The following is a 56,901-nucleotide window of genomic DNA, read 5'->3' on the forward strand; positions in this document are numbered from 1 at the left end:
AGGCCTGCCGCCAGCGTTCAATCTGAGCCATGATCAAACTCTTCAGTTTACAATCATTGTGATCCTTACTCGTCACTCGAAAGCAACAAAAGCGGATCAAACTTGGCTCAAGGTTCAAACGAATTCACTGTGATACTTCGAAAAGTATCGATATGTTCGCTTGCCTTGATATTTAGTGATTTGTCACTAACATCAGCAAGCGCCCACATGAATTACCTGATCAAATTGTTAAAGAGCTGTTTCGCTGTGATAGCTAACTAATTAAGCTACTTGACTGGCCGTTGACTTGACTTGGCTTGCCTCAGCGAGGAAGGCGTATTCTACGCATTTCCTGGCGGTTGTCAAGGGCGTTGTTTTCGATGCAAACCTGACCACATCCAAAACCGCTAACTGCCTGACAAACCGAAGGTTTTCACCTTCACTTACCGCTGGTAACGCTTGGCGTCCCCGGCAGCGGATGCGTACTTTACGGATTCGCGGCCGGGTTGGCAAGAGCTTTTGTAGAAAAATTACAGATTCGTCATGTTGAGGGGATTAAACCCCTTCGGCGGCACCCTCATTGGCGGTTACACTAGGCGTATCTACCACCTTGCTGAGGTCCGTCATGAGCCACCACTTGCTAACTGTCGACTCATTAAACCGTGAAAGCGTTGATCACTTACTGCGTGTGGCTGCACGCATGGAGCCGATAGCTCAGCGGCGCCAAGTGACGCGCGTATTAGAAGGAGCGGTACTCGGCAATCTGTTCTTTGAAGCCAGTACTCGCACGCGCGTCAGCTTTCATGCCGCTTTTTGTCGGCTAGGTGGCAGTGTCTGTGACACGACGGGCTTTACTTTCTCTTCCATGGCTAAAGGCGAATCACTCTACGACACCAGCCGCGTAATGAGCGGCTACTGTGATGCCATAGTGATGCGCCACCCCGACCAGGGTTCAGTCGCTGAGTTTGCCGCAGCCACCAATGTACCGGTGATTAATGGCGGCGATGGACCTGGGGAGCATCCCAGCCAAGCACTACTTGACCTTTATACGATTGATAAAGAATTTCAGCGCCTGGGTAAATCACTGAACGGTGCGCATATTTTATTGACCGGCGACTTGAAATATGGTCGTACCGTCCATTCACTGATCAAGCTTTTATCACTCTATGCTTCACTGCGCATTACCCTGGTGTCACCGCCAGGCCTTGAGATGCCTTCCAAGCTGATTGATTTAGTAGCATCACGCGGCCACCGCATTGAACAGCGCGAGTCACTGGCCAGCGACTTTACAGATTTAGATGTGGTGTACACCACGCGCATTCAGAAAGAGCGCTTTACCGATGAGATGAATGAGAGTTTTCAGGGGCTTTCCGATGACTTTATGGTCAACCGTGATTTTCTGGATCAGCGCTGCAGCCAAAGCACCATTGTGATGCATCCACTGCCTCGGGATAGCCGCCCTGGTGCGAATGATTTGAACGTAGATTTAAATGGCGACCCGCGCTTGGCGATTTTCCGCCAGACGGATAACGGCATTCCGATGAGAATGGCGATTTTCGCAACGTTGTTAAAGGTCGATGAATTGATCGAGCAGGACGCACGCCCAGTACGTTGGTACGTGCCACCCCAGATCGGCACACTGGATCGTTGAGACCATAGTCGTTAGACCGCTAACGCGCTACAGCGACAGTCGCCCGCCAGGTAGTCCTTCCTGGTGGGCAAACCAACCCTCAAGAATAAGAATAGCGGCAATGCCATCGACACTATCTTGACGATAGTTGCCTTTATGGCCCGCCTCGCGAGCGATCATTTTAGCTTCTCGCGTGGTGCCACGCTCATCAACCATTTCGCATGGCTTGCCAAAACGGCCATGCAAACGGTTACCGAACTTGCGTGCACGGGTACTCATGTCTGATTCGCTACCATCCATATTCAGCGGCAAACCCACCACTAGCAGATCTGGCTGCCATTCGCTAAGCAGCCGCTCAACAACGTTCCAGTCAGGAATCCCATCTCGCGCTGTCAGTGGAGTAAGCTCACGCGCACTGCGCAGCAACTCGTTGCCCACCGCCACACCGATCCGCCGAGTGCCGTAGTCGAAAGCCAGGATTAACCGCTGCCCCGCCTCGGCCATCAGGCGTGCCCCGCGTCTCGGGTCATTAGATTAAGGTCGACACCTAACAAACCTGCCGCCGCCGCTAACCGCTCAACGGGGGGAGTGTTGAAGAGCACGCTGCTCTCCGCTTCTACCGTTAGCCAGCTATTCTCTTTCAGCTCTTCTTCCAGTTGCCCGACCTCCCAGCCCGCGCAGCCTAAGCAGACTAAAAAGTGCTCAGGCCCCTCGCCAGCAGCAAAGGCCTGAAGAATATCCAGCGATGTGGTCAGCGCAATGCCATCTTCCACCTGGATACTCGAGTCCCACTGCTGGCTATCGCCGACATGCAGAATGAAGCCGCGGTCTTTATGCATCGGCCCTCCGTAATAGACCGGCGAATTGCGGTGCGGGCTTGTTTCACCACCTAATTCCAGCTGATCAAACAGCGCCTCAAGCGTAATCTCTAACGGTCGGTTAGTAATCACCCCCATGCAGCCGTTGTTATCGTGATCGCAAAGATAAATCAGGCTACCGGCAAAATTAGGGTCTTCTAAATGCGGCATGGCCATTAAAAAGTGATGTTTCAAACTTTGCATGCGTCTCCCACTGCCTGCTGGCACCCCAACAGGCATAGCGTAAATTAAGTGACATTATAAAAGTGGCGCCGTGCTTAGGCTAAGCGGCGTTCAATGGCATCGAGCAGCAAACCGGCGATATTGGTGCCCCGTTGATCATCGATTTCACGCACGCAGGTAGGGCTGGTGACGTTGATTTCCGTAATATAGTCACCGATCACATCGAGACCAACGAACATTAAGCCCTTATCACGAATCATTGGCTGCACCTGTTGGATAAGCCAATGGTCACGTTCGGTGAGTTCACGGCTGACGCCCCGCCCACCGGCAGCCAGGTTGCCACGGGTTTCGCCTGCTGATGGAATACGCGCTAGGCCAAAGGTAACGGGCTCACCATCGACCAATAGAATGCGCGTATCGCCATCCTTGATTTCCGGCAAGTAACGCTGCGCCATGATTTGGCGTTGGCCGCGAAAGGTGAGCTGCTCGATTACTGCGCCGATGTTACGGCCGTCCGGGCCAATATGAAAAATACCGGTACCGCCCATGCCATCCAGTGGCTTGAAGATGACATCGCCGTGCTCCGCATGGAAGGCACGCAGAACATCATCGCGGCTGGCCACAAGTGTCGGCGCGCAGCACTGTGGGAACTGTTGCGCAAACAGCTTTTCATTACACTGAAGCAGCGCCGCCGTGGGATTGACCACCAGCACACCTTCACGTTCGGCAAAGCCCAGTAGATGCACGGCGTTAGTAAAATCAGCATCGACGGGCGGGTCTTTACGCATCAACACCACATCCAACTCAACCAGCGGGCGGGCCGACGCTTCGCCTAGGTCATACCAGTGGTTTGGATCACGATGCACCGTTAAAGGCCGCATACGCGCGTAGGCTTGCCCTGCATTCAAGAAAAGGTCTTCCTGCTCCATATAGTGCAGGGTATAACCACGCTCCTGGGCAGCCCATAGCATGGCCATGGTGGTGTCTTTCTTGTAAGCGATGTCGCTGATGGGATCCATCACGACGCCGAGATGCAGATTTGATTGGCTCATTGGGGGCACTATCCAAACATGAACAATAGAGTCGCAGTATGCCGCACTGCCCGCCCGCCTCCAACTGCCCCCGCTAACTACTCGCTGAGCGCGCCAGGCACTAAGCGAATAGCATCAGGCTCTAACGTGATCAACTGCTGCTTATAAAGCCGGCCAATCGCTTGTTTATAAGCACTTTTACTGACCCCTAAGCGCGCTTTAACTTCATGGGCAGGGCTTTTATCCCCCAGCGCCAAATAGCCACCGCTTTCCCGCAGCGCCTGCAGGATCTTGTCGCCGACCACATCGAGCCGAGCCGCGCCTGGCGGTAACAGCGAAATATTGAGACGGCCATCTTCACGCCGCTGCTTTACATAGCCCTTGACTGACTGACCACGACGCAATGGCTGAGTGACATCGTCCTGGTAAATGAGCCCCCAGTAGCGATGGTTGACCACCACCTTCATACCCAAATCGGTGCGATCAGCCACCACGACGGCTACTTCATCACCTTTTTCCAACGCCCAGGCATCGTCCGTCAGAAAGCGATCCAGCCTCATCGTAGCAACCGGCCGTCCTTGGTCATCGCTATACAGCATGACCAATACGCGCTTACCGGCATCTGGGCGAAAATGCTGCTCACTAAACGGCAGCAGCACATCTTTTGGCTGTCCCCATTGCAAAAAAGCACCGATGTTATTGACCGCTGTCACCGTCAGGTACGCCACTTCACCCAACTGGGCGGATGCATCGCTAGCGGATCGGGGGGATGAGTGAGACTCACGCACCATGGCTGTCGTCCTTCAAGAAATATAGAACGCCATTATGTGTGTCTGGCACACGCAGGGCAAAGCGAGTTGTCATTTCAGCGGCTAAAAGCCGCTTAAGGCTCATGCAAAAGCAAACACCACACAACCTGCTACTATCAAAACATTAGACAAAATTAGGCATTGGGGAGCGAACATGGAAGGGTTCACGCTTTTTGATACGATAGTGCTGATTGGTTACATCAGCTTAATCTCCTGGATTGGTTCACGATTCGGTAAAGATCAGCACAACCCTGAAGACTATTTTCTAGGCGGTCGCAAAATCCCCGGCTGGGCCATTGGCCTATCAGTAATGGCGACCCAAGCCAGCGCCATCACCTTTATTGGGGCGCCAGGCTGGGGCTTCGAGGGCGGCCTTGAACGCCTGGTAACGTTTATCAATGTGCCCTTGGCCATGATCGTGTTGATATTGGTACTGGTGCCTATTTTTCACCGCGCGGGTATCTACAGTATCTACGAACTGCTGGAGCGTCGCTTTGGACCGGCGACACGCACCCTCACCGCCCTGCTGTTTCTGATTGCCCGAGGCCTCGCCACTGGCGTGGTGCTTTACGCGCCTGCGTTAGTGCTCGCGGTCGTGACCGGTTGGAGCGTCAACCTCACCATTATCATTATGGCGGTGCTGGCCATCAGCTATACCGTGATGGGCGGGATTAGCGCGGTGATCTGGACCGATGTGGTGCAGATGTTCGTGCTCTGGCTTGGCGCACTGCTAAGCATCTTCTTTTTAGTGACCAGCCTGCCGGGCGGCTGGGGCGATGTCTTCGACTTCGGCGCGGCCAGCGGGATGTTCAACGCTATCGATTTGTCCTTTGACCCCAGCGTGACCTACTCGTTATGGGCAGGTCTGTTTGGCGGTTTTTTCCTCCATGTGGCCTACTTCGGCACCGATCAGAGCCAAATCCAGCGAGTGCTCTCCAGCCCCTCAGTGCTCGATGCTCAGCGCTCGCTGCTGATCGGTGGTTACCTGCTGATTCCGCAAATGCTGCTGTTTCTATTCATTGGTGTCATCTTGGCGACCTATTACCAACAGCACGGGCTAACGCCTCCCGAGGATCTCAACGAGCTGCTGCCCCGCTATGTCGTTAACGCGTTTCCCTCGGGCATGGCCGGTTTGGTGATTGCTGGCGTATTTGCTGCGGCCATGTCGAGCCTCGACTCGGCTATAAAATTCACTCTCAGCAGTGACCGTTCGTGACTTTTATAGCCGCTATATCAAACCCGATGCTAGTGATGCTCACTATTTGAAAGCATCAAGAATGGCCACAGTTTTCTGGGGGCTTTATGCCACGCTGTTTGCTTTCTTTGCGGGTAATCTTGGCCCCGTGATCGAGGCGGTCAATCAAATCGGTTCATGGTTCTACGGCGCACTGCTCGGCACCTTCTTGTTGGCTATTTTCAGCCACCGCGCCAACGCACGCGGCGCAATGGCGGGGCTCATTGTCGGTATGTGTGCCGTGTGGGCAGTCTCTGCGCTACTCGATATTTCTTGGTTATACAACAACACGGTCGGCGTAGCAGTGTCGATGTCCGTTGGCTATCTCGTTAGCCTAACGGCTCCCGCCCCCAGCCAAGAACAGCTGAGCGATGTAATGCTGTCGGAAGCGGCACCGGACATGCAGGCCGTGCTGGCAGCGCGAGCTAATAACGCTCAGGTGATTGGCAAAGAGGCCCGTCTGACACGACGTCGCTGTATCGGCTTATTTATTTGGTTTTGCATCATGCTGGGCATGTTAGCGCTTTTACAGGTTTGGGCGAATGAGTGGTGGGCGAATGGTTGAGTGCTTAACGCTAGCCCAGCGGATTGATGTGACCGCCGCTCAAAAGCGGCTACAACGCCTGGGGGCTCACGTTTGCGAACCGGCCTGGGTTCGCCTGTGGGCCGCAGGCTTGGGCGTAGCTGGTGGCACGCCAGGGGCGTGGTTACTCTCTGCTCAGGAAATGCGCCGCGCACTGCTATTGGTGGGTGCTGAACTACCCGCTCAAAAAGAAAAACCCAGTGCAGGCGTTAACATTGATAGCGGTTCACCGCCAACGCCAAAAGCGTTGGACAGACTGTGGCTATGGGAACGCATAGCCACCCCGCGCCACTGGCGAATCCAGTTGCTGGATAGCACGCCTGTACCGATATGGCTGCCCTGCTGGCTGGGATACGCACGCGGCCGACACCTTCGTTTAACGGTACTCAGTGGATTATCGGGCGAAACGCTACCGATGCTTAAGCCCATCGTGCTTAAAGGGCTTCAACAGGTATATCAAAGCGGGCAAGCATCAGCGACAACAAGTGCAGGGGCAAGCGAACGAAGTGAAAAGGAATTTGAGCGAGCCCTGAAGTTAGTAAGCGCTTACAAATCACCAAAGTAGTGCTGTAGCAGGGAAAGCGCCACTATGGGTGCTGTTTCTGTTCGCAACACCCGTGGGCCGAGTGTTAGCGGCGTAAAGATAGCGGTTTGGGCAGCCGCAATATCGCTTTCGCTCAAACCACCTTCCGGACCAATCAATAGCGCCACAGCCGCCGGTCGGTCTTGGCGATCAAACGCATTGCCGGTCGCTAGATGCAGCATCAAGCGCAGCGGCTCCCGGCGCTCTGCAAGCCATGCTTGAAGTGCCATAGGCGGATGCACTGGCGGAACGACCGCTCGCCCGCTTTGCTCGCAGGCGCTGGCAGCCACCGCTTGCCAGTGCGCCAGCTTTTTATCCTCACGGTCGCCTTTCAATCGCACATCGCCGCGCTCTGTGTAAAGCGGCGTAATGGCCGCTACGCCCAACTCAACGGCTTTTTGAATGGCGTAATCCATCCGGTCGCCTTTAGAGATGGCTTGGCCTAAATGGACGGACAGTGGCGATTCACCACAGCCCGACCACACCGCTTCGACTCGCGCTAGCGCCTGCTTGCGGCTAACGTCCACCAAGCGCACCCCTGCCTCAAGACCTTGGCCGTCAAATAGCACCAGCGGCGCGCCTTCCCCCATGCGCAATACACGGGTGACATGACGAGCCGGCCCTTCCGGCAGTGCCAGCTCACTACCTGCTATAAAATCAGCAGGCACATAGAGGCGTGGCATTTTGCCATGCTGGGCATACCAATCAGTGGCGCGGGTTGCTGACATGGCGTATGACATCGCTTAGTGAGTGTTCTCTTCAGCCTGCTTAGCTTCGCGCTGTTTACGCTGGGCGTACATCGCCTCGAAGTTAACCGGCGCCAGCATCAACGGCGGGAACCCGCCACGATTGACTAGGTTATCCACACACTCACGCGCATAAGGGAACAATAGGTTAGGGCAGAAAGCGCCCAGGGTTTGATCCAGCTGTGCGCCTTCGATACCGGCAATACGGAACAGGCCAGCCTGCTCAACTTCGGCCAGGAAAGACGTCGTGCCCGTTTCGTTATCGTTCACCTGAGCGGTCACTTTGACCACGACTTCGTACTGGTCGTCAGCAATCTTGGTGCTGGTGGTATTCAGATCCAGGTTCACCTTGGGTTTGAACGCCTGTTTAAATACAGACGGGGAATTCGGCGCTTCAAACGAGATATCTTTTACATAAATACGCTGCAGCGAAAACTTCAGCTGCGGCTTTTCATCCGTTGCGGCACCGGCCTGTGGGGTATTGTTATCTTCCGCCATGATAGAACTCCTTATTGTTCATTAAATAAAAATAACGTCGCTTACTTCTTAACCACCGGCAGGCCATCGCCTTGCCACTGCGCCATACCGCCTCTTAACTTGTAAGCGCGCTCAAAGCCTGCTTTAGCGAGTTTGGCCTGTGCGGCACCAGAACTCTGGCCGTGCTTGCACACCACGATGATCGGCTGGGCTTTTACTTTTTCCAGTTCGTTCATGCGGCTATCGAGGTTACTCTGGGGAATATTGCGTGCCCCCGCGATATGCCCGGCTTTGAAGTCTTTACTTTCACGGATGTCCAGCACTACCGCGTCTTCGCGGTTGATAAGCTGAGTGGCCTGCGAGGCGGTAAGTGCATTTGTAGAGGCGCTACGCGTTTCATAAATGATCCACGCGATTAGCACCAGCAAAAATGCCCCGACTAGCAGGGGGTGGTTCTGTACGAATTCGAACACCTGATCGATCATCGCGAACACAATCTCTTGGTCAATGCAGAAAAAAGCGGCCTAACCGCTGCCAAAACGCGACAAGTATACACGTCAGATAGCCTCCCGCGCAGGCCTTGATCATGACGCCTGGCAGTTGCCTGCGTTATGATGCCCCAAGCGTGCGCCCGTCGCGACCCCGAATTTTCGCGTCGCTCGGTTTGCCAATCTTAACGAGGTTTTTATGGATACTTCGCGTACCCCGCGCCCCGTGGCGCTGATTATTCTCGATGGCTACGGCCACAACCCCGATAGCGCCCATAATGCCGTCGCGGCTGCCCATAAACCGGTGATGGATAAATTGTGGGAAAACCGCCCGCACACCTTCGTTCATACCGATGGGCTTAACGTGGGGCTCCCCGAAGGCCAAATGGGTAACTCGGAAGTCGGGCATATGAATATTGGTGCCGGGCGTATCGTGTATCAGGACTTCACTCGCATCAGCAAGGCGATTGAAGACGGCGACCTGGACGTAAACGAAAATCTTACCCTGCCGATGGACGAAGCCATCGCCAACGGCAAACCGATTCACTTGATTGGCCTGCTCTCCCCCGGTGGCGTCCACAGTCATGAAGAGCACTTTATTGCCATGGCCGAATTGGCCGCGCGCCGCGGTGCCCAGCGTATTTTCATTCACGCCTTTCTCGATGGACGCGATATGCCACCGCAAAGCGCTCTATCATCAATAGAGCGTGCCAATGCTCGGCTAGCAGAGTTGGTGGGTGCTGATAACGGTTTTGTAGCGTCAATCATTGGCCGCTTTTACGCCATGGACCGAGACAACCGCTGGGAACGGGTAGAGCAAGCCTATCGCCTGCTGACCGATGGCCATGCCGAGCACTACGCCACCAGCGCTGAAACTGCGCTACGTGAGGCCTATCAGCGCGGTGAAACTGACGAATTTGTAGTTGCGAGCAGCGTACCGCAGAAAGACGGCAGCAAAGAGCATGCGGTAACCCTACAGGATGGCGATGCCGCCATTTTCCTTAATTTCCGCTCCGACCGCGCCCGGGAGTTGACCCGCGCCTTTACCGAACCGGACTTCAAGGGCTTCGAGCGTCGTGTATGCCCTAAACTTGCGGGCAAGGGGCTGGTGATGATGACCCAGTACGCCGCTGACATTCCCACCCCCGCCGCTTTTCCGCCGTCGGATCTCAACGACACCCTTGGGGAAGTCGTCGCCAAGCGCGGCTTGAAACAGCTGCGTATTGCCGAAACCGAGAAGTACCCGCACGTGACGTTCTTCTTTTCAGGCGGCAATGAAGCCGAATACGAAGGCGAAGAGCGGATTTTGGTGCCCTCGCCACGTGATGTGCGTACTTACGATGAAAAGCCTGAAATGAGTGCTTTTGAGATCACCGACAAACTGGTAGAGGCCATCGATGATGGTCGCTTCGATCTGATCGTTTGCAACTACGCCAACGGCGACATGGTGGGTCATACTGGTGATTTCAACGCCGCGGTAAAGGCCATTGAAACCGTCGATACCTGTGTGGGTCGTGTCGTTGAAGCCATCGAACGTGCGGGTGGCGCCTGCTTGATTACCGCCGACCACGGTAATGCCGAGCAAATGGTGCACCCCGAAACAGGCGCTCCCCAAACCGCCCACACCACCTTTGTGGTGCCGCTTATTTACGCCGGTGAACGCCCTGCCACGCTTGAGGAAGGTAAGCTATGCGACCTAGCGCCCACACTGCTGGCCATGATGGAGCAGCAACAGCCTGGGGCGATGACTGGAAAATCATTGATTCACTTTAAATAATGCGCACTTGCTGGCATGTGGCAGGGATACTCCTGCTGGCGCTCGTTTATGCGCCAGCGGGCATCGCCCAACAGGATGAAGGAGCGGCGCGCCAGCAGTTGGATGCGATTGGCCAGGAGATCGAATCCGTCGCCCAGCGCCTCAGTGCCACTGGTCAGACCCGCGATGACGCCGAACGCGAACTCCAGCAGGTCGAAACCGAACTTGCCGAGACACATCAGCGCTTAGACGCGTTGCAAGCTGAACGCCGCCAGTTGAATGATGAAACGACCCAGCTACGCCAGCATCGCGACCGACTTGAGAGTGAGCGCGATGATCAGTATGCCGCGTTAGGCCAGCAGCTTTCAGCGCTTTACCGACTAGGCCCAACCCCACAGCTTAAGCTACTGCTTAACCAGGGCGACCCTGCTGAGCTTGATCGTATGCAGGCGTACCTAAACCGACTAACGGACGCTCGCAATCGCCGCTTGAGCGATATTGCACGCCTCGATTCTGCCCTTGCCGATACCCAGCGTGAATTAACCGAGCGACAAGCGCGTCTTGACGCCTTGGCCGATGAGCTTGAAGAGCAAAGCGCGCTTCTGGCCCAACGCACTACCGAGCGACGTGGCGTTGTTTCTAATCTGGATGACCGCTACGGCAGCGAAGAGGAGCGGCTGGCCGACCTCAATCAAAGCCGCGCAGAAGCCGAACGGGTGCTGCGCAATATCCAAGCCGAAATGGCAAGGCTTGCCGAACCTACGCCCACTACACATATTGTCAGTACCCAAGGTGATTTACCTTGGCCAGTTCAAGGTGCTATCACGCTCCCCTTTAACCATCGCGACGGCGTGCACTATAACGGTATCATCATTCAAGCCAGCGCAGGCACACCGGTGAACGCTGTACATACTGGCCGTGTAGTGTTTGCCGACTGGATGCGCGGGTTTGGGAACCTGCTCATTATCGACCACGGTGATCAGATCATGACATTGCATGCCCACCTGCAGCAGTTCAGCGCTAGGCCTGGGCAGCAGGTCAGCCGTGGCGATGAGATCGGCCGTGTGGGTAATAGTGGTGGTCAGAACCGTGCGGCGCTCTATTTTGAAGTGCGCCGGGGCGGTGAACCCATTAATCCGCAGCGTTGGATTGCACGCCGTTGACGGGATAAGCTGCACTATTAGTAGTTAGTAAGGTTTCCGTTTTTACGTTTGCTTCAGCTAACGTTTCAACTAATGTTTTAACTAATATTTCAACTTCAGGGTGGCGCACGACGGCGCTACCTATCGCCTTGCGGAGTCTGCATGACGCTAACTGTTACCGAGGTATCGGCCCCTGCCAAGCGCCTCTTGGCTACCCTGCTGCCGATTGCTTTGTTGTCGGCCCCGCTACCGCTGCTCGCCCAACCCGCCGGTAGCAACGTGGCGGATGCTTCTATCTATGACGAGCTTCCCCTCGAAGATATTCAAACCTTCGCAGAGGTGTTTGAACGCATTAAGCGCGCCTACGTGGAAGAGGTCGATGACCGCACGCTGCTTCGCAATGCCATGCGCGGCATGCTTAACGAACTCGACCCCCACTCCGCTTATCTTGATGAGGAGGAGTACCGAAGCCTGCGTGAGTCGACGCAGGGAGAGTTTGGCGGCATCGGCATCGAAGTAGGCACGGAAAATGGCCAGTTGATGGTGATTACCCCCATTGATGACACCCCAGCCTCACGGGCTGGTTTACAGTCACGCGACCTTATTATCGCCATTGATGGCACGCCTACCGATGGCATGTCGCTGCAAGAAGCCGTCACCCTGATGCGTGGCGACCCTGATACTGATATTCGTATTAGCGTGCTGCGTTCAGGGGAAGACACGCCGCGTGAGTTCACCCTCACCCGCGAAATCATTCGCAGTGAGAGCGTGAAGCACGAGCTGCTGGAATCGGGTTATGGTTACCTACGCATCAGCCAATTCCAATCACGCACACCGGAGCAGGCTCGCGAAGCACTTGAGCAAATGTCTCAAGAACAACCTCTGGAAGGGCTAATACTCGATTTACGTAATAATCCTGGCGGCGTTTTACAAGCCGCGGTAGGGATCGCCGATCTATTTTTGGACGAGGGCCTCATCGTCTATACCGAGGGCCGCCTATCCGATACCGAGATGTCCTTCTCTGCCTCCCCCACAACACCCGCAGGTGATGTTCCGCTGGTTGTGCTCATCAACGGTGGCAGTGCGTCAGCAGCGGAAATTGTCGCTGGCGCTCTGCAGGATCAGCGGCGTGGTGTGATTATGGGCACCAACAGCTTTGGCAAAGGCTCCGTGCAACAGATCATGCCCTTGGGAAATGGCGAAGGCTTAAAGCTAACGACAGCGCTCTACTACACCCCCAACGGACGCTCTATTCAGGCGCAAGGCATTGAGCCCGATGTCGACGTCGTGCGTGGCCGCTTAGAAGTCGCCGAGAGCCGCCGTGAAATTCGTGAAGCCGATCTCGAAGGCCATCTAAGTGCCCAACAGGCACCCCGGGACCGCCAGGAGATGGCCGAACGGCTGCTTAATGATTACCAGCTCAGTGAAGCGCTTAATCTGCTTAAAGCGCTCAATGTTGTTGACCGGCAGCGGCGTTAACGACCGCTTACTTTAACGACAACTTAACGGCAGGCGGCCGCGTTCTCCGGTCGCCTGCCGCATCAGTACCCGCTTCAGTGGCACTAACTGGTTCATACCGCTCATGCCCAGGTTGCGCATTAGTGTTAGTGCCGGGTCGTGACTGCCAAACAGCACTTTAAAGCCTTTCATCAACCCCAGCATGGCGCTGTTATCAAAACGCCGACGCCGCTCATAGCGCTGCAGCGTACTTAGGTTCCCCCATGGGGCGCCGCGCTGCCAAGCGTGCACCACTTCTTCGGCCAGCACCGCCGCATCCATCAGCCCCAGATTCACTCCCTGGCCCGCCAGTGGGTGAATATTGTGGGCCGCATCGCCGACCAGTGCGAAATGCGGCTGCACATAGTGGCGAGCATGGCGCTGCACTAACGGAAAGCGGTGCGCTTTGTCGTAGGCAGTAACGCTCCCTAGGCGATGACCAAACGCATCCGCTAGCGCCTCGCCCAGTGCGTCTCGGGACAGCTCACCCAGTTCATCGGCGTGCTCGGGGGTGGTCGACCAGACAATAGAGCAGTAGTGCGCGTTACCTTCCACGGTTAACGGCAGAAATGCCAGCGGGCGGCCATCGATAAACGCTTGCCGCGCCGTGCCGCCATGGGGCTTGGCGCACTGCACGGTGGTCACGACAGCGTACTGATGCATATCGTCGCTGGCGACCTCGATGCCCGCCATTTCACGCAGCACCGATTGTGCACCATCGGCGGCCACGATAAGCGGCGCATATAGCTGGCGCCCATCGTCGAGCACCAGCCAATCACCGTTAGCACGAACGCCATTAGCGCGCTGGAGCGCCTGTGGGCTAACGCCAAAAAAGGTCGTGACGTTGGGGTGATCAAGCACTTGGCGGTTTAGCGCGGACAGCGTGACCGCATTTTCCACGATGTGACCCAGCACCGCCACGCCGGCCTCATCGGCTGAAAATGCGATTTCACCACTACCTTCGGCATCCCATACCTGCATTCCCTGATAAGGCGTTATTCGCGCTTGCTGCATGGCGGGCCAAGCCCCGATATGCGTTAGCAGGCGCTGAGAAACCGGGGTCAAGGCGCTAACGCGCGGGGTTGGCAACGGGCCGATGGCCTTATCAAGGCTCAATGGCAAAGGCTTCGCTTCAACCAGCGCGACCTGCATGCCCGCCTGGGCTAACAACGCACAGAGCGCGGTACCGACTATTCCGCCGCCGACGATGACGGCCTCATAGCGCTCGACCAGCGGCTTCGCCGTGGGTGAGTCAGTCTGCATAGCAATCCTTTTTCACTAGCGTCATTGCGCTGTTGGGTGATCAGAGCCGTTTTCTGAAGCGTCAGCAAGCGCCGCTATCGTTGATCGGCCCTAGCGCTCCAAGCCCATGGCACGCCTGGCCAGCACTCGCCTTAACGGCCCTACGAGGTTCAAGCCGATCAAACCCGCCGCACGGGCATGGGGCAGGAGCGGAAAGGAGAGCCCGAACAATCTTATCAAGCCATCGCTAAAGCGAATCACGTTGGCGCGATCGCGCGAGCGCTGCTTTTCAAACGCTTGCAGTGTGGTCATATCGCCGAGCGGGCGCTGAGCCAGCGCGCCTTGCTCCAGCGCGTCGAGCAGGTCCACTACCCCGCGCAGCGCCAGATTAAACCCTTGCCCCGCGACCGGGTGCAGCGCATGGGCCGCGTTGCCCAATACCGCCAGCCCAGGGCGCACAGGCTCCTCGGCGGTCACCAGCGAAAGCGGATAGGCGTGGCGGGCACCGACCTGCGTAAACCGACCCACTCGATCGCCAAATGCCTGCTGCAGTTGGCGCAAAAACTCACGCTCTGACAGCGCCATGCGTGCTTTTTCGCTGCCGCTGGGGTGCGTCCATATTAGCTCCATGGCTTGGCCCGGCAGCGGCAAAAGGGCCATTGGCCCTTGTGCGGTGAAGCGCTCATAAGCGACCCCATCGTGAGGTTGGCTAACCCCGACATGTGCAATCAACGCTGTCTGCTCGTAGGGCTCGTGGCGGCTGCCAATGCCCAATTGCTCCTTGAGGCCTGACCGCCCTCCATCCGCCAATACCGTCAGTCCGGCGGTGAGCTGGCTACCCTCCGAGAGCTTGAGTTGATGCCCGTCCGCCACCGGCGTAAGCTGTTCCACCTTCGCGGGGCAGTGCCACTCCAGCGGTAGCTCGGCCAATCGCCGATGCAGTACCCGCCCCATCCAGGCGTTGGGAATGACGTGACCCAGCGCGGCGACGCCCAGCTCATCGGCACTCAGCCGTGTGGCTCCCAGACGGCCACGCTCACTGATATGAATGCGTTTGATCGGCGTCGCCTCATGACGCATCGCTTCCCACACACCCAACTGCTGGAAGCGCTGGGCGGAACCTTCCGCGATCGCACTGGCCCGGGCATCAAAGCTGGGCTGCCAGGCGCTTTCCAGTGACTGCCTGGTGATCGGTGCGGGTTCTATGACCGCCACGCGCCAGCCATAACGCTCGATTAGCGGTGCAAGTGCGCAACCTAGGCTCGCTCCCACCAACCCGCCACCCACTATCACAATATCGTGAGTCAACGCTTGCCCAGCTGCATGCTCAGTCGTCTGTTTAGCCCGTTGCATCGGCTTCTCCCTCGCCATACCGCCGCGCCTTGGAGGCAATTAATAATTCGTAACGTAATTTACATAAAACAAATTCAAGGCTTTAAATACGCATGACTATTTAGCCATCAGTGCTTCAATTTCAGCTACTTGTTTAGGCACATCCTCAGTCAACACATCATGGCCATCGACAGTCACGACCACATTGTCTTCAATCCGAATACCGATACCACGATAGGCGTCAGGGATGTCAGCATCGCTGGGAATGTAGAGGCCGGGCTCGACGGTAAGCACCATGCCAGGGGTAAGTGGCTGCGGCGTTTGTTCATCCAGCCGATAAGTGCCGACATCGTGTACATCCAGCCCCAGCCAGTGAGACGTCGAGTGCAAATAGAAGCGTCGATAGCTCTCATCATCGATGCGCGCCTGAACGTCACCTTCCAGCAGGCCAAGCTCAATCAGTCCGGCGGTTAAGTCATGCACCACGCCCTGATGGATATCCGCCAGGGTGGCACCCGGCTGGACAGCGCTAACGGCGCGCACCTGGGCATCGAGTACAACCTGATACAGCGCCCGCTGCGCATCGCTGAACTGTCCTGTGACCGGAAACGTACGGGTGATATCCCCGGCATACAGCTCAAATTCGGCGCCTGCATCAATCAATACCAGACCGTCATCACGCAGCGGTGCGTTGTTTTCAATATAGTGCAGGACACAGGCGTTGGCACCGCTGCCCACAATCGTACTGTAGGCTGGGCCACTGGCGCCTTGCCAGACAAACTCATGTTCCAACTCCGCCTGAAGCTGAAATTCGCTCAGTCCTGGGCGCGACGCACGCATAGCGCGTCGATGAGCATGGGCAGAGATCAGAGCCGCATGCCTGATCAGCGCAATTTCGGCGTCGCTTTTGATTAACCGCATGGCGTGAATTAGCGGACTGATGTCCAGCCAGCCCTTCAACGCTGGCCGCCCGCGCTTAAGCCCGGCCTGAGCAGTGTGTAAGGCCTCTTCAGCTATGGCGACCGCCTCGCCACTGTCCAACGGCAAATAGAGCAATTCACGCCCCGCTAACAGCGTGCCCAGTTGCTCATCGCGATCCGCATTCTCGAAGGCCTGATCGACCCCATGCTCAGCCACCACACCAGCGGCCCCCAGGCGTCGGCCTGTCCACGCCTCCAAAGCGGGGTCACGATCCTGGCAGAACACCACGCTTTCACCTTCAGCCCGCCCTGGGAGGAGCACCAGTAGTCCATCCGGTTCGCGTAAACCGGTTAGGTAGTAAAAATCACTGTTCTGACGGAAAGCGAATTCGCTATCACGGGAGCGAGTCACTAGGCTTGCGCCGGGAAGTACTACCGCCGCGTTGTCCGGTAGCTGGGCCAACAAGGCAATACGGCGCTGGCGATACTCCGCCATGCTAATGGCGGGAGGACGAGGTAATAGATCAGGCAACATGTAGGCTCCTGGCTAAAGAATCAGTGCACGGGGGCGTCGGCTTGCTCTACTTGCGGCATGCCGGGGTGCTGCTCGGTATACAGCAGCATGGCAGCCATGCGGGCATGTTCAGTCAGCGTAAAAAGATCGTTTTCATTCTCAGGGCTATCGTCGATATCGGTATCGATTCGGCCCAGCCCTTCCAGGTCACTGAGTGCCTCGCGCAATGCCTGTGACCAACGCTCGCGCAGTTCACTGTCAGCGACCTCATCGATCACTTCGACAAAGCCTTGCGTCCACTCCTTTAGGCCCTGCGCTTGTTCGCCCAGCGAGAACAGCTCATCGGGTAGCAGCGGCATATAATCGAGATCGCTGGCGCTGAGCGCCTCAAGGGTTTGCCGACGCCAGCCCAATAAACGCTCGGCACTGGGCTGGTCGCGGGGCTGTTCGACGCCCAGGCTTTGGCAGACTTCGTCTAACCAAGACTCAGCACTGACATCACGCAGCGCCAGCAGCGCACACAGGCGGCCATCCAAGAAAGCTGGCGACTGCATGCTGCCGTGCAGTAGAAAAACATCAGCTATGTCAGAAAAGTCTTGGCGCTCATCAATCAATGACATCGTATTTAATAACCTCGTATTCACTGGGTGTGGGGGCGATAAGCTGTCGGCAATGGCATGAGATGCACTTGTCCGCGCGTTGACCGCGTGCAAGCGCCTCTCTTATAGTGAGTGACACCTATCTTCCTATGCTGTGATGTTAACGCATTGGGCCCCCTGCTGGCCCGTGCTGGAGTCTTTGATGAGTAACGCCAAGCGGCCGACCAAAGAAATAACCCTGTTAGGGCGTGGTTATATCATTGCCTGCGACACGGGCGAAGAAGCCAAACTTGACCGCGCCGCGCGCTACTTAGACCGCGCAATGCAAGGCATCAATGCCCAAAGCAGCGTGCTGGGAAGTGAGCGTGTCGCGATCATGGCGGCCCTCAACATCACCCACGAGTTGCTTGAAGCCATGGACGAACACCGCGCTGGGGAAGAGAACTTGAATCGGCTCAATGACCGCCTTGAGCGGGCATTGGCGAAAACACGCAAGCCCTAGGCGTTACAAACTACGCCTCTTAACACATGCTGAAAGCTAGTGAAGGTTTAACCCAGCCCTTTGGCATTAGCGGCCGCTCTGTTAGGATGGCGGGGTTCTCTGGGGTGTGCGCCAGTCGTTATAGTCCCTCGAGCCTATGCGTAATACCCAGGGGGCCAAATGCTAGCCAGGCCCGTGTGCATGTCCGTGCGTCGGAAAGCCTGACGGCTTGGCTGCGGCCACCCACCTGAACCAGTAGGTTCAGGGCCAGAACGACAGCGGCACTCTGGAGAACACCTGCAAGAGAGAATTAACGCATGGAAAGCCGTCCTTATGACATGGACAAGCGTGCGCTTCGCCGCTTTTTACGTCGCCAACGCCAATCCCTTTCTTCGCATGATCAGCGCCTTGCGGCCAGACGCTTGTGCCAGCATCTAAAAGCACTGCCTGAAATCCGCCGGGCACGTCGCGTTAGCCTGTACCTGCCCGTCAACGGTGAAATTGACCCGACGCCGCTGCTGCCCTGGCTACGCAAACGTCATGTCGAAGTCTATTTGCCCGTTTTACGCCCTTTTAGTACCAATATACTTTGGTTTGTCGCCTATCGGCCCACTACCCCAATGGTAAAAAACCGCTTTGGGATTTGGGAGCCTGAGTTACGCTTTAGCGCTCAGCGACACAACCGCTTGCCAGCCTGGGCGCTGGATACGCTGATTGTGCCGTTGGTTGGCTTTGATGGTAATGCTAACCGGATGGGCATGGGGGGCGGGTTTTACGATCGTAGCCTGGCGTTCATGCATCGCCCAGGGCCGTCACCTACCCTGATCGGCGTCGCCCATGCCTGCCAGCGGGTAGCCTCTCTGCCGGTAGAGCCATGGGATGTGCCTTTGCAAGCAGTGGTCAGTGATCAAGGCTTTGTGCGCCGCTAATAAGTCACCCACAAAAAAGGCTGACCCCAGTAAGGATCAGCCTTTCTCATTATTTATTGGTTTAACTGTCTTTTTGACTGTTTTCTTAACTATTTGTCACCCGAGTGAGTAGCGTTGCTGCCGCCGTTGTCGGGGGATTAACTTCCTGACAACGCCTGCGCATAACCGGTGGCGAGCACCCCTAATGCAAACACCACCATCAACGCCATTACCATATCAGGCTTCTTACGCCGCATGCCGCTTCTCCAACACCTTTGCCGTTACCGAATGGGTTAAATCTGCCATGTTTTGCTGTCGCCAACAGGATGGCAGATTTGATTAATTTCGCTCACGACTATAGGGCTATAGGGGCACGGCTGACAACAGCTACAAGCACTTTTTTTAACCTCTTTTAAAATGATTTAGTAACGTTATGTTACGAGCTGCTATGACGTTCAGGGTAAGCAACCACTTACCGACCACAATTCCTTAAAAAGCCAATTAGGCCATAAATAATCGATAGGCCGGGTTATCGCTTTCACGCCAGTAGCGGTAGCCAATAGCATCCAAATACTCAGCGACATGGGTGCGATCACCGTTCGGCACTTGCATGCCCACCAATACTCGACCATAGGCCGCACCATGGTTGCGATAATGAAACAGCGAGATGTTCCAGTCGTGGGGCAATTGGGTCAAAAAGTTCATTAACGCACCAGGGCGTTCGGGAAACTCAAAGCGATACACCTCTTCTTCGAATCGCTCGCTGGGGCGACCGCCGCTCAAGTGGCGAATATGCAGCTTCGCCAACTCATTATCGGTAAGGTCTTCCACCTGATAGCCACCTTCACGCAGCTTATCAATCACGGCTAGGCGGTCTTCGCCACCGGGCTTGACCTGAACGCCGACATAGATATGTGCTTCACTGCTATCGGCATAGCGGTAGCTAAACTCAGTCACCATACGCTTGCCTAGGGTGCGGCAAAACTTTTTAAAGCTGCCGGGGTTCTCGGCGATCGTTACCGCCAAAATTGCCTCACGCTGCTCGCCCAGCTCCGTGCGCTCGGCGATGTGCTGCAGACGATCAAAGTTGGTATTGGCTCCCGAATTGATACACAGCAGCGTCTCGCCTTCGGCCCCGGTCTGCTGGATATATTTTTTCAGCCCCGCCAGCGAGAGCGCGCCTGAGGTTTCCGCCACCGCACGGGTATCCTCGAAAATATCTTTGACCGCTGCGCACATTTCATCGGTATTGACGGTAATCACTTCATCAATGAGGCCTTGAATCAGTGAAAACGGCACTTCACCTATCTGCGCGACCGCGACCCCTTCGGCAAAAACACCGACCTGGTCCAGCACCACTCGCTTACCGGCTTCTAGCGCCGCTTTGAGACAGGCGCTGTCTTCCGCTTCTACCCCGATCACCTTGATGTCCGGGCGCAGGTACTTAACGTAAGCCGCCACCCCCGCAATCAGTCCACCGCCACCCACCGGCACAAAAATGGCATCTAGTCGCCCCGCGTGCTGGCGCAGGATTTCCACGCCGATGGTGCCTTGGCCAGCCACCACGTCAATATCGTCAAAGGGCGGGATATAGGTATAGCCGTGCTCTTTGATGAGTTCTTGCGCATGCTCGGCCGCCGCCGCAAAGGCATCCCCTTTTAGTATGACCTTGGCGCCCCGGGCGCGTACCGCTTGTACTTTAATATCCGGGGTAATCCGCGGCATCACAATGACCGCTTTGACGCCCATCAACTTGGCGGCCATGGCCAACCCTTGGGCATGATTGCCCGCGGAGGCAGCAATCACCCCTTTATCTTTTTGGGCCTGGGTAAGCTGCGCCATTTTGTTATAGGCCCCGCGGATTTTGAACGAAAACACCGGTTGCAAATCTTCGCGCTTGATCAAAATCTGGTTGTTGAAACGACGCGACAAAAAGGGGGCAGGGGAAATCGGGGTCTCACAAGCGGCTTCATATACGCGGGCTTGGAGGATCTTTTTGACGGTTGCTTCGAGCATGCGGGTATCCCAAGGGAAGAACGTGAACGGACAAAAGCTTTTATTGGTAGCAGATTACGCCTAGTGGCGTCTAGGTCGTTATACTAGCGCCACTACCTCATTACTGACTCACACTAGACTGACTCACTAGGCTGACACTTTATGAACCAGGATGAACTGAAAGCCGCCGTGGCGGATGCAGCCATTGCAGAAATCAAATCAACGCTGGAAAAGGATACCATCTTAGGCATTGGTACCGGCTCAACGGCCAATCTGTTTATTGATCGCCTGGGGCCGTTACGTCATTTGTTCAAAGGCGCCGTGGCCAGTTCAGAAGCAAGCGCCAAGCGCCTTGAAACCTTGGGCATTGAGGTATTTGAGCTCAACAGTGTCGGTACCGTGCCTTTTTATATTGATGGCGCAGACGAAGTAAATGCTAACTTACATATGATTAAAGGTGGTGGAGCAGCGCTTACCCGTGAAAAAATCGTGGCGGCCTGTGCCGAGCGTTTTATCTGCATCGCAGATGGCTCTAAGTATGTGTCCCAGTTAGGTCACTTCCCACTGCCCATTGAAGTGATCCCCATGGCCCGCTCTTATGTCGCGCGCGAGCTAGTCGCCCTAGGGGCTGAACCGGTTTATCGCCAGGGAGTAGTCACTGACAATGGTAACCAGATAATCGACTGTTTTGATTTTATGATCGCCGACCCGGTGGCCATGGAAGCGCGCATCAACGCTATCGTCGGTGTGGTCACCAATGGCCTTTTTGCCGCCCGCGGCGCTGATGTACTGCTACTCGGCAAAGATGATGGCGTGGAACGCATAGCGCTTAAATAAATATTCTTCGATACAGGCACTGGCTTACGCACTAGCTAAGGCGTCAGTAACGACGCCAAGCCTGCCAGGGTGCGATCCAGTGCGCCTTTTTGTGTCTCAATCACCGCACGGCCAGCACTCCCCGCCTGTTGGGCGCGCTTAGGATTAGCAAAACAGCCCACCAAGTCATCTGCCAGGGCGACAGGGCTATCGACCAGCGTTAGGACGCCTGCGCGCTCAAGCGGCTCAGCCACATCAGCAAAATTTTCGATTGAGGGGCCGCTAAGCACGGGCCTGCCTAACGCCGCTGGTTCAAGCACATTATGTCCGCCCAGAGGCACCAGGCTGCCCCCTACAAAGGCTACACTTCCTGCGGCATATAATATCGCCAGCTCACCGAGCGTATCTCCCAGGTAGACTTGGGTTTGCGCTGTGACGGGCTGATGTTGGCTGCGGCGGCTTAATGCATACCCTTGCGTTTCACAAAGTTTAGCGACTTCATCAAAGCGCTGGGGGTGACGCGGTACCAGCACCAACAGCGCGTCGGGGTAGCGCGCAAGCACTTGGCGGTGGGCCTCCAGCAGCAGCGCTTCTTCGCCGTCACGAGTAGAGCCCGCCACCCAGGTAGGTCGCTCACCCCACTCCTGGTGTAAGCGCTCACCCTCTTTAGTGCTACTGTCTTGGCTGGCCAGCTCAAATTTCAGCGAGCCAACATTGCGGGTGGTTTTCGTGTTACAGCCGAGGGCATTAAAGCGTTCGGCATCTGCCGAGGATTTGGCGGCGAGCCAGCTAACTTCGGCAAGCATACTGGCCATCAATGGGCGCAGGCGCTGGTAGCGTTTGAAAGCGCGGGGCGATAAGCGACCATTCACTATCGCCACAGGCACTCCCTGCTGGCGACAGGCATGAATCAGGTTGGGCCACAGCTCGGTTTCAAACAGGATGGCGAGTTCGGGCTGAACATGGCGTACAAAGCGCTTCGCGGCGCCAGGAAAGTCCAGCGGTAGGAAACGATGGGCGAGGCGCACCTGATCTGCTGCGGTTTGCTCACTAATCAGCGCTTGGGCCTGTTGGGCACCGGTAGCGGTCATGGTGGTGAGCAACAGGCTGTGCGCTGGATAACGCGCTAATAGCCCCTCGATCAGCGGTCGAGCGGCGCGTACTTCTCCCACCGAGGCACAATGTAGCCAAATGCGTGGCGCGGGAGGCAGCGGCCCAAGGTGTAACCCCAGCCGCTGGAGGCGCGAGTAAGTGGGCACTTGCTCACGCCATATACGCCAAGCGATCAATGGTGCCAAGCCATAGAGTATCGCTGAGTAGACAAGGCGGGACCAGGCAGATAAAGCCATTAGCGCTCGCGATCAATAATGGAGCTAATCATCGCCGAGGTCGAAACACCGTCTTCAAAGCCGAGCACCCTGACCTCGCCACCGTTGGCCACCACCGCCGCGCCTCCCGCAATATCTTCTGGCCGATAATCGCCACCTTTAACCAGAATATCCGGCAATACCGCTTCAATCAGCGCCTGGGGGGTGTCGTTACTAAACGGCACTACCCAGTCGACAGCGCCCAGCCCCGCCAATACCTGCATGCGACGGTTCAGGGGGTTGATTGGCCGTTTAGGCCCTTTCAGGCGACCAATGGAGGCATCATCGTTTACTGCGACAATCAATCGATCACCTAACCGTTTGGCTTGCTCCAAATAAGCGACGTGGCCCGCGTGTAGAATATCGAAGCAGCCGTTGGTCATGACCACCTGCTCACCACGCAGTTGGGCGGCGCGCACGGCCTCCACCAGCACGGTAGGCTCAATCACTCCGAATTCGGCCAGCTTATCACCGTGTAATGCGGTATAGAGTTCGGCAATTGAGAGCGTGGCCGTGCCCGGCTTGGCCACCACCAACCCGGCACCCAGATTGGCTAGCATCATCGCTTCAGGGAAGGCATGCCCTGCCGCTAGCGCTAGCCCCATCAGGCCAATCACCGTATCCCCTGCCCCCGTCACATCGAAGACTTCCTGCGCCCGGGTGGGCAAGTGCAGCGGCGTGTGCCCTTCACGAATCAGGGTCATGCCCTTTTCGCTGCGAGTAACCAATAGCGCTTCCAGCTCAAGCTCGGCACGCAGCGCCTCGCCTCTAATGGATAGCTCCGCATCGGTGGCACACACGCCGACCACGGCTTCAAACTCCGTCAGATTGGGAGTGATTAAGCTCGCCCCGCGGTACTTGCTGAAGTCTTGCCCTTTCGGGTCGATTAACACCCGTTTGCCATGGGCACGTGCCTTGGCAATCAGGCTCTCCACCTGATTCAGCGTGCCTTTACCGTAATCGGAAAGGATCACCACATCGCAGTCAGGCAGCACCTTTTCTACCTCGGTCAGTAGTTCACGGGTATCGACACTGTCGAGGCGTTGCTCGAAGTCCAGACGCAGCAGCTGCTGGTTGCGACTCATCACGCGAAGCTTGGTGATAGTGGGTATTTCTGTGCTGCGCTGGAAGTGAGTGCTTACATCAGAAGCAGATAAACTCGCTTCGAGCAGCTGTGCGTTTTCATCGTTGCCAACCACGCCTGCCAATACGGCATGGCCGCCTAGCGAAGTGATGTTCAATGCCACGTTAGCTGCGCCACCCGGGCGATCTTCCACATCTTCCACTCGCACCACGGGTACAGGGGCTTCTGGCGAGATACGCGACGTGCCGCCGTGCCAGTAGCGGTCCAACATCACATCACCAATGACCAGTACCCGAGCGTGTTCCAAGGCGGTTAAATCAATTTTCATGCAGGCTCCCTGCGCTGGTGTTAGAGGCAGCATGCGCCAACAGTGTATCCAGCTTATTAATGACGTCGTCAGCTTTAATTAGCATCATGGCGCTGGGGTGGCGTACCCGCTGCCCCCAACTCACATCCTCGACCGATTTATGCAGATAAGTGCGCACCGCCTCGGGATAGGCGTTGACCGCAAACTCACGCCACAAATAGGGCGCGGCGCGCTGGGGATTGGTCGATGCATAGAGCCCCAATGCCGGTGTGCCCATGGCATTGGCCATATGAATAGGGCCAGTATCCGGTGCAATCACCGCTTGGGCGTTATCAATCAGCGCCAACACCCCTTTTAGGGAGGTTCCCCCAATGGCATTAATTACACTGCCCGGCTGACAAAGCGCTTCGATTTGATCACCGATCTCCCGCTCCAGGGCACTGCCGCCCCCGGTCAACACACTTTTGAGTCCGTACTGCACCCAGGCGTGTTCGATGACGCTGGCATAGCCTTCCACGGACCAGTTGCGAAAATTGCGCAGGCGAACATTACTGCAAGGGTTGATCACCAAGTAAGGCGCCTCTCCGCTGATAACCAGTGCTTCATTACGTGCCGTGTCGGTGACCGGCAGGTTCCACTCCAAGCGATTATCCTCAACCCCGAGCACCCGCGCGAAATCCATGAATGACTCAAGCACATGGGCATTGGGATGCGGCGCAAGCTGATGCTGAGTGAACCAGTGCTGAGCATCTTTGGCGCGTGCCTTATCATAGCCCACGCGTACCGTGGCTTTAAGTCCAAGGGACAACACGCTGGCGCGAATGGCCTGCTGCATATGTAGCAGCACATCGAAGCGCGTATCGGCGAGTTGCCGCCAAAGCGCCCGCATACCAGCCATACCTGTCGACTTGTCATAGACAACGAACTCGACCCCGGAAAGCCCCGCCAGTAGACTGTGCTCCCCCTTGCCGATAATCCAGGTAATGCGCGCATCGGGCCACTGGCGCTGCAACGCCCGCACCGTGGGCACGAGATTGCACACATCGCCGAGGGCGGAGAGGCGCAAAATGGCAATGTGGTTAGGCTGAACAGGCAGAGAGGGCTTCATGCGCTTAGCGGCACTCCGGCAGAAAAATGGGCTCATTTTACATGATGCAGACAGTTTATGTGACGCGCCGGGCACACACCAAATTGATCCTGCTCTATTCACTGCCGAATACTGGCGTGAGCAGGGCTTAATTGTGGGCGAAGCGCCTGGCCGTGGCAGTAGCCTGTTTGTACAGGCAACGACGGACGAGCAGTGGGCGCTAAGACCTTATCGCCGTGGTGGCATGGTGGCCAAATTAAGTACAAAACGCTATTTATGGACTGGCGCCGAGCGCACCCGCGCATTTCGTGAACTGCGCTTGACCGCAGCGCTTTTTGAGCAAGGACTACCGGTACCGCGCCCTGTCGCCAGCTGTGTGACCCGCTATGGGATGACGTATGAGGCCGCCCTGATTACAGTGCGCATTGCGAGTGCCAAGGCGCTGGCCGAGCTGCTAGTCAACAATCAAGCAGATGAAGCGCTGTTAACGCGGGTAGGCGAAATGATACGTCGTTTTCATCAGGCCGGGCTGGATCATGTCGATCTAAACGCTCGTAATATTCTAGTCGACCCAAGCGAAGCGCCATGGCTAATTGATCTTGACCGCTGCCGCCTGCGCTCAGCAGGAAAATGGCAGGCAGCTAATTTGGTGAGACTGGAGCGTTCTTTCAAGAAGTTTACCGACGCACCGCTTATGCCAGTCATATATCATGGGTATCGCAGCTAAGCTAATGCGAGAATTACCCAAGCTTCATATAGCCATCGTTAATAACCATGCGTAGGCAATCATTGGGTAGAAGAATATAAAAGCGGTGTTGATGCATGAGCAATTCAACTGGGGCATAGGCTGAAGGAAAACAGCTATTTGGACGGCCTCAGCTGTCCTGTCTTCTCAAAATACTTTTGCATTACTAGCAAGCCAATAAGGTGCTCTTGTTTTTGATCTAAAAATGGTTTCACATAGTTATTAGCGTTTTCAATAATACGCTTTGCTTCATCAGCGTGTTGCTGATAATAAATTAGCTTTTCTTCTAAATCTGAATAATCATCAGCAAGTTCAACATAATGAAAGCCTGGCTCAAGTGTTCCCTCCATGAACCAAGTTTCATATTTAGGCTTGGTCATGAAGCATAATGAGTTAGAAGCCATTATCCATTTCAAGTTCGTAGCTACGTCATTCCCCTCAATACTTAGTATAAATTTATAGCCCAACTGCTCACTAACATTCATATAGGGTCGCCCCCAAGGTTGGTCGTGAGCACTTTTATGGCTATCGCCAACATTACATAAAGGGTGCTGATAAAATTTTTCTACAAAACTTTGACGATGCTGTTGATGGCAGGCACCCCGCCACACCAATTGATTTTTTTTGTCATCAAACCTAGTCTTATCATTTACGAAAAAATAGTGCCTTACCCTATTTAATTTTAGCAGCACCGAGTGCTGGTTATTTGGGCTGATCGGACGACTTTTTACAAACGAAGGCTCTTGAGGCACTGTACGGATATCGCCAGGTAAGAAATGAAATTTAAGGGAGTCCTCAAAACGCGACAAATAGCGTTTCATATCAATATAATAAGACCAGCTTTTCTGTTTTGAAAAACCACCAACCTCTAACGTTTGATAATTAAGCTCTGACTGCTCAGATAGCTGGTTATAGTAGCTTACACGGCTTTCAATATAAGATTTCTTAGTTCCTACTGGTAAGTTATCAAAGGCGGTCAAATATTTTCTTCTTTCAAAAAAATAGTATTGCCTAGGCAAGCCTATCTCTATGATGCCTTTACTATAAAACAAAAACTTATGGTAGTTAGCTTTAAAGCGTTCAATATAAGACATAATTTCAAGCTCGTTATATTATAAAAGCACCACTAGAGGGAAAGATATAACTTCAAATAAGAATCGGCCATCGCTTCAGGAGAGTAACTCGCTAATTGTTCAAAAGCCTTATCTGCTAACGTACTTCGTTGCAGATTATTATTCATCAGCACCTCAAGACCTTCGATCAATTTTTCAGCGTTACTGGGCGGTACTAAATAGCCAGTTGTTCCATGCTTTACTATATCGGGAATCCCTCCAACATCACTCGCAATGATTGGGATTTTGGCATTCATCACATCGAGTAGCACTGAGCCCAATCCTTCATTTCTGGAAGGGAAAGCAAACAGGTCTAGCGCTGGCAAATAGTCTCCCATATTAGGTTTGAATCCCATCCAAAGAACATTATCCAAATCACGACTTTCCTGCTGAAGTACCAGCTCATCCTCACCTCTACCAAAGAATAAAAACAATACCTCTGGTCGAATAGTCTGGAGCTGACGGGCTGCCTCTAATAAGGTTCGCTGGCCTTTGTGACGATCTACCAAGGCACCAGCATGCCCGACGATAAAACGTTCGTTATAATGATCTCGTAACTCTTTTGCGACAGTGGGATCAGGAAAAACGGGCGTAAAAGCGCTTGGGATAATAGGGATTTTCGAAGAAATCAGAGTGCTTATTTCATGCGCTATAACGCTTGATATAGCGACACAGTAGCTAGCACTACGATAAAAAACCTTGTTACTGAATTTTCGCTTAACAGGCGTATCGACACGACGCGTAATGATATAAGGCGTTAGGAACAGCTTGCTATGAAGCCATGCCCAGTGAACGGCCTTTGCCTCATGCGCATGTACTACGTCGGCTTTACCTGCTTGCCAATGGCCTGCCAATTGATGACTGGCATTGCTAAATTCTATTCCAGGGGTAGCTGATAACTCTTCGCGCAAAGGGGAAGATGGCTGACAGACCAGCGTCTGTCGACTTATTTTATCAGACTTAGCTAATGCTTGTATCAACAGGACAGTTTGGCGTTCTCCCCCGCGAAAACCACTAGCCAGATTGACATGAATGATGTGCAAAAACGCCTCACTGGAGATACGGTGACTATAAAGCCGCTATAATAGCATTCGCTCCCCACTTTCTAACAGGATCGACACATTTATGCCCCCTGGCGTTAGCGTTGTCATCATCACACGAAATGCTGCCTCAACGTTAAAAAATACACTGGATGCTGTGCAGTGTTTTGAAAACGTGGTGATTTACGATAACGGCTCAAACGATGATACCTGCCGCATTGCGGCGAGTTATCCGAACGTTTCCTTATATCAAGGTGATTTTATTGGCTTTGGTCCCACCAAGCGATACGCTGTTTCATTAGCTAAACACGACTGGATACTTTCCCTCGATGCTGATGAAGCACCTTCCCCAGAGCTTATCGCATCTATTATCAGGTGGGTTAGCAGCGCAACATCTAGCGACTTGGGCGAAGTGTTGCGTGAAAACTGGATGATGGGTCGACCAGTACATTACTCTGGATGGGGCGATGACTGGCTAATTCGACTCTTCGATCGTCGCAGCCATAATTTTAACGATGCCATGGTCCACGAAGCGATATCAGTGGACAGCATTAGCCGCGTACAGCGTTTATCGGGTACTATTAAGCATACCGCCGTGACAGATTTATCTCAGTTTTTAGAAAAAATTAATCGTTACTCTAACATTCGCGCTGAATCTGGAAAATTGAAGCATTACTCAGTGTCAGCCATATTTTTCAAAGCAGTCTTCGCCTTCCTGCGAACCTACCTGTTGCAACAAGGGTGGCGTGATGGCTGGAGAGGATTAGTAATATCAGTATCGAATGCTAATGGTGTATTTTGGAAATACATAAAAAGCTTTGTTAAACACAGAGCTTAATTTATAAAAAGCGCTAAATAGAAGGCCTTATCATGGAAGACGTGCCAACAGCAGTTATTGCAATCCGTAATTTAAACAAGACGACTGGCGCTGCACGAATCGCTTTACAACAAATTTCAATATTAAAGGAAATGGGTTTTTTAGTAACTGTTATATGTGAAAAAGCTACTAAAAATACCATTATTTCCTATGGCGCAGAACTAAAAATAGTCAATAAAATTCCTTTAGGTAGCTATTTAAGGCGGCTGTGGTTTAATAGTCGAGCTAACGCTTGGTGTAAAAAAAACAGCCCAACTTTGATTATAAGTCATGGCGACACGGAAAATGCTGACATAACTTTTATGCATAATTGCGTTGATCTTGCGCAAGAAATAATGCAACCAGACAAAGCTAAGCAACAAAATAGCGTTTCAAAGATACATCAAAAAATTCTTACTAACAAAAGCAATCAGCATATTGTTGCCAACTCACGGCTAATGGCCAATGATCTATCCTTTAGATACGCCATTCCAGACAAAAGGATCAGCATTTCCTATCCTGGCTTTGATTCAGCTCAATTTAACACCTCTAAAAAAACACTATTTAGGCAAAAAAAACGGGATGAGCTCGGAATAAGAAAAGACGAAAAATTAATTGGTTTAATTACCTCGGGTGATTTTAAAAAAAGAAATTTAGATTTATTTATAGAAATTGCTAACCATTTAGTTAAAAGCTCCAGCATCTCATATCGCTTTATTGTGATTGGGCAGGGTGTGGTAGAAACCTATAAAGAAAAAGCTGTAAAATTGGGTGTTTCCGAGTATTTCATTTGGAAAAAAACGGTTCCTGAGGTCGAACAGTACTATGCTGCTCTAGACCTCTTCGTTTTACCAGCCCATATTGAAGAGTTTGGTTGTGTTATACTTGAAGCAATGGCTTGTTCAACATTAACATTGGTGTCTGAACGTGTTGGTGCTGGAGAGCTGTTACACGATGAGCTAACAGACTTGATTGTTCAAGGCTATTTGCCAAAAGAGTGGGCACGTAAAGTTGAAGACCTTATGAGCAGCGACAACTCACTTATAAATTACAAACTAGCTAAAACGGCCAGCGATTACACTTTTGAGTATCAATATCAAGCGCTGCAATCCCTAATTGCGGAACATCTCAACGGTAATATCAAGGATGATATATGTACAACTCACTCAAAACGATCAAAAGACAAATAAAAAATAGTGAGAAAATCATTCTTAATGACGATAATATTTTATCTTATGGGTCAAATCGCATTTGTTATCTCGATGAATCCAATCCATCAAAACTAATAAAAATTGCTCGACACCCAGAAAGCTGGATAAAAGACCATCGACAAAGTTTTTCCGAATGGTATATATCAACATATCTTGCCACAAGAGAGATCGATTGTCGCATTAGTCACTGTCAAGGTTGGGTAAGAACAAACAAAGGCCCTGGCTTAGTTGTCGACCGAATTGTTGATGACCATGGTCAATCGGTTACTTTGCGAAAGCTTTTATTTAGTCGGGAGCTCAACGTTGAGCAAGCTTTATGTTTAGTGGAAAATATCATTTGTGATTTTTCTATTAGCGGTATTCCTGCTTCTGATTTTAATATAGATAATTTCGTCATTGAGGGCGAGCACATTAACAAAAAACTGATCATGATTGATGGCTTTTCACCTAAAAATTTAAATCTAAAAACACATTTACTTTTAAAGAGTAAAGTATTGTCGAATTATTATACCAAACGAAAATGGCATCGAATAAAATCAAGATTTACCTATTGTGCGCAAAAAGTTTATGCTGGTGATTATCTTTTTGCCGCAGCAACGCCTCTGAATGATATCTCAAACGGGTCGTCAGGCATCCAACAGTGACGCCCTAATATTAATTTATTAATTTGCCTTTTAACGTAGGTTGCCCATGAATCCTCGTGCTATTCGACAAATAGCGATCATCACTATCGGCCTCTGCTTAGGCTATACCGTCACGGTACTGACTCGCCTGCCTTGGTGGACGCTGTTTTTTGTCGCAGCCATTTGGATTGGTGTAGGTCTAAAACTCCGCTGGGGGCAGCCTGCCAATGCTCGTTACCGCAAGATGTGGCCGTGGTCACTTTTCCCGCTAGCCCTCTGGGGTGTCTACGTTTACTTGGCGGATAGCTTCGGCATTGTCGATCTGGGAGCGGTGTTTTTTCACCTCCAGGCAGGCATGGCCGAGCATGGCGGCGCCGGTAAAATGCTGTCCGCCGTATTTTATATACTGATCATGATAGGGGTGCTGGCAGCGGTCACTTGGCTGTCACGACATGACCAGCGCTGGCGGTTAGCCGAGCGTTTTTTCGCTATTTTACTGCTGGCCAGTAATCCGCTGTTGTTTGGACTGGGCCAACGCAGCGCCGCTATTGTTACCGATGACGGTGCTTGGTTGGATCGCCGCTATAAGCCCCCCCCCGCTGAAGAGTTGAGAGATGCCCCTAACTTACTTCTCTTGTACCTAGAAAGCATAGAGCGCACCTATGCCGATGAAATATTCGGTGATACTTACACCCATCTCAACGCGCTGGGGCAAGAAGGCGCCGTGTTCGAAGGTGTGCGACAGATGGATAACACCGGTTGGACGATGGCGGGCATGATAGCCAGCCAATGCGGTGTGCCCTTGATGCCTGCAGGGCTGCTTCACGACAGCCAGTTTGAGCCGCTTTCGAAAGTGGTACCGGGCGTCGATTGTCTTGGCGATATACTTGCGGCGCAGGGCTACCAGCTCAGCTACCTGGGTGGCGCCAGTTCCCAATTTGCGGGTAAAGGGCTTTTCTATCGCGGCCATCAATTCAACAACGTTAAAGGACGTGAAGAGCTAGAGCCGCTGCTGAGCGATCCAGAGTATGTAAATAGTTGGGGGCTGTACGATGATACCCTCTATAACATTACCGCTGACGAAATCCGGCGCTTGGAAAAAGAGGATAACGGCCCCTGGGGGGTGGTAACACTTAATTTGGCAGGCCATGCACCCAATGGATACCCTTCCCAATCATGTGTAAAGCAGCAGGGAGAGTTTGACGGGCAGGATATTCTTTACTCGGTTAAGTGCTCCACATGGCTTGCCCGAGATTTAATTGGCCGCCTGAAAAGCGAAGGGTTACTCGACAATACGCTGGTGGTAATACTCAGCGACCACCTAACTATGCGGGTGTCAGTGTGGGATCAATTAACGGCGCTTGATCGCGACAACACCCTCATCATGATAGGTGATGGTATCCAGCCGCAACGTATTCGTCGCGATGCCACCATGCTGGACGTCTTCCCCACGTTGTTGGATGCGCTAGGTTTTCGCTTAGAACGCAGCCGGGCGGGCTTAGGCACGTCGCTGTTTAGTGATCAACGAACGCTGGTCGAAGCGCATGGCATCGAAGTACTCAACGAGCGCCTCAGGGAAGAGACAGCGCTGCAGCACCGCCTCTGGGAAGGCATCTCTCCTCAGCGCCGTGAAGCCGACGAGCTCTCTTCGCAAAAGCAAACCGTTGAAACGCCCGCCGATCTCGCCGATGAAATGGAGCTCAGTCATTAGCAATAATGCTTTCCCGCTGATGAGACGCATGGATCTGTTGATATACCTGCTCGACACTCAACTCATTAAGGCAATTGGTATGCCCCAAGGGGCAGGTACGCTGAAAGCACGGCGAACAGGAAAGCGCTAAATAGTGAATCACTGCATTATCAGTTAGCGGCGGCGTGTAGGTGGGCGATGAAGAGCCATATAATGCATGGATACGGACGCCTACCGCGGCAGCCACATGCATCAAACCTGAATCATTGGTGACCACTTGCCGACAGTCCGCCAGCAAGTCAACAGCATCGGCCAGCTGTGTTTTGCCGCATAGGTTATGGGCATGAGCAAGCCCCTGGGTAATTTCCTCGCCCGCGGGGTGATCCTTGGCGCCGCCCAGCACACGCACTTCAAAACCTTCTTTAACCAAACACTCAGCCAGACGGTGAAAGTAACTGACAGGCCACTGCTTGGCGGGGCCATATTCAGCGCCCGGCATCATACCAATCGCCGTACGCGATGAAAGCGAATGCGTCAGGCGCAAGTTATCCAGATTATCCCGATCAACCTGCAGCCGCGGCTTGGGCAATATAAAGTCACCGCGAGTCGCTTCTTCAGGGGGCAACCCCAGCGACACAAAGCGCTTTACCGTTTGATCCAGTACCTGCTTGTCGAGCTTACGGCGCTCGTTGAGGAGACCGTAACGATGCTCGCCCACAAAGCCAACACGCTCAGGTATGCGCGCCATAAAGGGCACCAGCGCGGCCTTCCAAGAACGCGGCAATACAATCGCGCGATCGAATCGTCCTCTTAAGCGGCTGGCGAGCTCGCGGCGGCTGGCCAAGCCAAATTCGCCATGACCAACCGCTAACGGTAATACTTCATTTACCTCAGGCATGCGCTCTAAAATAGGCTGCGACCAGGCGGGGGCAATCACCCCTATCGTGGCGTCTGGCTGCCGGGCTTTCAGTGTCATGAACAGGCTTTGCGCCATGACCATATCGCCCACCCACGAAGGGCCGATCACCAGCAAGCGCTGAGCCGAGTTAGTCATTTAACCACCCCAAGTAGGCCTTGACCCCTTGAGCAACGGTTTTAAACGCCACATCGCAGCCACTGGCGCGTAACTCGCCAATGTCAGCCCGCGTATAGCTCTGATAGCGCCCTTTCAACTCTTCAGGGAAGGCAATGTAATCGATCTCGCCTTTACCGTAGAAGTCGATAACCGCTTCGCCAATTGCTTTGAAGGGCTCTGCGCGCCCAGTGCCTAGATTAAAGATGCCCGACTGATCAGGATGATCCAGGAACCAGAGATTCACGTCGACCACATCGCCGACATAGACGAAATCGCGACTTTGCATCCCCGCTTCGTATTCCCCGTAGGCACCGAACAGCTTCAAGGTTTCGCCATTGCGAATTTGCAGATGATTGTGGTACGCCACGCTGGCCATTTTGCCCTTATGCTGTTCCCGTGGGCCGTACACGTTAAAGTAGCGAAAGCCCACTACTTGGGTGGTTAGCTCGCTCCAGCGCGAACGCACGTGCTGATCGAATAGCAGCTTGGAATAGCCATAAACGTTGAGCGGCTTTTCGCACTCGGGCACCTCTTTGAAAACCTCGCTGCCGCCATAGGTCGCCGCCGATGACGCGTACAGGAAGGGGATGCCCTGCTGCTCACAGTAGTTCAGCAGCACCTTGGAGTACTCGAAGTTATTTTCCATCATGTAGTGGCCATCCCACTCGGTAGTATCTGAGCAGGCACCTTCATGGAAAATGGCATCGATGGTAGGCAAATCGACGTCGTCCCCTTTCAAGGCAGCTTTTACTCTGGCAAGGAAGTCATCTTTATCCAGATAATCCGCCAGCGTACAGTCGGCCAGGTTGACGAATTTGGTGCCATCGCGCAGATCATCGACCACCATCACATCATCACGACCACGATTATTCAGTGCTTTTACTATGTTGGCCCCGATAAAACCGGCACCGCCTGTTACCACAATCATGCTGTTCTCCTTACCTAACGCGGCTTGTTGGCATACGTGCCTATAACCCATCTGCCTAGGATTGTATACTTGACGCCTTATGAATTCATGGCCAACGGTGCTTTCCGCGATGAGTGTCTCGACAAACCAATCGACACCCGATGTGTCGACCTTTCAAGGCTTGATCCTTGCTCTGCAGCAATACTGGGCAGAACAGGGCTGTGTCATCCTTCAGCCGCTCGATATGGAAGTCGGCGCGGGCACCTTCCACCCCGCTACTTTCCTGCGGGCGATTGGCCCCGAAACCTGGAACGCAGCCTATGTGCAGCCTTCTAGGCGCCCTACTGATGGCCGCTATGGCGAGAACCCCAACCGCCTACAGCACTATTACCAGTTTCAGGTGGTGATGAAGCCATCGCCAAGCAACCTACAGGAGCTTTATCTCGGCTCACTCAAGCGTCTCGGTCTCGATCCGCTGATTCATGATGTGCGCTTTGTCGAGGATAACTGGGAATCCCCAACCTTGGGCGCTTGGGGCCTGGGTTGGGAAATCTGGTTGAACGGCATGGAAGTCACCCAGTTTACCTATTTTCAGCAAGCGGGTGGCATTGAGTGCTACCCGGTTACCGGCGAACTGACCTATGGGCTTGAGCGTATCGCCATGTACCTGCAGGACGTCGACAGTGTCTACGATTTAGTCTGGGCGATCGCTCCGGATGGCAGCAAAGTCACCTACGGCGATGTATATCTGCAGAACGAGCGCGAGCAGTCTACCTACAACTTTGAACATGCCAATGTGGATCAACTGTTTGCTAACTTTGATCACCAGGAAACAGAGTGTGGCAAGCTGCTCACTGCCAACCTGCCGCTGCCCGCCTACGAACAGGTTCTGAAGGCATCGCACACGTTTAACCTATTGGATGCTCGTCACGCCATTTCGGTTACCGAACGTCAGCGTTTTATTCTGCGCGTTCGTACCATGGCTCGCGACGTGGCCACTGCTTACTTTGAGTCGCGTAAGGCAGAAGGTTTCCCCATGGCGCCAGAAATACTTCGCCGCGAACTGTTGCAAGAGCTACTCGCCGATCAGGGAGACGACTAAATGGCTGTTGATACGCTTATATTAGAACTCGGTGCTGAAGAGTTGCCACCCACGGCCTTGGATACACTGTCCGATGCGTTTGCCGCAGGTATTGCCAAAGGTCTGCAGGAAGCGGATGTACCGTTCGCGAGCATTAGCGCCTTTGCCACGCCGCGCCGTTTAGCGGTACAAGTGTCGGGGTTGGCTGACAAACAGCCTGACCGCGAAGTGGAACGCCGTGGTCCAGCCCTGGCAGCGGCTTTTAAGGATGGCGTGCCCACCAAAGCGGCTGAAGGGTTTGCCCGCTCCTGTGGCGTTAGCGTGGATGAGTTGATCCACCTGGAAACCAATAAAGGCACCTGGCTTGGCTACCGCGAACAGCAAGAGGGCGAGTCTGTTCAAGCACTGCTGCCCGAGATTATCCGTAAATCAATCAGTACCCTACCAGTGCCCAAAAATATGCGCTGGGGTGCTTCACGGATTGAGTTTTCTCGTCCCGTTCACTGGCTAGTGGCGCTTTATGGTAGTGATGTCGTGGCTGCCGAAGCGCTAGGCCTTCAGGCAAGCTGTACCACTTACGGCCACCGCTTTCATGCCCCTGATGCAATCCAGTTAACCCATGCCGATGAATATGTGGCTACGCTGGAAAATGCTTACGTGCTGGTGGACCGCGAGCTACGTCGCGAACGCATCCGTGAGCAGGTGCTGGCAGAAGCCGAAGTGCAAGAAGCCATGGCTGTTATTGATGAAGACCTACTGGTCGAAGTCAGCGGCTTGGTGGAATGGCCGGTAGCACTGACCGGCAGTTTTGATGAGCGCTTCCTGGAAGTGCCTGCCGAGTGCCTGATCTCTTCGATGAAGGCCAACCAAAAATATTTTCATTTACTAGATGACCAGGGCAAGCTAAAACCGCTATTTATCACCATCGCCAATATCGATAGCGCCGACCCCGACCAGGTCATTGCCGGTAACGAGAAGGTCATTCGCCCTCGCCTCGCCGACGCAGCGTTTTTCTACGATACCGACCGCAAGCATACACTGGCCTCGCGTATCCCGCAGTTGGAAAGCGTAGTTTTCCAACTGCAGCTCGGCACTCTGGCAGACAAGGCTCGTCGTAGTACCGCCATCGCTTCCTTTATCGCAGAGCGGATTAACGGCGATGTGGGGCATGCCCAACGCGCCGTGGCACTTGCTAAATGTGACCTAGTCACCGAGATGGTGCTCGAATTCCCTGAGCTTCAGGGCATCATGGGACGTTACTACGCCGAGCAGGACGGTGAGCCCGCTGAGGTTTCTCAAGCGCTCGAGGAGCAGTACCTGCCGCGGTTCGCCACGGATGTCATTCCTCAGAGTGAGACCGGCAAGGCGTTAGCCCTGGCTGATCGGCTGGATACCCTGGTGGGTATCTTCAGTATTGGGCAACGCCCCACCGGCGCGAAGGATCCCTTTGCGCTACGCCGTGCATCGATTGGTGTGCTCAACATTCTGATCAAAGGCGAGCTGGATCTTGACCTGCGCGAGCTGCTCACCGTCGCTGTCGAGCAACACCAACGCCTACCCAAGGCCGATGGTTTGGTTGAAGACGTGCTGACCTATATGTTGGATCGCTTCCGTGCCTGGGGCCAGGAAGAAGGCATCAGTGCGGAAATGTATCTTGCCGTCCGCGCTCGTCCGGTGACCAATCCCCTCGACTTCGCTCGTCGCCTGCGGGCTGTAAAAGCCTTTGCTCAGCGAGATGAAGCAGCCGCATTGGCAGCCGCTAACAAGCGTGTCTCCAACATTCTGGCTAAACAAGAGCACAACGGTAGCACCCAGGTCGATCCCCCCTTGTTACAGGAAGATGCCGAGCGCGCATTGTTCGACGCCGTGAGCGGAAGCCAGGCACAGGTGGCCCCGCTGTTTGCTACAGGCCACTATCAGCAAGCATTGGACGCTCTTGCTACTCTGCGTGAGCCGGTGGATGCCTTCTTTGACCAAGTGATGGTGATGGCTGATGATCCGGCTATTCAGCGCAATCGATTAGCGTTACTCGCTAGCCTTCAGGCGCTCTTTTTAGAAGTCGCCGATATTTCGCTGTTACCACAGTAGCCGCCTGCTCAGGCGCAGTCTCTAGTCCAAGCCCAGCCTTTATGGCTGGGCTTTTTGTTGACTGCAAATATGTGTTTCACGTGAAACACTATTGCTAATCCAAGGTAAGCGATATAAATAACAAACAGAAAGTCCCCCTACGACTATCTCAATAGGATTTCCATGCTGAGTGCCGAAAAACTTATCATTCTGGATCGTGACGGCGTCATTAATCATGATTCTGATGCTTATATAAAATCCTTAGATGAATGGGTGCCCTACCCCTCTTCAATTGCCGCCATCGCTCGCCTCAGCCATGCAGGATTTACGGTGGTAGTAGCAACCAATCAGTCGGGTATCGCGCGCGGGTATTATGATGAAGCAACGCTTCAGAGTATGCATGGTCGCTTGATAGCGTTGGTAGAGAAGGAAGGTGGACGCATTGCTCACATCGCCTACTGTCCCCATGGGCCTGACGATGAGTGCCAGTGCCGCAAACCTTTACCTGGCATGCTTCATCAGATTAAGCGACAGCTGGGGCTGACAAGCCTAAAAGGTAGCTGGATAGTGGGAGATAGTCTGCGAGATTTACAAGCGGGCGAAGCAGTTGACTGCCGTGCCGTGCTGGTTAGAACCGGGAAAGGGATAAAAACTGAAGCCAAGGGCATAGGGCTTGAAAAAGCACATGTTTTCGATGATTTAGCGCACTTTGTCGATTGGATGATCACTACCAATCAGTAAATACGGATCTGTAATAAAAAAGCGCCACTAGGAAACTAGCGGCGCTTCCATTCCTGATCATCACTATGTTTCACGTGAAACATATGACGACCGTAACAAACATCTCTTATACGTCCAAGTTAGCCACTAGCGCGTTGGTTTCGATGAAATCGCGGCGTGGCTCCACGTCATCGCCCATCAGCGTGTTGAACATCATATCGGCACCCACGGCATCTTCGATGGTCACGCGCAGCATACGACGACTATCCGGATCCATCGTCGTATCCCACAGCTGGTCCGGATTCATTTCACCCAGACCTTTATAACGCTGCACCGATAGACCACGCTGGCCCTCTTGCATCAGCCATGCCAGCACTTCGGAGAAATGAGACACAGGCTTTTGACGTTCGCCCCGGGCAATAAAGGCGCCCTCTTCCAGGAAGCCATCCAGGGTTTCGCCCAACTCAGCGATGCCTCGATAATCAGCGCTTTCAAAAAAGTCGAGGCCCCAGGTGTACTCAGTGGTGACGCCGTGCGCAACTAACGAAACAGTAGGCAGGAATAGCCCACGTTCAGCGTCTTCTTGCAGATGGAAGTGATAACGCGGGCCTCCTTCGTAGGCCACCATGTCATCCATGGTTTTCTGAATTTCATCAATCCAGTTCTGCATGGTCACGCGATCTTTCAGGCTTTCTTCGCCTTTGAGTGCGGAAGTGTGGACAATCTGCTTGAGCACTTCATTGGGATAAACACGCGACAAACGATCAATACGCTTCATGACATTGCGATATTGATTCACCAGTGTTTCTAGCTGAGAGCCTGAAATACCAGGTGCGTTCGCATTCACATGTAAACCAGCGCCATCCAGTGCCGTGGTGGTCAAGTAGTCCACCATCGCCTGCTCGTCTTTGAGATAAAGCTCTTGCTTACCGCGCTTGATTTTATACAGCGGCGGCTGGGCAATGAAAATATGGCCACGCTCAATCAATTCAGGCATCTGACGGAAAAAGAACGTCAGCAGCAGTGTACGGATATGCGAGCCATCCACATCGGCATCGGTCATGATAATGACTGAATGGTAGCGCAGCTTATCGGGGTTAAACTCTTCGCGGCCAATGCCGCAGCCAAGAGCCGTAATCAAGGTACCTACTTCCGCAGAAGAGAGCATTTTATCAAAACGCGCTTTCTCGACGTTTAGGATTTTACCCTTGAGCGGCAAGATCGCTTGGGTACGACGATCCCGGCCCTGTTTGGCACTGCCACCTGCCGAGTCACCCTCCACCAAGTACAATTCTGATTGGCTAGGGTCTTTTTCCTGGCAATCCGCCAGCTTGCCAGGCAAGCCTGCAATATCCAGTGCGCCTTTGCGACGGGTCATATCACGCGCCTTGCGAGCAGCTTCACGTGCCCGCGCGGCATCCAGCATCTTATTGACGATTGCTTTAGCTTCGTTTGGTTTTTCAATAAGGTAGTCAGAAAAGAGGCGGCTCATTTCCTGCTCGACAGCGGTCTTCACTTCGCTGGAAACTAGCTTGTCTTTAGTTTGTGACGAAAACTTAGGATCCGGCACTTTAACGGAAATAATAGCCGTTAAACCCTCACGCGCATCATCGCCTGTGGTATTTACCTTGGCTTTTTTGAGCAGATTTTCAGCTTCAATATAGTTATTGAGCGTGCGAGTAAGACCCGCACGGAAGCCGGCCAAGTGGGCGCCCCCGTCCCGCTGGGGAATATTATTGGTATAGCAGAAGATGTTTTCAGTGAAAGCTTCGCTCCACTGCATGGCTACCTCGACTTCAACGCCATCATCACGAACCGCGTTAAAGTGGAAAACCGGGTTGATCACCGTTTTATTAGTATTAAGGTGATCGACAAACGCTCTCAAACCACCTTCGTAGTGGAACAGCTCTTCTTTGCCGGAACGCTCATCCATCAAACGAATAGCCACACCGGAGTTCAAGAAAGAGAGTTCACGCAAGCGCTTGGCAAGAATATCGAAATGAAACTCGATATTGCCAAAGGTTTCAGGCGAGGGACGAAAATGTACCCGAGTACCGCTTTTTTCCGTTTTGCCGACTACGCTCAGCGGCGCTTGGGGCACACCGTGATGATACATCTGTTCAAACACTTCACCCTGACGCCAAATGGTCAAGCGAAGCTCCGCAGACAGTGCGTTTACAACGGAAACGCCTACACCATGTAGCCCGCCAGAAACTTTATACGAGTTATCGTCGAATTTACCGCCCGCGTGCAGTACCGTCATAATAACTTCCGCCGCAGAGACCCCCTCCCCCTCATGAAGCTCGGTGGGAACGCCGCGACCGTTATCGCTAACGGTGATTGACTCATCCGGGTGAATGACAACGCGAATTTCGCTGCAATGCCCAGCCAGGGCTTCATCGATGGAGTTATCCACCAATTCGAAGACCATGTGATGCAGACCGGTGCCGTCGTCGGTGTCACCAATATACATACCTGGACGCTTACGCACTGCGTCCAGCCCCTTGAGCACCTTAATGCTTGATGAATCGTAAGCCTGCTCGCTCATTGACCACTCCGTCGTGAAGTCTGTCTCGTTCCGTATCGTCTATACCGTTCGCGTTAGCTCGAAATCACTAACTCGTAAGCATTAACTTGAAAGCACTAAGTGGCTGAGTCCCTGATCGGCTTGTTTCACGTGAAACATTCTCACCGAGGTCTCCTGCCGCCAGGTGCTCCTTAACGCAAAAGGTTCGACGCTGGTAATAAATGCTTGGCACTGCATCTCTTCAAGCAGTTGGCAAAACTGGTAGCGATTTTGCTCATCCAGTTCTGCAGGTAAATCATCGATAAGATAAATACAGTGCCGCTGTGCTGTTCTTTCCAGAAACCGCCCTTGAGCGAGCTTTAAAGCACTCACCACTAACTTTTGCTGGCCTCTGGAAAGCACTTCTACAGCTGGCTGCTTATTGACTCTTATACGCAAATCAGCGCGCTGTGGTCCTTGCTGCGTAAAGCCCATTTGCTGATCAGTTGCCCGACTATCGTACAACACTGCCGAGAGAGAGCGTTCCTTATCCCATCCTCGCGCATAATTTAGCGTAAGCCCCGGGAGTGGAAGCAGCACCTTTAGTGTTTCTTCAAAGACGGGTAAAAAATCACTGAACCACACGCGGCGTAAAGCATCCATCTGCTCTCCCCACATAGCGAGCTCCTGTTCCCACACCGCCATTTCCTGAGGCTGTATTCTACCACGCCTTAGCAGGGCATTCCGATGTTTCAACGCACGCCTAGTGCGCTTCCAGATTCCCAAAAAGTCATGTTTCACGTGAAACACTCCCCAATCGAGAAACTCGCGGCGTCCTGATGGTGAGCCTTCCAGCAGGCGAAAGGCGTCAGGGTTAATCAGCTGAAGTGGCATTGCTTCGACCAGCTCGGCCAAACGAGCATTCTTATCGCCTTTCAAGCGCAGCTCAAGCTCTCTCTGGGCGCGCAACCGGCGGACGCCAAGGGTAACCTCCGGCTCGCCGCTCAAACGTCCATACAGAGTCATATGAGGCTGATCAGACTGAATAGCATGCTTGAGTTGTCGCGTTCGAAATGAGCGGCCCATGCCGAGAATATGAATTCCCTCTAGCAGGCTAGTTTTACCACTGCCATTGGCACCGCTAATCACATTGATACGCGCAGAGGGTGTCATTTCGACAGGTTGGAGATTACGCAGGCCGTGGAAATTAAGCAGTGTCAGGCTCATCCTATTCTCACCACTTAAAAACTGGAAATGGAGGGCACTCGCCCAAACAAGGAAGCGGCGCTACTGCTACCAGAAGCGCCGCTGTCGTCATTTGGCCTTTGCGATAACGACGTTTCAAATTGAAATGTGTTCTATAGCCGCATGGGCATAACGACGTAGAGTGCATCACCACCGCCAGGCTCTTCAAGCAAAGCACTACTATTAGGGTCGGCCAAGGTAATTTGTACGCGGTCTTCATTAAGCACCGTTAGTACATCGACCAAATAGCCAACATTAAAACCAACCTCCATCGCCCCACCGTTATATTCAATGGCGATGTTTTCCTCTGCTTCTTCCTGTTCGGGGTTGTTGGCCATAACCTTAAGGTTATTCTCCTCAAGATAGAGCCTTACACCACGGTACTTCTCATTGGAAAGAATAGCGGTCCGTGAAAGCACCTGACGCAGCTCAGCACGCTCGGCGATCAGTACCTTGTCGCCATTGCGCGGCACTACGCGCTCATAGTCAGGAAATTTGCCGTCGATAAGCTTAGAGGTAAAGGTAAAATCACCCGTATGCGCTCGCACATGGCTAGAGCCCAATGTCAGGCTGACAGGTTCATCGCTGTCATCCAGCAAGCGCGACAGCTCAAGGATGCCTTTACGGGGTACGATCAGTTTTTGCGACTGACTAACAGAGACTTCAATGGGGCGTGAGCACATCGCCAAACGGTGGCCGTCCGTCGCGACCGTGCGCAGTAAGTTGCTTTGGATTTCTAACAACATACCGTTGAGGTAATAACGAACATCCTGCTGCGCCATGGCAAATGAGGTGGCTTCAATCAGGTGCTTTAGCGTACCGCGGGGTACGCTAATCTCCTGACTGCCGTCCGCATCTTCTATATTGGGGAATTCGGCTACCGGAAGCGTCGACAGGGTAAAGCGTGAACGGCCACTACGTAATACTGCACGGCCCTCTTCCACCGCTAGCTGAATGTCAGACTGATCGGGCAGTGATTTACAAATATCCATCAGCTTGCGGGCAGGTACTGTCGCAGCACCCACCTGATCCACCTGACTGGCCACCGTGCGTCCAATCAGTTCTACCTCTAAGTCGGTACCTGTGAGCGACACTTGGTCGCCCTCTACCTGAATCAGCACGTTGGAAAGGACAGGTAACGTTTGTCGGCGCTCAACAACACCTGCGACCAGAGTCAGCGGACGTAGCAGCGCCTCTCGGGAAATCGAAAATTTCATCAATACTCCGGTTCTTTATCCTGAAAGACCTGCACATGAACAGGCCCATCAAATGGAACGATTAACTGGTCAACAGGCGCAGTAAGTTCTTGTAATCCTCACGAATATCCGCGCTCTCTTCCTGCAATGATTTCACTTTACGGCAAGCGTGTAGCACCGTTGTATGGTCGCGCCCGCCAAAGGCATCACCAATTTCCGGCAAGCTATGGTTGGTTAGCTCTTTCGCAAGCGCCATGGCCACCTGACGAGGGCGGGCAACCGAGCGTGAACGGCGCTTGGAAAGTAAGTCCGCTACCTTGATCTTGTAATACTCGGCGACCGTGCGCTGAATATTATCGACGCCTACCTGTTTGTCTTGGAGTGCCAACAAATCCTTCAACGACTCGCGGATAAAATCTTGAGTAATCGTCTTACCCATGAAGTGTGAGTCAGCAATCACCTTTTTCAATGCACCTTCCAATTCACGCACATTGGAACGGATTTTCTGGGCAATGAAAAACGCGGCATCGTGAGGCAAATCGACCTTAGCTTGGTCAGCCTTTTTCATCAAGATCGCGACACGGGTTTCAAGCTCGGGCGGTTCGATGGCCACCGTGAGGCCCCAGCCAAAGCGAGATTTCAAACGTTCTTCTACCCCACTGATCTCTTTAGGGTAGCGATCAGAGGTAAGAATCATTTGCTGGCCACCTTCCAAAAGCGCATTGAAGGTATGGAAAAACTCTTCCTGTGAGCGCTCTTTACCAGCAAAAAACTGAATATCATCAATCAGTAACGCATCGACGCTGCGATAAAAGCGCTTGAAATCGTTTATCGCGTTGAGCTGTAGCGCCTTGACCATGTCGGCAACGAAACGCTCTGAGTGTAGATATACCACGCGCGCATTTTCACGCCGCGTTGCCAAGGCATTCCCCACCGCATGCATCAAGTGCGTTTTACCAAGCCCCACGCCGCCATATAAGAAAAGCGGGTTATAGGCACCCCCGGGGTTTTCTGACACTTGGCGGGAGGCCGCGCGGGCCAGTTGGTTTGATTTACCTTCGACGAAAGTGTCGAAGGTAAAATTCGGGTTCAATCCGCTGCCATGTTTCAGGCTACCTTCTACCTGGACTTGGCGCTCATTATTACGCCGTCCAGGCGCTTCATCGCGCAGCTTATCGATTTCGCGTTCATCGGCAATATCACCGCGCGGAGGCGTATGAACGGCTGGTGCAGGGGGACGCGATGGCGCCGCTGAAATAGGGTTGCCCAGGTCACGATGTTGAGGAGCCTGCGTCGCCATACTGCGACTCCCCACCGTCAAGCTTACTTTGGGGGGCTTTGACGGTGCCAGCTCGCGGATCAACTCGCTAATCCGCTTGGCATACTTATCACTCACCCAATCGCGCACAAAACGATTCGGCGCTAATAAGCGCAGCTCGTTGGACTCTCCCTCTTCTGCCTGCAGCGGGCGTATCCAGGTATTGAACTGCTGGGAATTCAGCTCATCCTGCAGGTTGTCCAGGCACTGTTGCCAAAGCGTCAGTGGCACTCATCTCACCATCGGTTGAAAACGGCCGACCATTGTAGCGCCCAAAGCTTCGGTTATCCACACGGGTTTGATCATCAATATTGCCCTGTGGACAACTTACGATGAGCCTTTGGGAAAACCGTGTGGAGGGAAGAGGACAACTTGCAATATTGACTTTTCCACAGTGCTTAATCACACCTATTTAACACCTTGTAGACCGCTTATACGGCACTTACACACAGATTTTTTATAATTATAGGCATTTGAAAAATATAGTTTTAAACCACATATCCACAAATAGTATCCCCACTATTAATAACAATAGGTTTAGAACTACTAACTAGTAATAATAGGGTTAGCAATGTTGACGGCACCTATCGTGCCAAGCATGTCCGTCGATAGGCGAAAACGCTTTTAGTGCAAGGAAAAATTGCACCCAGCAGAGGAAGTCTCTACAATTTCCGGTCTTGAATTGAATCTCCCCGGCTAGTTCCTCACTGGACCGGGCTTTTTGGAATTCACTTTCCGTCCTAAACCACGTGGGAATAACGAGTTATGAAACGCACTTTTCAACCTAGCGTTCTCAAGCGCAAGCGCGCGCATGGCTTCCGTGCTCGTATGGCAACCAAAAACGGTCGCGCCGTCCTCGCACGTCGCCGTGCCAAGGGCCGCAAGCGTCTGAGCGCCTGATCTCGGATTGCGTGTGCCGCAGCAAGGCTTTCCCCGGCAATTACGGTTACTAAATGCTGGGGATTTTAGTCACGTATTTGATCAAGCCGACCTGAAAGTACATGGCAAAGGTATGATGGCGTTAGTCCGTCTAAGTACCCGGGGGCATCCTCGCCTTGGACTCGTGGTCAGCAAGAAAAATGTCAAACGCGCCGTCGATCGCAACCGTTTTAAGCGTCTCGTTCGAGAATCCGTCCGTCTTCGCCAAGAGCATCTGCCCTCTGTGGATATAGTAGTGCTTGCCCGACGCGGCGTTCAGGATATTGACAACGACACCTTGCATCGCCAGTTACACGGCATGTGGAAGCGACTTCAGCGTGACGCACAGGCGGTGATCGCAGCACCAACGCCAGAGCGTGACACGTGACCTTTGGCGCACACCTCGCCGCTCGACCTCGGCCTGCCGTCTGGCAGGCTTTCGTGTGTCAAGGGTCGAGTAAATGACACTGCGCCATTAGCATGTTCACCACCCAGCGGGCAGAACCCTCATGGACGTAAAACGACTTTTATTACTGATTCCACTAGCCGTACTTGCCTACCTGCTAGTCGTCCAGTGGAATCAGGATTACGGGCAGCCGAATTACGATTCAGTGCCTGAAACGACGCAACGCAGCAACGCAGTGCCTTCTAGTGACATTGAAGATGGGGAAGGCGGCTTAGCGGTGCCAAGCGCCTCTTCACCGCAAAGCGATGTGGGTGAAGGTATACCTGACGATACTGAAAGCGACTCATCGAGCCGTGATTTTATCGCGGTAACCACCGATGTTTTAGACGTACGCATTGATCCACACGGTGGCGATATTGTGTATGCGGCGTTACCCCAGCATAAACTCTCCCTCGACTCCGAGCGTAACTACGTACTGCTATCGGATAACAGCAGCCGTAGCTATGTGGCTCGTTCAGGCCTTCAGTTGGATGGCCAGGCAAGCCGTATCGCGTTCACGCCTGAAAATACAGAGTATCGCTTAGGCGATAACGATGAAACGCTCAGTGTCGACTTAACCGCCGACGTGAATGGCGTTGAGGTGATCAAGCGCCTTACGTTTGAGCGTGGAAGCTACGCAGTTAACGTTAATTATTACTTAGCCAATAACACCGATGCACCGGTCAGTGCGCGCTTTATTGGCCAATTGGCCCGTGACAACAGCCCGGATCCGTCCAGCGGCGTTTCAATGGGTATGAATTCTTATTTGGGTGCCGCCTACTCAACGCCAGACGCACGCTACGAGAAGATCGACTTCGAAGATATTCAAGGCAGTAACTTTGAAAATCGCGAAGCGCAAGGTGGTTGGATTGCGATTATTCAACACTACTTTGTCTCTGCCTGGGCGCCTCAGCAGGATCAGCAAAACCTCTACTACGTGACCACTGACTCAAGTAATCGCAATGTCGTCGCTTTTGCAGGTCCCACCAGCAGTATTGCGGCGGAAGGTGAAGCCACATTAGGCGCCACCCTCTACATGGGTCCCAAGATTCAAGACTACTTAGAGCAAGTAGCGCCCAACCTGCGCTTAACCGTGGACTACGGCTGGCTGTGGTTTATCGCTAACCCACTCTTCTGGTTGCTGGATAAAATCCACGATGTGGTAGGTAATTGGGGTTGGTCGATTGTGCTGCTGACCGTACTGGTCAAAACGGTACTGTTCCCACTTTCAGCGAAAGCATACAAATCCATGGGTCGGATGCGTAAGCTTGGCCCTGAAATGCAGCGCCTGAAAGAGATGTATGGCGACGATCGGCAAAAAATGTCGCAAGAGATGATGAAGTTCTACCAGAAGGAGAAGATCAATCCGCTGGGGGGCTGTCTACCTATTGTGATTCAGATGCCGGTCTTCATCGCGCTCTACTGGATGCTGCTGGAATCGGTCGAACTGCGCCACGCGCCGTTCATCTTCTGGATTCAGGATCTATCGGTGAAGGATCCATACTTTATTCTGCCGATCCTCATGGGCATTTCGATGTTCGTTCAGCAGATGTTGAACCCGACACCCCCGGACCCCATGCAGGCGAAGATCATGAAGATGTTACCTATCATCTTTACCTTCTTCTTCCTGTGGTTCCCGGCTGGTCTGGTTATCTACTGGGTGGTCAACAACATCATTTCGGTGGCACAGCAGTACTACATTACGCGTAAAATCGAAAATGATCCGACCATTGGCAAAGGCATGAAAACCAAGTAGTCACACGGTTATATGTCGCTGTCATTGAGACGCCTTCAGACCCCCGCCCCGTGCGGGGGTCTGGCGTTTTAAGGCCGACAAATCCACACTATGCGTTAGCCACCAAGCTGAACGATGCCACGTCAATCACACCAGCGTGGATAAGTTGCTATTCCCCCTTCACGAAGAGAGTCACCATGGTCGAACGCCTTTATACCCCCGACACCATCGCGGCGCTGGCCACTCCCCCTGGGCGCGGCGGCGTTGGCATCATTCGCGTCTCTGGTCCCGCCTGTCGGAAGATCGCTGAGGCCATGATAGGGCATTGCCCAGCCCCTCGTTACGCTCACTACGGGCCTTTTAAAGGGCCTGAGAGCAATATCGATGAGGGTATCGCCATGCTCTTCCATGGCCCTCATTCGTTTACCGGTGAAGACGTGTTGGAACTACAGGGACATGGCGGCCCTGTTATCATGGATATGTTGCTGGAGCGCTGTGTCGCTCTTGGTGCGCGTCTTGCACGCCCTGGCGAGTTTTCTGAACGGGCTTTTCTCAATGACAAGCTCGACTTGGCCCAGGCAGAGGCGATTGCTGACCTTATCGACGCCACTTCCCGTTCAGCGGCTGAGAATGCCGTGCGTTCGCTTCAGGGGGAGTTTTCCAAGCGGGTATCCGCGTTGGTTCAGCGGCTAATCGAGCTACGTGTTTACGTTGAGGCAGCAATTGACTTCCCTGAAGAAGAGATCGACTTTCTTGCCGATGGCCACGTTGCAACCCATCTCAATAGCATACAGCAGGCACTGAACAGCGTACGCCAGGCAGCAGGCCAAGGGGCACTGATGCGTGAGGGTATGAGTGTAGTCATTGCCGGGCGTCCCAATGCGGGCAAATCGAGCCTACTGAACGCTCTGACAGAGCAAGACACCGCCATCGTCACAGACATTGCCGGCACGACACGCGATGTGTTGCGCGAGCATATTCATATTGACGGTATGCCGCTGCATATCATCGACACCGCCGGATTGCGTGACACCCCCGATGCCGTTGAGAAGATCGGTGTCGCCCGTGCCTGGGCGGAAATAGAAAAAGCTGATCGGGTTTTATTACTAGTAGACGCGAGTACCACCGCCTCAACGGATCCCATGGCGATATGGCCCGAATTTGTTGCGCGCCTGCCCGACCAACAGCGGTTAACCCTGGTACGCAATAAGATTGATACCAGTGCCGAACCGGCAGGCCTGGATGCCAACACTACTCCCCCCACCGTGCGTCTATCGGCCAAAACCGGTGAGGGTGTGGATAACTTAAAAGCGCATCTGAAAGCGATCATGGGCTTTGCCGCCACCACCGAAGGCCGCTTCTCTGCCCGTAGACGCCACTTGGATGCCCTTGATCGGGCGATGTCCGCCCTTGGTACAGGTCGTGCTCAGCTCGACGGCTACGGCGCTGGCGAGCTGCTGGCAGAGGATTTACGCGACGCTCAGCAGGCGCTGGGTGAGATCACCGGCGAATTCAGCGCTGATGATTTACTAGGCGAAATTTTCGGCAGTTTCTGTATCGGTAAATAAAGCAACATTACGCGTTGCAGCCACTACTCTCCCACCCACCAGTCCGCTTGGTAGCGGCTAGTCGCGCCTAGCAGCGGGGTCACGTCCGCCATGGCGCCGGCTAGCTGCTTATCTAACCCCCAAGGGGGGTTAATGACCAGCATGCCACTCCCGAACATACCGTGAGACTGCTCGCCGGGTTCTTGGAGCCGCAATTCACTGCGCCATATTTTACGCAGACCGCTCTCTTTCAAGGCGTCTAATAGTATGTGGTGGTGGCCCGCTGGCAGCAGTGGGTACCAGATCAATACCACTGCATGACGCGCTTTCTCCAGCGTGTAAGCGACGGTATCGCCCACATCCTGGTACTCACCTTTGCGCTCGTAGCTAGGATCAATAAGAACGCATAACCGAGGCGTAACGACAGGCAGCATGGCCGCAAGCCCTGCCAGCCCATCGCCAAACACTCGCTGGGCGTTAGGGAGTAATGCCTGAGCGGAGAGCTGTTTGTGCTCACCAGGGTGCAGCTCAAACAAGCGTAATTGATCCTGCTCACGTAGAGAATGGCCAAGCCACCAGGGAGAACCGGGGTAATGGGTCAGCCCAGTAGCAGAGATTTGCGCAGCGGCTACCGCTTCCAACCAGGTAAGCAGTAACGAATCTTCAAGCGCGGCGCGAGCTTGCCAGAGCGGCCAAATACCTTCGCGATACTCCTGTAGGCGTTGTGTCTCATGTGCATCAAGAGGATAAAGCCCACGCCCGGCATGTGTATCGACATATGTAATAGCGCTTTTTTTACGTAACAAATAATCAGTGACAATATAAAGCGTCAGGTGTTTATGCACATCAGCAAAATTACCGGCATGGTAGGCATGTTGATAAGACAGCATGAAGACTCTGCTACAAGTGAATGAAAAAAGCCCGCTATGGAAGCATAGCGGGCTTTTAGCGACAATAGCCAGATTAACTCAATGAAATGTTGAGCTTAGCCTTGACCGTTACCCGTAGGCGATAAGGTAATTTCTACGCGGCGGTTCTGCGCACGCCCCTGCTCGTTGTCGTTACTGGCAACCGGCTGGGTAGCACCATACCCTGAGGTATTAAGACGGGTGGATGAAACACCGTTTTGGGTCAAATAGCTACCCACGGCTTGGGCGCGACGCTGGGATAGCTGCTGATTATAGCTTGCTTCACCAGTGCTATCGGTATGGCCGGCAATATTCACGCGCGTATCTTGGTACTGAGTTAACACATTGGCGACTTCGTTAAGAGAGCTGCGCGCCTCGCTGGTAAGCTCAGCTGAATCAAAACCAAACGTAACGCCACTGGGCATATTGAGCACAATATCGTCGCCACGACGATCGATCTCAATGCGTGAACCCTGCAAATTATCACGCAACTGCTGCTCTTGACGGTCCATATAGACGCCAATACCCGCGCCGGCGGCGGCACCTACGGCGGCACCAATCAGCGCGCGATCACGGCGGCTAGTGCTGCCATCGCCAGAAAGCGCGCCTGCAGCCGCACCTACCGCGGCGCCAATCCCAGTGCCCATCGCTGTGCTGGAGCGCTGAGTTTGGCCACCGTAAGGATCCGATGTGGCACAACCTGCCAATAAAATAGCGGCCGCCAACGGTGTCAGTAGTTTAGGTATGCGCATCACTCACTCCTTGTTTGTGTTCGGGAAATCGCTTTACTCATGCTGGTCAATCTTCACTAATCACTTCCAGCAACTCGTTCAAGAATAATAGACCTTGAGGCGACGCACGCAGCTTTTCGGGCATTTGCATCAAAAGTCCTTTTTTCTCGGCGGTTTGTAAACGTGCCAGTAACATATCAATAGGCTGCCCCGTATTGGCAGACCATGTCGCTAACGCTACGCCTTCTGTGAGGCGCAAGGCATTCATGGCAAACTCAAGCGGCAACTCGTCCGCTGGTATTGACTTTTTTCCCGCCATAAACCCCCGTAAATCGCCCCTGCGCTTTAAATAAGCATCTGGCTGACGAGTCTTCCAACGCCGTTCAATGTGCCACTCCCCGTTGTGATCAATCTGACTAAGCTTGCCATGGGCGCCAGCGCCTATTCCCAGGTAATCACCAAACTGCCAGTAATTAAGATTATGACGGCTCTGTAGGCCTTCGGTGGCGTAGGCTGAAATTTCATAGCGCATGAATCCCGCATGCTCCAAACGCTGATGACCACTATCTTGGATGTCCCAAAGTGCCTCTTCTTCAGGCAACGGTGGAGGGTGGGAGTGAAAGGCGGTATTCGGTTCCAAGGTAAGCTGGTACCAGGAAAGATGATCAGGCGCTAACGCTAGGGCTTGGTCAATATCATCCATCGCCAGTTGCGGCGTCTGACCAGGCAAGCCATGCATAAGATCAATATTGATATTTGTAAAACCCGCCTGGCGAGCCTGGGTGACCGCAGTGACCGCTTCGTCACCGCTATGAATGCGTCCCAGGGCATGTAGTTGATCGGACTGAAAACTTTGAATGCCTAGCGATAAACGGTTAATCCCAGCGTTTCGATAACCGATAAAGCGCGCCTGCTCCGTGGTGCCAGGATTGGCCTCCAAGGTAATCTCAATACCCTTAGCAAACGGCAGACGGATTTCAACTTCTTTCAGTAACCGTTCATAGAACCAAGGCGACAGTAAACTGGGTGTTCCCCCGCCGATAAAAATAGTTTGGAGCTCTCGACCTGCCGCAAAGGAAAGATCGTTATCAATATCTTGTAACAGTGCTTCAAGATAAGCGGATTCAGGCAGATCACGAGGGGTAAAACCGTGCGTGCCCGGCTCGTGAGAATTGAAATCACAGTAGGGGCATTTACGCACACACCACGGGGTGTGAATATAAAGTGATAGCGGCGGCAGCGTGTTAACCATGCGCAACCTTGAGTAGCTCCACTAAGCCTTGCAGCGCTCGTCCTCGATGGCTAAGGCGATTTTTACTTTCGCTGGGTAGCTCAGCCACACTCATTCCCTGGTCTGGTAACCAAAAAAGCGGGTCATAACCAAACCCTTCATTTCCCCGTGGATGAGCGAGAATCTCGCCTTCCCAGCTACGTTGCACAATGACCGGCACAGGATCCTTAGGGTGACGCAAATAAACAAGTACACACCAGTAACGGGCGCTTCGCTGTCCTTCCGCGTAGTCACTTAGCGCCGTTAACAATGTTTCATTATTTTTCTCATCACTTTTGGGTTCGCCACCATACCGAGCCGAGTAAATACCGGGCGCACCCTGCAGGGCATCCACTTCAAGGCCCGAATCGTCGGCTAGGGCAGGTAACCCACTGATAAGACTCGCTTCCCGCGCTTTCAGCAGAGCATTCTCGACGAACGTTAACCCTGTTTCTTCGACCTCAGTCACACCAAAGTCTGCCTGAGGCCGCACATCGAAGCCTAATGGTGATAGTAATTGGTTGAATTCTCTTAGTTTTCCAGCGTTTCCGCTAGCTAACACAAGGGTATTGACTGATGCCATGACACGCACTCCAAACAGTAGAACATCAGTTTACGCGCTCAATGAACGTATCAAAAGCCAGCAAAATGTTACTCAACGTATCTGTTACCTACTGTGATAAAAATAGAAAATGGTAAATTACCCATAATTTTCAAAAGGTTATATAAAAAATAAAAATATTTGTAATCTAGTTACTACTTTTTCAATTATTTTGTTAACATAACTTTACGAATTGTGCCTTATAGGCAACACTACAAAGATCACTTACTTACTCTTTCTTTCTATGGGGATCTTTTAATGTCGGAAGAAAAAACAACTGGTTCGGTGTACATTGTGACCGAAAAAAGTTCACAGGTTCAGCTATTTGCTGAGTACTTAACTGAACATACCGGCTACCCGATCCACATTCAGTCGCCCAGCGTTCCGCTTCCTACTACGGTCCAAGGTAGCGTGTTGATCCTTATTGATAGTGACCATATAGGCATTGATGCACTACCAGAGTGGCAAGAAAACTTGCCCCAAGCACTGGCAAAAGCGCCTTTAGCTGCTATCAACATTAGTGATATGGATCATGCTTTAGAAGCGCTTTCTTGCGCCCAACTTAAAGGCGTCTTTTATCGTAATGAAAGCTTAGAGGTGATCTGTAAAGGTATTCACGCGTTATTACAAGGTGAGCTATGGATGTCACGTGAATTAATGGCCCGCTTGATTCTGTTTTATCGCAAGTATCAAAGCAACGCTTTTCGCCCTGCATGTGGGTTAACTAACCGTGAGATGGAAATAATCTCACTGTTAAGCACAGGCTCTTCAAACCAACAAATAGCTGAGAAACTGTTTGTCAGCGAACATACTGTAAAGTCACACTTATACAATATTTTCCGCAAAATAAACGTTCACAACCGTATTCAAGCACTAAATTGGATCCATCAGAATCTTGGGCCGATTTTACCCAATATCGAAACAGCCCGTAGTTTGCAGAGTAAACACTAAAAAAAGAAGGGATAAAGCGTTACTAGCTTGTGTCGTTAACCAATGGGCAATATTCAACATTATTTGGAAGCCACCTTTTCGGGTGGCTTGTAAAAATCATTTAACTGATCATTAATGTCAAAGTACCGCCCGCCCCCTGCGTCGATGAGTGTGAGCGATTATTGCCTTTCTGAATATCCACCTCTAGGCGTTCATCATCCGTTAACAGCTTTACCGTGCCTTCCAATTCCGAACCGGTAAAGGTGTACTCGGCCGGTACCGTTCCACTCTCTTCAACGTGCTCGGTGGTTTCGCCTTCGTGGGTAATCCGCCAGTGGGCAGAGAATTCTGCGCCCGGCGAACCGCTCATGGTGATATGGATCTGGGTCATGTTCTACTCCTAAGGCGACTAAGCAGCTAGCGGGAAGCAGGCTAGCAGTCCCACTGCGCCGATTACTTATCGCCAAGCCGTTGGCCGTATCATGCGTATAGCGCTCGTCTAAACGAAGAGCCGCTCAAGGTGAGCGGCTCTTGCATTATAGCGGGCTTTTAGTTACTTGCCGTTACATAACGGCAAAGGCTTTTTCGGCAGCATCCAGTGTGAACTGAATATCTTCTGGCGTGTGGGCGCTGGACATAAAGCCTGCTTCGTAAGCAGAAGGTGCTAAGTAAACACCATGATCTAGCATAGCGCCAAAGAAGCGTCGAAAGGCATCGGGATTACAGGCGGTGGCTTGGGCAAAGTTATCCACACGGGTTTGCGAGGTGAAGAAAAGCCCAAACATGCCGCCCGCCGATTGCGTCACCATCGGCACCCGTGCAGCGTTGGCACGCTCCTGCAGGCCTGTACACAGTGTATTGACCCGCTGGGTGAGTGCATCATGAAAACCCGGTACCTGCAGTTTGGTAAGTAGTGCCACCCCTGCCGCCATGGCTAGGGGATTACCCGACAGAGTGCCCGCTTGATACACCGGCCCAAGCGGTGAAATGTTCTGCATTATTTCACGCTTGCCGCCAAATGCCCCTACCGGCATACCACCACCGACAATTTTACCCAGGCAGGTTAGATCGGGCGTTATACCGTAATGCGCCTGGGCACCGCCCAACGCTACGCGAAAGCCCGTCATTACTTCGTCAAAGATCAAGACACTGCCGTGCTCGTTACACACCCGGCGCAGCGTTTCCAGGAATCCTGGCTGGGGGGGAATGCAGTTCATGTTGCCAGCAACGGGCTCGACGATAATGCAGGCAATTTGATCACCAATCTCGTTGAAACACGCCTCAACCCCTTCGGGGTCGTTAAACGAGAGAGTAATGGTGTGTTCCGCCAGCGACGCTGGCACGCCCGGCGAGCTTGGCTCGCCATGGGTTAGCGCCCCAGAACCGGCTTTCACCAGTAATGAATCAGAGTGACCATGGTAGTTACCTTCGAACTTCACGATTTTATCGCGCCCGGTGGTACCCCGTGCCAAGCGTATCGCTGACATGGTGGCTTCGGTACCCGAACTCGTCATGCGCACCATGTCCATGGAAGGAATCATGTCACAGATCAAATCGGCCATGGTGGTTTCAACCGCCGTCGGCGTTCCGAATGAAAGGCCGTTATCTAGCCGAGCCCGCACCGCCGCTAATACATCCTGATCAGCATGCCCGGTAATCATTGGGCCCCAGGAGCCCACATAATCCACGTAGCGATTGCCTTCGACGTCAAATAGAAAGGCGCCCTGGGCACGCTCCATAAAAACCGGCGGTCGATGCAGCCCTTTAAAAGCACGCACGGGAGAGTTTACGCCGCCCGGAATATGGCGACTGGCAAGGTCGAACAGTTCAGCTGATGTGGTCATGTCATCCTCTCGGTCGATGGCATACAGAAGATAGGATCAAAAACGAACCGCGCGTGAAAAACGGTTGGGCAGGCATTGGCCACTCGGCGGCTGAAACCCCTGTGACAAGCTTTGCCAAGTAAAGTGCTGCGCTTGCTCACACGCTGTCGATAAGCGTTCACCTACCGCTAGCCGAGCAGCAATGGCTGCCGCCAACGTACAACCTGAACCATGAAACAATTCAGGCAAACGTGGCCACTGCCACTGGCGCGTGGTATCGGGCGAGTGGAGGGTGTGCACAACGTGATGATCATTGCCAGGCAATGGTTCATCAGTCGCGGTGACCAAAATCGCTTGGCAGCCCTGTGACATCAACGCTACCGCGCGGGCTGTATCGTCAAAAGGCGCCTCAATATCGGGCGTCAGTTGGGCCAGTTCAGCGCGATTCGGCGTTAAAATATCCACAAGCGGTAACAGGCGATCAATGAACAACTGACGCAAAGCAGGTGTGGATAACTCAGTTCCACCTCCGGCCTTAAATACCGGGTCCGCCACGACGGGAATGCCAGGGAAGCGGCGAATAATCTGTTCCGCTGCACGCAGCGTCGCTTCATCAGCAAGCAAACCAATTTTAATCGCCGCCACCTGCATCTCACTAATCGCCTCTGCCATTTGTCGCATCGCGCTAGCGTCAGCCGGGATCACTCGTGCCACATTATGGCAATTTTGTACCGTTAGCGCAGTGGGAATCGTAACCGCCCAGCCACCACAGGCAGCAATGGATTCACTATCAGCCACTAATCCTGCGCCGCCCGTTGGATCGTGCCCAGCAAGTACCAACACCACGGGAGGAAGCGGTTGGCGCATCAAAAGGGCTTCACAACGGCGAGAAGAATGATCGCCACCAGCGCGATGACAGGCGTTTCGTTAAACCAGCGGAAAAACACATGACCT

54 protein-coding genes and 1 other RNA gene (1 of these 55 only partly in view) are annotated in these 56,901 nt (G+C 53.3%); 24 read left to right on the forward strand and 31 right to left on the reverse strand.

The genetic code is table 11. The features are described from left to right. Positions 1–604 precede the first annotated feature (604 nt). Positions 605–1,630 (forward strand): aspartate carbamoyltransferase, encoded by a 1,026-nt coding sequence (locus tag ACUN8H_RS13635; protein WP_445532627.1) that lies wholly within the window; start codon positions 605–607, stop codon positions 1,628–1,630. Positions 1,631–1,657: 27 nt separating this feature from the next. Here the strand turns inward: ACUN8H_RS13635 and ruvX are convergent, their stop codons facing one another. The 4 genes from ruvX to ACUN8H_RS13655 form a co-directional block, all read right to left on the reverse strand. Further along, positions 1,658–2,113, reverse strand: coding sequence for a Holliday junction resolvase RuvX (ruvX, locus tag ACUN8H_RS13640; protein ID WP_445532628.1), 456 nt, complete (start codon positions 2,111–2,113; stop codon positions 1,658–1,660). Beyond that, complete coding sequence (locus ACUN8H_RS13645) at positions 2,113–2,670, reverse strand: YqgE/AlgH family protein (protein ID WP_445532629.1); 558 nt, start codon at positions 2,668–2,670, stop codon at positions 2,113–2,115. Before ACUN8H_RS13645 ends, ruvX begins: the two co-directional genes overlap by 1 nt. Before the next feature lie 74 nt (positions 2,671–2,744). Then, entirely contained in the window at positions 2,745–3,701 is a 957-nt protein-coding gene (gene gshB, locus ACUN8H_RS13650; RefSeq protein WP_445532630.1) for a glutathione synthase, read from the reverse strand. A 77-nt stretch (positions 3,702–3,778) separates the two neighbouring features. After that, the gene (locus ACUN8H_RS13655; RefSeq protein ID WP_445532631.1) at positions 3,779–4,471 is read right to left on the reverse strand and encodes a CvfB family protein; all 693 of its coding nucleotides are present in this window, start codon (positions 4,469–4,471) and stop codon (positions 3,779–3,781) included. Positions 4,472–4,643: 172 nt separating this feature from the next. On the opposite strand from ACUN8H_RS13655, the gene ACUN8H_RS13660 reads away from it, so the two are divergent. Genes ACUN8H_RS13660 through ACUN8H_RS13670 form a run of 3 tightly spaced genes read left to right on the forward strand, consistent with a single transcriptional unit; the run spans position 4,644 to position 6,871 of the window. Then, a complete protein-coding gene (locus ACUN8H_RS13660) occupies positions 4,644–5,705 on the forward strand; it encodes a sodium:solute symporter family transporter (protein WP_445532632.1) in 1,062 nt (353 codons plus the stop codon). Continuing rightward, positions 5,692–6,288 carry a sodium:solute symporter family transporter gene (locus ACUN8H_RS13665; protein ID WP_445532633.1) on the forward strand — a complete coding sequence of 199 codons (597 nt, stop codon included), beginning with the start codon at positions 5,692–5,694 and terminating at the stop codon, positions 6,286–6,288. Before ACUN8H_RS13660 ends, ACUN8H_RS13665 begins: the two co-directional genes overlap by 14 nt. After that, entirely contained in the window at positions 6,281–6,871 is a 591-nt protein-coding gene (locus ACUN8H_RS13670; protein ID WP_445532634.1) for a hypothetical protein, read from the forward strand. Before ACUN8H_RS13665 ends, ACUN8H_RS13670 begins: the two co-directional genes overlap by 8 nt. On the opposite strand, the gene ACUN8H_RS13675 is transcribed toward ACUN8H_RS13670, so the two are convergent. From ACUN8H_RS13675 to ACUN8H_RS13685, 3 genes are read right to left on the reverse strand one after another with little or no spacing between them, the layout of a single operon-like run. Continuing rightward, entirely contained in the window at positions 6,853–7,629 is a 777-nt protein-coding gene (locus ACUN8H_RS13675) for a 16S rRNA (uracil(1498)-N(3))-methyltransferase (RefSeq protein WP_445532635.1), read from the reverse strand. The two genes, ACUN8H_RS13670 and ACUN8H_RS13675, sit on opposite strands and share 19 nt — an antisense overlap. Positions 7,630–7,632: 3 nt before the next feature. Then, positions 7,633–8,133, reverse strand: coding sequence for a protein-export chaperone SecB (gene secB, locus ACUN8H_RS13680; RefSeq protein WP_035556433.1), 501 nt, complete (start codon positions 8,131–8,133; stop codon positions 7,633–7,635). 41 nt (positions 8,134–8,174) lie between these two features. Continuing rightward, positions 8,175–8,597, reverse strand: a complete 423-nt coding sequence (locus ACUN8H_RS13685) for a rhodanese-like domain-containing protein (RefSeq protein ID WP_290694138.1) — start codon at positions 8,595–8,597, stop codon at positions 8,175–8,177. Positions 8,598–8,799: 202 nt separating this feature from the next. Between ACUN8H_RS13685 and gpmI the strand changes: the two genes are divergently transcribed. The 3 genes from gpmI to ACUN8H_RS13700 all read left to right on the forward strand — a co-directional run bounded on the left by gpmI (position 8,800) and on the right by ACUN8H_RS13700 (position 12,977). Further along, positions 8,800–10,377 (forward strand): 2,3-bisphosphoglycerate-independent phosphoglycerate mutase, encoded by a 1,578-nt coding sequence (gene gpmI / locus ACUN8H_RS13690; protein ID WP_445532636.1) that lies wholly within the window; start codon positions 8,800–8,802, stop codon positions 10,375–10,377. Then, the gene (locus ACUN8H_RS13695) at positions 10,377–11,519 is read left to right on the forward strand and encodes a murein hydrolase activator EnvC family protein (RefSeq protein ID WP_445532637.1); all 1,143 of its coding nucleotides are present in this window, start codon (positions 10,377–10,379) and stop codon (positions 11,517–11,519) included. The genes gpmI and ACUN8H_RS13695 overlap by 1 nt, the downstream gene beginning before the upstream one ends. Positions 11,520–11,660: 141 nt before the next feature. Then, positions 11,661–12,977 (forward strand): S41 family peptidase, encoded by a 1,317-nt coding sequence (locus ACUN8H_RS13700; RefSeq protein WP_445532638.1) that lies wholly within the window; start codon positions 11,661–11,663, stop codon positions 12,975–12,977. A gap of 12 nt (positions 12,978–12,989) precedes the next feature. Here ACUN8H_RS13700 and ACUN8H_RS13705 read toward each other — a convergent pair whose 3' ends face one another. From ACUN8H_RS13705 to ACUN8H_RS13720, 4 genes are all read right to left on the reverse strand, one after another. Beyond that, positions 12,990–14,258: a UbiH/UbiF/VisC/COQ6 family ubiquinone biosynthesis hydroxylase gene (locus tag ACUN8H_RS13705; protein WP_445532639.1), complete on the reverse strand. Its 1,269-nt coding sequence runs from the start codon at positions 14,256–14,258 to the stop codon at positions 12,990–12,992. A 90-nt stretch (positions 14,259–14,348) separates the two neighbouring features. After that, complete coding sequence (gene ubiH / locus ACUN8H_RS13710; RefSeq protein ID WP_445532640.1) at positions 14,349–15,590, reverse strand: 2-octaprenyl-6-methoxyphenyl hydroxylase; 1,242 nt, start codon at positions 15,588–15,590, stop codon at positions 14,349–14,351. 96 nt (positions 15,591–15,686) lie between these two features. Next, positions 15,687–17,024, reverse strand: a complete 1,338-nt coding sequence (gene pepP, locus ACUN8H_RS13715; protein ID WP_445532641.1) for a Xaa-Pro aminopeptidase — start codon at positions 17,022–17,024, stop codon at positions 15,687–15,689. A 20-nt stretch (positions 17,025–17,044) separates the two neighbouring features. After that, complete coding sequence (locus ACUN8H_RS13720; RefSeq protein ID WP_445532642.1) at positions 17,045–17,623, reverse strand: UPF0149 family protein; 579 nt, start codon at positions 17,621–17,623, stop codon at positions 17,045–17,047. Between the two features lie 181 nt (positions 17,624–17,804). Here ACUN8H_RS13720 and ACUN8H_RS13725 point away from each other — a divergent pair, with 181 nt between their 5' ends. From ACUN8H_RS13725 to ACUN8H_RS13735, 3 genes are all read left to right on the forward strand, one after another. After that, the gene (locus ACUN8H_RS13725; protein ID WP_290694124.1) at positions 17,805–18,104 is read left to right on the forward strand and encodes a cell division protein ZapA; all 300 of its coding nucleotides are present in this window, start codon (positions 17,805–17,807) and stop codon (positions 18,102–18,104) included. 93 nt (positions 18,105–18,197) lie between these two features. Further along, positions 18,198–18,380, forward strand: a non-coding RNA gene (ssrS, locus tag ACUN8H_RS13730) — 6S RNA. A 20-nt stretch (positions 18,381–18,400) separates the two neighbouring features. Beyond that, positions 18,401–19,012, forward strand: coding sequence for a 5-formyltetrahydrofolate cyclo-ligase (locus tag ACUN8H_RS13735; protein ID WP_445532643.1), 612 nt, complete (start codon positions 18,401–18,403; stop codon positions 19,010–19,012). 480 nt (positions 19,013–19,492) lie between these two features. Here ACUN8H_RS13735 and ilvA read toward each other — a convergent pair whose 3' ends face one another. Next, positions 19,493–21,007: a threonine ammonia-lyase, biosynthetic gene (ilvA, locus tag ACUN8H_RS13740; RefSeq protein ID WP_445532644.1), complete on the reverse strand. Its 1,515-nt coding sequence runs from the start codon at positions 21,005–21,007 to the stop codon at positions 19,493–19,495. A 141-nt stretch (positions 21,008–21,148) separates the two neighbouring features. Here ilvA and rpiA point away from each other — a divergent pair, with 141 nt between their 5' ends. Then, entirely contained in the window at positions 21,149–21,823 is a 675-nt protein-coding gene (gene rpiA, locus ACUN8H_RS13745) for a ribose-5-phosphate isomerase RpiA (RefSeq protein ID WP_445532645.1), read from the forward strand. Positions 21,824–21,858: 35 nt separating this feature from the next. On the opposite strand, the gene waaA is transcribed toward rpiA, so the two are convergent. The 3 genes from waaA to ACUN8H_RS13760 are packed head-to-tail and all read right to left on the reverse strand — an operon-like array spanning position 21,859 to position 25,668. Beyond that, positions 21,859–23,151, reverse strand: a complete 1,293-nt coding sequence (gene waaA / locus ACUN8H_RS13750) for a lipid IV(A) 3-deoxy-D-manno-octulosonic acid transferase (RefSeq protein WP_445532646.1) — start codon at positions 23,149–23,151, stop codon at positions 21,859–21,861. After that, entirely contained in the window at positions 23,151–24,581 is a 1,431-nt protein-coding gene (gene hldE, locus ACUN8H_RS13755) for a bifunctional D-glycero-beta-D-manno-heptose-7-phosphate kinase/D-glycero-beta-D-manno-heptose 1-phosphate adenylyltransferase HldE (protein WP_101145058.1), read from the reverse strand. Before hldE ends, waaA begins: the two co-directional genes overlap by 1 nt. Continuing rightward, the gene (locus tag ACUN8H_RS13760; protein ID WP_101145059.1) at positions 24,571–25,668 is read right to left on the reverse strand and encodes a glycosyltransferase family 9 protein; all 1,098 of its coding nucleotides are present in this window, start codon (positions 25,666–25,668) and stop codon (positions 24,571–24,573) included. The genes hldE and ACUN8H_RS13760 overlap by 11 nt, the downstream gene beginning before the upstream one ends. Between ACUN8H_RS13760 and ACUN8H_RS13765 the strand changes: the two genes are divergently transcribed. Then, the gene (locus ACUN8H_RS13765; protein ID WP_445532647.1) at positions 25,667–26,374 is read left to right on the forward strand and encodes a 3-deoxy-D-manno-octulosonic acid kinase; all 708 of its coding nucleotides are present in this window, start codon (positions 25,667–25,669) and stop codon (positions 26,372–26,374) included. The genes ACUN8H_RS13760 and ACUN8H_RS13765 overlap by 2 nt on opposite strands. Positions 26,375–26,508: 134 nt before the next feature. On the opposite strand, the gene ACUN8H_RS13770 is transcribed toward ACUN8H_RS13765, so the two are convergent. Both ACUN8H_RS13770 and ACUN8H_RS13775 read right to left on the reverse strand, forming a co-directional pair. After that, complete coding sequence (locus tag ACUN8H_RS13770; protein ID WP_445532648.1) at positions 26,509–27,486, reverse strand: glycosyl transferase family 90; 978 nt, start codon at positions 27,484–27,486, stop codon at positions 26,509–26,511. A 32-nt stretch (positions 27,487–27,518) separates the two neighbouring features. Continuing rightward, positions 27,519–28,547 (reverse strand): glycosyltransferase family 4 protein, encoded by a 1,029-nt coding sequence (locus tag ACUN8H_RS13775; RefSeq protein WP_445532649.1) that lies wholly within the window; start codon positions 28,545–28,547, stop codon positions 27,519–27,521. A gap of 82 nt (positions 28,548–28,629) precedes the next feature. Between ACUN8H_RS13775 and ACUN8H_RS13780 the strand changes: the two genes are divergently transcribed. The 4 genes from ACUN8H_RS13780 to ACUN8H_RS13795 are packed head-to-tail and all read left to right on the forward strand — an operon-like array spanning position 28,630 to position 32,945. After that, positions 28,630–29,382 (forward strand): glycosyltransferase family 2 protein, encoded by a 753-nt coding sequence (locus ACUN8H_RS13780; RefSeq protein ID WP_445532650.1) that lies wholly within the window; start codon positions 28,630–28,632, stop codon positions 29,380–29,382. Between the two features lie 32 nt (positions 29,383–29,414). Further along, positions 29,415–30,590 carry a glycosyltransferase gene (locus ACUN8H_RS13785; protein WP_445532651.1) on the forward strand — a complete coding sequence of 392 codons (1,176 nt, stop codon included), beginning with the start codon at positions 29,415–29,417 and terminating at the stop codon, positions 30,588–30,590. Continuing rightward, on the forward strand, positions 30,554–31,255 hold the full coding sequence (locus ACUN8H_RS13790) for a YrbL family protein (RefSeq protein ID WP_445532652.1): 702 nt from the start codon (positions 30,554–30,556) through the stop codon (positions 31,253–31,255). The genes ACUN8H_RS13785 and ACUN8H_RS13790 overlap by 37 nt, the downstream gene beginning before the upstream one ends. Before the next feature lie 46 nt (positions 31,256–31,301). Next, a complete protein-coding gene (locus ACUN8H_RS13795; RefSeq protein WP_445532653.1) occupies positions 31,302–32,945 on the forward strand; it encodes a sulfatase-like hydrolase/transferase in 1,644 nt (547 codons plus the stop codon). Here ACUN8H_RS13795 and waaF read toward each other — a convergent pair. Then, entirely contained in the window at positions 32,935–33,978 is a 1,044-nt protein-coding gene (waaF, locus tag ACUN8H_RS13800; protein ID WP_445532654.1) for a lipopolysaccharide heptosyltransferase II, read from the reverse strand. The two genes, ACUN8H_RS13795 and waaF, sit on opposite strands and share 11 nt — an antisense overlap. Then, positions 33,971–34,927, reverse strand: coding sequence for an ADP-glyceromanno-heptose 6-epimerase (gene rfaD / locus ACUN8H_RS13805; protein ID WP_445532655.1), 957 nt, complete (start codon positions 34,925–34,927; stop codon positions 33,971–33,973). The genes waaF and rfaD overlap by 8 nt, the downstream gene beginning before the upstream one ends. A gap of 109 nt (positions 34,928–35,036) precedes the next feature. Between rfaD and glyQ the strand changes: the two genes are divergently transcribed. The 3 genes from glyQ (at position 35,037) to gmhB (ending at position 38,795) form a co-directional block, all read left to right on the forward strand. Further along, positions 35,037–36,008 carry a glycine--tRNA ligase subunit alpha gene (glyQ, locus tag ACUN8H_RS13810; protein WP_445532656.1) on the forward strand — a complete coding sequence of 324 codons (972 nt, stop codon included), beginning with the start codon at positions 35,037–35,039 and terminating at the stop codon, positions 36,006–36,008. Then, positions 36,009–38,075 carry a glycine--tRNA ligase subunit beta gene (gene glyS / locus ACUN8H_RS13815; RefSeq protein ID WP_445532657.1) on the forward strand — a complete coding sequence of 689 codons (2,067 nt, stop codon included), beginning with the start codon at positions 36,009–36,011 and terminating at the stop codon, positions 38,073–38,075. A 162-nt stretch (positions 38,076–38,237) separates the two neighbouring features. After that, positions 38,238–38,795: a D-glycero-beta-D-manno-heptose 1,7-bisphosphate 7-phosphatase gene (gene gmhB / locus ACUN8H_RS13820; protein WP_445532658.1), complete on the forward strand. Its 558-nt coding sequence runs from the start codon at positions 38,238–38,240 to the stop codon at positions 38,793–38,795. Positions 38,796–38,901: 106 nt separating this feature from the next. On the opposite strand, the gene gyrB is transcribed toward gmhB, so the two are convergent. From gyrB to dnaA, 4 genes are all read right to left on the reverse strand, one after another. Next, positions 38,902–41,322 carry a DNA topoisomerase (ATP-hydrolyzing) subunit B gene (gene gyrB / locus ACUN8H_RS13825; RefSeq protein WP_445532659.1) on the reverse strand — a complete coding sequence of 807 codons (2,421 nt, stop codon included), beginning with the start codon at positions 41,320–41,322 and terminating at the stop codon, positions 38,902–38,904. 81 nt (positions 41,323–41,403) lie between these two features. Beyond that, a complete protein-coding gene (gene recF, locus ACUN8H_RS13830) occupies positions 41,404–42,507 on the reverse strand; it encodes a DNA replication/repair protein RecF (protein WP_445532660.1) in 1,104 nt (367 codons plus the stop codon). A gap of 131 nt (positions 42,508–42,638) precedes the next feature. Continuing rightward, positions 42,639–43,742, reverse strand: coding sequence for a DNA polymerase III subunit beta (dnaN, locus tag ACUN8H_RS13835; RefSeq protein ID WP_445532661.1), 1,104 nt, complete (start codon positions 43,740–43,742; stop codon positions 42,639–42,641). A gap of 61 nt (positions 43,743–43,803) precedes the next feature. Then, the gene (gene dnaA, locus ACUN8H_RS13840) at positions 43,804–45,270 is read right to left on the reverse strand and encodes a chromosomal replication initiator protein DnaA (protein ID WP_445532662.1); all 1,467 of its coding nucleotides are present in this window, start codon (positions 45,268–45,270) and stop codon (positions 43,804–43,806) included. A gap of 534 nt (positions 45,271–45,804) precedes the next feature. On the opposite strand from dnaA, the gene rpmH reads away from it, so the two are divergent. The 4 genes from rpmH (at position 45,805) to mnmE (ending at position 49,705) form a co-directional block, all read left to right on the forward strand. Further along, positions 45,805–45,939 (forward strand): 50S ribosomal protein L34, encoded by a 135-nt coding sequence (rpmH, locus tag ACUN8H_RS13845; RefSeq protein ID WP_008959105.1) that lies wholly within the window; start codon positions 45,805–45,807, stop codon positions 45,937–45,939. A gap of 13 nt (positions 45,940–45,952) precedes the next feature. Further along, positions 45,953–46,345, forward strand: a complete 393-nt coding sequence (rnpA, locus tag ACUN8H_RS13850; RefSeq protein ID WP_445532663.1) for a ribonuclease P protein component — start codon at positions 45,953–45,955, stop codon at positions 46,343–46,345. A 121-nt stretch (positions 46,346–46,466) separates the two neighbouring features. Further along, positions 46,467–48,158 carry a membrane protein insertase YidC gene (gene yidC / locus ACUN8H_RS13855; RefSeq protein ID WP_445532664.1) on the forward strand — a complete coding sequence of 564 codons (1,692 nt, stop codon included), beginning with the start codon at positions 46,467–46,469 and terminating at the stop codon, positions 48,156–48,158. Positions 48,159–48,334: 176 nt separating this feature from the next. Continuing rightward, the gene (gene mnmE / locus ACUN8H_RS13860) at positions 48,335–49,705 is read left to right on the forward strand and encodes a tRNA uridine-5-carboxymethylaminomethyl(34) synthesis GTPase MnmE (RefSeq protein WP_445532665.1); all 1,371 of its coding nucleotides are present in this window, start codon (positions 48,335–48,337) and stop codon (positions 49,703–49,705) included. 23 nt (positions 49,706–49,728) lie between these two features. Here mnmE and ACUN8H_RS13865 read toward each other — a convergent pair whose 3' ends face one another. The 4 genes from ACUN8H_RS13865 to rdgB form a co-directional block, all read right to left on the reverse strand. Next, positions 49,729–50,574 (reverse strand): 23S rRNA (adenine(2030)-N(6))-methyltransferase RlmJ, encoded by an 846-nt coding sequence (locus ACUN8H_RS13865; RefSeq protein ID WP_445532666.1) that lies wholly within the window; start codon positions 50,572–50,574, stop codon positions 49,729–49,731. Positions 50,575–50,669: 95 nt separating this feature from the next. Then, complete coding sequence (locus ACUN8H_RS13870; protein WP_445532667.1) at positions 50,670–51,344, reverse strand: OmpA family protein; 675 nt, start codon at positions 51,342–51,344, stop codon at positions 50,670–50,672. Positions 51,345–51,390: 46 nt separating this feature from the next. Beyond that, positions 51,391–52,575, reverse strand: coding sequence for a radical SAM family heme chaperone HemW (hemW, locus tag ACUN8H_RS13875; RefSeq protein WP_445532668.1), 1,185 nt, complete (start codon positions 52,573–52,575; stop codon positions 51,391–51,393). Then, positions 52,568–53,176, reverse strand: coding sequence for an RdgB/HAM1 family non-canonical purine NTP pyrophosphatase (rdgB, locus tag ACUN8H_RS13880; protein WP_445532669.1), 609 nt, complete (start codon positions 53,174–53,176; stop codon positions 52,568–52,570). The genes hemW and rdgB overlap by 8 nt, the downstream gene beginning before the upstream one ends. A 276-nt stretch (positions 53,177–53,452) precedes the next feature. Between rdgB and ACUN8H_RS13885 the strand changes: the two genes are divergently transcribed. Continuing rightward, the gene (locus tag ACUN8H_RS13885; protein WP_445532670.1) at positions 53,453–54,145 is read left to right on the forward strand and encodes a LuxR C-terminal-related transcriptional regulator; all 693 of its coding nucleotides are present in this window, start codon (positions 53,453–53,455) and stop codon (positions 54,143–54,145) included. Between the two features lie 100 nt (positions 54,146–54,245). Here ACUN8H_RS13885 and ACUN8H_RS13890 read toward each other — a convergent pair whose 3' ends face one another. The 4 genes from ACUN8H_RS13890 to hemJ form a co-directional block, all read right to left on the reverse strand. Continuing rightward, positions 54,246–54,515, reverse strand: a complete 270-nt coding sequence (locus ACUN8H_RS13890; protein WP_445532671.1) for a hypothetical protein — start codon at positions 54,513–54,515, stop codon at positions 54,246–54,248. A gap of 172 nt (positions 54,516–54,687) precedes the next feature. Further along, a complete protein-coding gene (hemL, locus tag ACUN8H_RS13895) occupies positions 54,688–55,968 on the reverse strand; it encodes a glutamate-1-semialdehyde 2,1-aminomutase (protein ID WP_445532672.1) in 1,281 nt (426 codons plus the stop codon). 36 nt (positions 55,969–56,004) lie between these two features. Then, positions 56,005–56,814, reverse strand: a complete 810-nt coding sequence (gene thiD / locus ACUN8H_RS13900) for a bifunctional hydroxymethylpyrimidine kinase/phosphomethylpyrimidine kinase (protein ID WP_445532673.1) — start codon at positions 56,812–56,814, stop codon at positions 56,005–56,007. Further along, positions 56,814–56,901, reverse strand: the final stretch of a protein-coding gene (gene hemJ / locus ACUN8H_RS13905; protein WP_445532674.1) for a protoporphyrinogen oxidase HemJ. Its footprint extends 344 nt past the window's final position; the window shows 88 of its 432 coding nt (coding positions 345–432); its start codon lies beyond the right edge, outside the window; the stop codon is at positions 56,814–56,816. Before hemJ ends, thiD begins: the two co-directional genes overlap by 1 nt.

Source organism: Vreelandella sp. V005 (genome assembly GCF_052645115.1).

Coding starts and splice junctions, on each gene's coding strand:
- ACUN8H_RS13635 (WP_445532627.1), top strand. CDS start 605: ATGAGCCACCACTTGCTAACTGTCGACTCATTAAACCGTGAAAGCGTT.
- ruvX (WP_445532628.1), bottom strand. CDS start 2,113: ATGGCCGAGGCGGGGCAGCGGTTAATCCTGGCTTTCGACTACGGCACT.
- ACUN8H_RS13645 (WP_445532629.1), bottom strand. CDS start 2,670: ATGCAAAGTTTGAAACATCACTTTTTAATGGCCATGCCGCATTTAGAA.
- gshB (WP_445532630.1), bottom strand. CDS start 3,701: ATGAGCCAATCAAATCTGCATCTCGGCGTCGTGATGGATCCCATCAGC.
- ACUN8H_RS13655 (WP_445532631.1), bottom strand. CDS start 4,471: ATGGTGCGTGAGTCTCACTCATCCCCCCGATCCGCTAGCGATGCATCC.
- ACUN8H_RS13660 (WP_445532632.1), top strand. CDS start 4,644: ATGGAAGGGTTCACGCTTTTTGATACGATAGTGCTGATTGGTTACATC.
- ACUN8H_RS13670 (WP_445532634.1), top strand. CDS start 6,281: ATGGTTGAGTGCTTAACGCTAGCCCAGCGGATTGATGTGACCGCCGCT.
- ACUN8H_RS13675 (WP_445532635.1), bottom strand. CDS start 7,629: ATGTCATACGCCATGTCAGCAACCCGCGCCACTGATTGGTATGCCCAG.
- secB (WP_035556433.1), bottom strand. CDS start 8,133: ATGGCGGAAGATAACAATACCCCACAGGCCGGTGCCGCAACGGATGAA.
- ACUN8H_RS13685 (WP_290694138.1), bottom strand. CDS start 8,597: ATGATCGATCAGGTGTTCGAATTCGTACAGAACCACCCCCTGCTAGTC.
- gpmI (WP_445532636.1), top strand. CDS start 8,800: ATGGATACTTCGCGTACCCCGCGCCCCGTGGCGCTGATTATTCTCGAT.
- ACUN8H_RS13695 (WP_445532637.1), top strand. CDS start 10,377: ATGCGCACTTGCTGGCATGTGGCAGGGATACTCCTGCTGGCGCTCGTT.
- ACUN8H_RS13700 (WP_445532638.1), top strand. CDS start 11,661: ATGACGCTAACTGTTACCGAGGTATCGGCCCCTGCCAAGCGCCTCTTG.
- ACUN8H_RS13705 (WP_445532639.1), bottom strand. CDS start 14,258: ATGCAGACTGACTCACCCACGGCGAAGCCGCTGGTCGAGCGCTATGAG.
- ubiH (WP_445532640.1), bottom strand. CDS start 15,590: ATGCAACGGGCTAAACAGACGACTGAGCATGCAGCTGGGCAAGCGTTG.
- pepP (WP_445532641.1), bottom strand. CDS start 17,024: ATGTTGCCTGATCTATTACCTCGTCCTCCCGCCATTAGCATGGCGGAG.
- ACUN8H_RS13720 (WP_445532642.1), bottom strand. CDS start 17,623: ATGTCATTGATTGATGAGCGCCAAGACTTTTCTGACATAGCTGATGTT.
- ACUN8H_RS13725 (WP_290694124.1), top strand. CDS start 17,805: ATGAGTAACGCCAAGCGGCCGACCAAAGAAATAACCCTGTTAGGGCGT.
- ACUN8H_RS13735 (WP_445532643.1), top strand. CDS start 18,401: ATGGAAAGCCGTCCTTATGACATGGACAAGCGTGCGCTTCGCCGCTTT.
- ilvA (WP_445532644.1), bottom strand. CDS start 21,007: ATGCTCGAAGCAACCGTCAAAAAGATCCTCCAAGCCCGCGTATATGAA.
- rpiA (WP_445532645.1), top strand. CDS start 21,149: ATGAACCAGGATGAACTGAAAGCCGCCGTGGCGGATGCAGCCATTGCA.
- waaA (WP_445532646.1), bottom strand. CDS start 23,151: ATGGCTTTATCTGCCTGGTCCCGCCTTGTCTACTCAGCGATACTCTAT.
- hldE (WP_101145058.1), bottom strand. CDS start 24,581: ATGAAAATTGATTTAACCGCCTTGGAACACGCTCGGGTACTGGTCATT.
- ACUN8H_RS13765 (WP_445532647.1), top strand. CDS start 25,667: ATGCGCTTAGCGGCACTCCGGCAGAAAAATGGGCTCATTTTACATGAT.
- ACUN8H_RS13760 (WP_101145059.1), bottom strand. CDS start 25,668: ATGAAGCCCTCTCTGCCTGTTCAGCCTAACCACATTGCCATTTTGCGC.
- ACUN8H_RS13770 (WP_445532648.1), bottom strand. CDS start 27,486: ATGTCTTATATTGAACGCTTTAAAGCTAACTACCATAAGTTTTTGTTT.
- ACUN8H_RS13780 (WP_445532650.1), top strand. CDS start 28,630: ATGCCCCCTGGCGTTAGCGTTGTCATCATCACACGAAATGCTGCCTCA.
- ACUN8H_RS13785 (WP_445532651.1), top strand. CDS start 29,415: ATGGAAGACGTGCCAACAGCAGTTATTGCAATCCGTAATTTAAACAAG.
- ACUN8H_RS13790 (WP_445532652.1), top strand. CDS start 30,554: ATGTACAACTCACTCAAAACGATCAAAAGACAAATAAAAAATAGTGAG.
- ACUN8H_RS13795 (WP_445532653.1), top strand. CDS start 31,302: ATGAATCCTCGTGCTATTCGACAAATAGCGATCATCACTATCGGCCTC.
- waaF (WP_445532654.1), bottom strand. CDS start 33,978: ATGACTAACTCGGCTCAGCGCTTGCTGGTGATCGGCCCTTCGTGGGTG.
- rfaD (WP_445532655.1), bottom strand. CDS start 34,927: ATGATTGTGGTAACAGGCGGTGCCGGTTTTATCGGGGCCAACATAGTA.
- glyQ (WP_445532656.1), top strand. CDS start 35,037: ATGAGTGTCTCGACAAACCAATCGACACCCGATGTGTCGACCTTTCAA.
- glyS (WP_445532657.1), top strand. CDS start 36,009: ATGGCTGTTGATACGCTTATATTAGAACTCGGTGCTGAAGAGTTGCCA.
- gmhB (WP_445532658.1), top strand. CDS start 38,238: ATGCTGAGTGCCGAAAAACTTATCATTCTGGATCGTGACGGCGTCATT.
- gyrB (WP_445532659.1), bottom strand. CDS start 41,322: ATGAGCGAGCAGGCTTACGATTCATCAAGCATTAAGGTGCTCAAGGGG.
- recF (WP_445532660.1), bottom strand. CDS start 42,507: ATGAGCCTGACACTGCTTAATTTCCACGGCCTGCGTAATCTCCAACCT.
- dnaN (WP_445532661.1), bottom strand. CDS start 43,742: ATGAAATTTTCGATTTCCCGAGAGGCGCTGCTACGTCCGCTGACTCTG.
- rpmH (WP_008959105.1), top strand. CDS start 45,805: ATGAAACGCACTTTTCAACCTAGCGTTCTCAAGCGCAAGCGCGCGCAT.
- yidC (WP_445532664.1), top strand. CDS start 46,467: ATGGACGTAAAACGACTTTTATTACTGATTCCACTAGCCGTACTTGCC.
- mnmE (WP_445532665.1), top strand. CDS start 48,335: ATGGTCGAACGCCTTTATACCCCCGACACCATCGCGGCGCTGGCCACT.
- ACUN8H_RS13865 (WP_445532666.1), bottom strand. CDS start 50,574: ATGCTGTCTTATCAACATGCCTACCATGCCGGTAATTTTGCTGATGTG.
- ACUN8H_RS13870 (WP_445532667.1), bottom strand. CDS start 51,344: ATGCGCATACCTAAACTACTGACACCGTTGGCGGCCGCTATTTTATTG.
- hemW (WP_445532668.1), bottom strand. CDS start 52,575: ATGGTTAACACGCTGCCGCCGCTATCACTTTATATTCACACCCCGTGG.
- rdgB (WP_445532669.1), bottom strand. CDS start 53,176: ATGGCATCAGTCAATACCCTTGTGTTAGCTAGCGGAAACGCTGGAAAA.
- ACUN8H_RS13885 (WP_445532670.1), top strand. CDS start 53,453: ATGTCGGAAGAAAAAACAACTGGTTCGGTGTACATTGTGACCGAAAAA.
- ACUN8H_RS13890 (WP_445532671.1), bottom strand. CDS start 54,515: ATGACCCAGATCCATATCACCATGAGCGGTTCGCCGGGCGCAGAATTC.
- hemL (WP_445532672.1), bottom strand. CDS start 55,968: ATGACCACATCAGCTGAACTGTTCGACCTTGCCAGTCGCCATATTCCG.
- thiD (WP_445532673.1), bottom strand. CDS start 56,814: ATGCGCCAACCGCTTCCTCCCGTGGTGTTGGTACTTGCTGGGCACGAT.